At 51.1% G+C, this 56,834-nt stretch carries 56 protein-coding genes and 1 riboswitch (2 of these 57 only partly in view); of the genes, 45 read left to right on the top strand and 11 right to left on the bottom strand.

Features of this window, described 5'->3' with window-relative positions:
• Both ACFQZE_RS07905 and ACFQZE_RS07900 read left to right on the top strand, forming a co-directional pair.
• Positions 1-363, top strand: the end of a protein-coding gene (locus ACFQZE_RS07905) for a selenium metabolism-associated LysR family transcriptional regulator (RefSeq protein ID WP_379355381.1). The gene continues 549 nt to the left of window position 1, outside the view; the window shows 363 of its 912 coding nt (coding positions 550-912); its start codon lies beyond the left edge, outside the window; it ends in the stop codon at positions 361-363.
• On the top strand, positions 354-1,229 hold the full coding sequence (locus ACFQZE_RS07900) for a PHP domain-containing protein (RefSeq protein ID WP_379355379.1): 876 nt from the start codon (positions 354-356) through the stop codon (positions 1,227-1,229). The genes ACFQZE_RS07905 and ACFQZE_RS07900 overlap by 10 nt, the downstream gene beginning before the upstream one ends.
• An 830-nt stretch (positions 1,230-2,059) precedes the next feature.
• Here the strand turns inward: ACFQZE_RS07900 and ACFQZE_RS07895 are convergent.
• The gene (locus ACFQZE_RS07895) at positions 2,060-3,862 is read right to left on the bottom strand and encodes an Rqc2 family fibronectin-binding protein (protein ID WP_379355377.1); all 1,803 of its coding nucleotides are present in this window, start codon (positions 3,860-3,862) and stop codon (positions 2,060-2,062) included.
• A 155-nt stretch (positions 3,863-4,017) separates the two neighbouring features.
• Here ACFQZE_RS07895 and ACFQZE_RS07890 point away from each other — a divergent pair, with 155 nt between their 5' ends.
• The 21 genes from ACFQZE_RS07890 to spoVM all read left to right on the top strand — a co-directional run bounded on the left by ACFQZE_RS07890 (position 4,018) and on the right by spoVM (position 25,410).
• The gene (locus tag ACFQZE_RS07890; protein ID WP_379355375.1) at positions 4,018-6,801 is read left to right on the top strand and encodes a calcium-translocating P-type ATPase, SERCA-type; all 2,784 of its coding nucleotides are present in this window, start codon (positions 4,018-4,020) and stop codon (positions 6,799-6,801) included.
• Positions 6,802-6,918: 117 nt separating this feature from the next.
• Positions 6,919-7,749: a diaminopimelate epimerase gene (dapF, locus tag ACFQZE_RS07885; RefSeq protein ID WP_379355373.1), complete on the top strand. Its 831-nt coding sequence runs from the start codon at positions 6,919-6,921 to the stop codon at positions 7,747-7,749.
• Between the two features lie 8 nt (positions 7,750-7,757).
• Complete coding sequence (locus ACFQZE_RS07880; RefSeq protein ID WP_379355371.1) at positions 7,758-9,668, top strand: bifunctional homocysteine S-methyltransferase/methylenetetrahydrofolate reductase; 1,911 nt, start codon at positions 7,758-7,760, stop codon at positions 9,666-9,668.
• 175 nt (positions 9,669-9,843) lie between these two features.
• Positions 9,844-10,104: an extracellular matrix/biofilm regulator RemA gene (gene remA, locus ACFQZE_RS07875; protein WP_005548256.1), complete on the top strand. Its 261-nt coding sequence runs from the start codon at positions 9,844-9,846 to the stop codon at positions 10,102-10,104.
• A gap of 19 nt (positions 10,105-10,123) precedes the next feature.
• Positions 10,124-10,735, top strand: a complete 612-nt coding sequence (gmk, locus tag ACFQZE_RS07870; RefSeq protein ID WP_379355369.1) for a guanylate kinase — start codon at positions 10,124-10,126, stop codon at positions 10,733-10,735.
• Positions 10,736-10,751: 16 nt separating this feature from the next.
• Positions 10,752-10,961: a DNA-directed RNA polymerase subunit omega gene (gene rpoZ, locus ACFQZE_RS07865; protein WP_379355367.1), complete on the top strand. Its 210-nt coding sequence runs from the start codon at positions 10,752-10,754 to the stop codon at positions 10,959-10,961.
• Positions 10,962-11,186: 225 nt separating this feature from the next.
• Positions 11,187-11,618 (top strand): DUF6157 family protein, encoded by a 432-nt coding sequence (locus ACFQZE_RS07860; protein WP_379355365.1) that lies wholly within the window; start codon positions 11,187-11,189, stop codon positions 11,616-11,618.
• Between the two features lie 12 nt (positions 11,619-11,630).
• Positions 11,631-11,819 carry a hypothetical protein gene (locus ACFQZE_RS07855; RefSeq protein WP_379355363.1) on the top strand — a complete coding sequence of 63 codons (189 nt, stop codon included), beginning with the start codon at positions 11,631-11,633 and terminating at the stop codon, positions 11,817-11,819.
• A gap of 199 nt (positions 11,820-12,018) precedes the next feature.
• Entirely contained in the window at positions 12,019-12,543 is a 525-nt protein-coding gene (locus ACFQZE_RS07850) for a YfiT family bacillithiol transferase (protein WP_379355361.1), read from the top strand.
• Positions 12,544-12,589: 46 nt separating this feature from the next.
• Positions 12,590-13,804 (top strand): bifunctional phosphopantothenoylcysteine decarboxylase/phosphopantothenate--cysteine ligase CoaBC, encoded by a 1,215-nt coding sequence (gene coaBC / locus ACFQZE_RS07845; RefSeq protein ID WP_379355359.1) that lies wholly within the window; start codon positions 12,590-12,592, stop codon positions 13,802-13,804.
• The gene (gene priA, locus ACFQZE_RS07840) at positions 13,801-16,284 is read left to right on the top strand and encodes a primosomal protein N' (RefSeq protein WP_379355357.1); all 2,484 of its coding nucleotides are present in this window, start codon (positions 13,801-13,803) and stop codon (positions 16,282-16,284) included. The genes coaBC and priA overlap by 4 nt, the downstream gene beginning before the upstream one ends.
• Positions 16,285-16,327: 43 nt before the next feature.
• Positions 16,328-16,822, top strand: coding sequence for a peptide deformylase (gene def, locus ACFQZE_RS07835; RefSeq protein WP_379355355.1), 495 nt, complete (start codon positions 16,328-16,330; stop codon positions 16,820-16,822).
• Between the two features lie 4 nt (positions 16,823-16,826).
• Positions 16,827-17,777, top strand: a complete 951-nt coding sequence (fmt, locus tag ACFQZE_RS07830) for a methionyl-tRNA formyltransferase (RefSeq protein WP_379355353.1) — start codon at positions 16,827-16,829, stop codon at positions 17,775-17,777.
• Complete coding sequence (rsmB, locus tag ACFQZE_RS07825) at positions 17,774-19,297, top strand: 16S rRNA (cytosine(967)-C(5))-methyltransferase RsmB (protein ID WP_379355351.1); 1,524 nt, start codon at positions 17,774-17,776, stop codon at positions 19,295-19,297. Before fmt ends, rsmB begins: the two co-directional genes overlap by 4 nt.
• Positions 19,298-19,406: 109 nt before the next feature.
• On the top strand, positions 19,407-20,456 hold the full coding sequence (rlmN, locus tag ACFQZE_RS07820; protein ID WP_379355557.1) for a dual-specificity RNA methyltransferase RlmN: 1,050 nt from the start codon (positions 19,407-19,409) through the stop codon (positions 20,454-20,456).
• A complete protein-coding gene (locus ACFQZE_RS07815) occupies positions 20,453-21,232 on the top strand; it encodes a Stp1/IreP family PP2C-type Ser/Thr phosphatase (protein WP_379355349.1) in 780 nt (259 codons plus the stop codon). The genes rlmN and ACFQZE_RS07815 overlap by 4 nt, the downstream gene beginning before the upstream one ends.
• Positions 21,229-23,358 (top strand): Stk1 family PASTA domain-containing Ser/Thr kinase, encoded by a 2,130-nt coding sequence (gene pknB, locus ACFQZE_RS07810; RefSeq protein WP_379355347.1) that lies wholly within the window; start codon positions 21,229-21,231, stop codon positions 23,356-23,358. The genes ACFQZE_RS07815 and pknB overlap by 4 nt, the downstream gene beginning before the upstream one ends.
• A complete protein-coding gene (rsgA, locus tag ACFQZE_RS07805) occupies positions 23,315-24,277 on the top strand; it encodes a ribosome small subunit-dependent GTPase A (protein WP_379355344.1) in 963 nt (320 codons plus the stop codon). The genes pknB and rsgA overlap by 44 nt, the downstream gene beginning before the upstream one ends.
• A 5-nt stretch (positions 24,278-24,282) precedes the next feature.
• Positions 24,283-24,939 (top strand): ribulose-phosphate 3-epimerase, encoded by a 657-nt coding sequence (rpe, locus tag ACFQZE_RS07800; protein WP_379355342.1) that lies wholly within the window; start codon positions 24,283-24,285, stop codon positions 24,937-24,939.
• Complete coding sequence (locus tag ACFQZE_RS07795) at positions 24,936-25,211, top strand: hypothetical protein (protein ID WP_379355340.1); 276 nt, start codon at positions 24,936-24,938, stop codon at positions 25,209-25,211. Before rpe ends, ACFQZE_RS07795 begins: the two co-directional genes overlap by 4 nt.
• Positions 25,212-25,329: 118 nt before the next feature.
• Positions 25,330-25,410: a stage V sporulation protein SpoVM gene (spoVM, locus tag ACFQZE_RS07790; RefSeq protein WP_010345573.1), complete on the top strand. Its 81-nt coding sequence runs from the start codon at positions 25,330-25,332 to the stop codon at positions 25,408-25,410.
• A gap of 98 nt (positions 25,411-25,508) precedes the next feature.
• On the opposite strand, the gene rpmB is transcribed toward spoVM, so the two are convergent.
• Positions 25,509-25,697 carry a 50S ribosomal protein L28 gene (gene rpmB / locus ACFQZE_RS07785; RefSeq protein WP_068683988.1) on the bottom strand — a complete coding sequence of 63 codons (189 nt, stop codon included), beginning with the start codon at positions 25,695-25,697 and terminating at the stop codon, positions 25,509-25,511.
• 375 nt (positions 25,698-26,072) lie between these two features.
• On the opposite strand from rpmB, the gene ACFQZE_RS07780 reads away from it, so the two are divergent.
• The 5 genes from ACFQZE_RS07780 to ACFQZE_RS07760 all read left to right on the top strand — a co-directional run bounded on the left by ACFQZE_RS07780 (position 26,073) and on the right by ACFQZE_RS07760 (position 31,514).
• Positions 26,073-26,432 (top strand): Asp23/Gls24 family envelope stress response protein, encoded by a 360-nt coding sequence (locus ACFQZE_RS07780; RefSeq protein ID WP_379355338.1) that lies wholly within the window; start codon positions 26,073-26,075, stop codon positions 26,430-26,432.
• Positions 26,433-26,489: 57 nt separating this feature from the next.
• Positions 26,490-28,211, top strand: a complete 1,722-nt coding sequence (locus ACFQZE_RS07775; RefSeq protein WP_379355555.1) for a DAK2 domain-containing protein — start codon at positions 26,490-26,492, stop codon at positions 28,209-28,211.
• Between the two features lie 28 nt (positions 28,212-28,239).
• Positions 28,240-29,094, top strand: coding sequence for a DegV family protein (locus ACFQZE_RS07770; protein WP_379355336.1), 855 nt, complete (start codon positions 28,240-28,242; stop codon positions 29,092-29,094).
• 7 nt (positions 29,095-29,101) lie between these two features.
• Positions 29,102-31,156 carry an ATP-dependent DNA helicase RecG gene (gene recG, locus ACFQZE_RS07765; protein WP_379355334.1) on the top strand — a complete coding sequence of 685 codons (2,055 nt, stop codon included), beginning with the start codon at positions 29,102-29,104 and terminating at the stop codon, positions 31,154-31,156.
• A gap of 70 nt (positions 31,157-31,226) precedes the next feature.
• Positions 31,227-31,514, top strand: a complete 288-nt coding sequence (locus ACFQZE_RS07760) for a stage VI sporulation protein F (RefSeq protein ID WP_379355332.1) — start codon at positions 31,227-31,229, stop codon at positions 31,512-31,514.
• Between the two features lie 89 nt (positions 31,515-31,603).
• Here ACFQZE_RS07760 and ACFQZE_RS07755 read toward each other — a convergent pair whose 3' ends face one another.
• Positions 31,604-32,302 carry an SOS response-associated peptidase gene (locus ACFQZE_RS07755; protein WP_379355330.1) on the bottom strand — a complete coding sequence of 233 codons (699 nt, stop codon included), beginning with the start codon at positions 32,300-32,302 and terminating at the stop codon, positions 31,604-31,606.
• A gap of 170 nt (positions 32,303-32,472) precedes the next feature.
• Here ACFQZE_RS07755 and ACFQZE_RS07750 point away from each other — a divergent pair, with 170 nt between their 5' ends.
• On the top strand, positions 32,473-33,780 hold the full coding sequence (locus ACFQZE_RS07750) for a DUF2515 domain-containing protein (RefSeq protein WP_379355328.1): 1,308 nt from the start codon (positions 32,473-32,475) through the stop codon (positions 33,778-33,780).
• Between the two features lie 173 nt (positions 33,781-33,953).
• Here ACFQZE_RS07750 and ACFQZE_RS07745 read toward each other — a convergent pair whose 3' ends face one another.
• On the bottom strand, positions 33,954-34,535 hold the full coding sequence (locus ACFQZE_RS07745; protein WP_379355552.1) for a pyridoxine/pyridoxamine 5'-phosphate oxidase: 582 nt from the start codon (positions 34,533-34,535) through the stop codon (positions 33,954-33,956).
• Positions 34,536-34,783: 248 nt separating this feature from the next.
• Here ACFQZE_RS07745 and ACFQZE_RS07740 point away from each other — a divergent pair, with 248 nt between their 5' ends.
• Together ACFQZE_RS07740 and ACFQZE_RS07735 are read left to right on the top strand one after the other, a co-directional pair.
• Positions 34,784-35,866 (top strand): hypothetical protein, encoded by a 1,083-nt coding sequence (locus ACFQZE_RS07740; protein ID WP_379355326.1) that lies wholly within the window; start codon positions 34,784-34,786, stop codon positions 35,864-35,866.
• Positions 35,867-36,142: 276 nt separating this feature from the next.
• Positions 36,143-36,997, top strand: a complete 855-nt coding sequence (locus tag ACFQZE_RS07735) for a chemotaxis protein (RefSeq protein ID WP_379355324.1) — start codon at positions 36,143-36,145, stop codon at positions 36,995-36,997.
• A gap of 76 nt (positions 36,998-37,073) precedes the next feature.
• Here ACFQZE_RS07735 and ACFQZE_RS07730 read toward each other — a convergent pair whose 3' ends face one another.
• A complete protein-coding gene (locus ACFQZE_RS07730; RefSeq protein WP_379355322.1) occupies positions 37,074-38,141 on the bottom strand; it encodes a tetratricopeptide repeat-containing glycosyltransferase family 2 protein in 1,068 nt (355 codons plus the stop codon).
• A gap of 129 nt (positions 38,142-38,270) precedes the next feature.
• Between ACFQZE_RS07730 and ACFQZE_RS07725 the strand changes: the two genes are divergently transcribed.
• The 10 genes from ACFQZE_RS07725 to ACFQZE_RS07680 all read left to right on the top strand — a co-directional run bounded on the left by ACFQZE_RS07725 (position 38,271) and on the right by ACFQZE_RS07680 (position 48,121).
• Positions 38,271-39,815, top strand: a complete 1,545-nt coding sequence (locus ACFQZE_RS07725; RefSeq protein ID WP_379355320.1) for a spore germination protein — start codon at positions 38,271-38,273, stop codon at positions 39,813-39,815.
• Between the two features lie 18 nt (positions 39,816-39,833).
• Entirely contained in the window at positions 39,834-41,054 is a 1,221-nt protein-coding gene (locus tag ACFQZE_RS07720) for a Ger(x)C family spore germination protein (RefSeq protein WP_379355318.1), read from the top strand.
• A 35-nt stretch (positions 41,055-41,089) separates the two neighbouring features.
• A complete protein-coding gene (locus ACFQZE_RS07715) occupies positions 41,090-42,193 on the top strand; it encodes a GerAB/ArcD/ProY family transporter (protein WP_379355316.1) in 1,104 nt (367 codons plus the stop codon).
• Between the two features lie 93 nt (positions 42,194-42,286).
• Positions 42,287-42,397: riboswitch (TPP riboswitch) on the top strand.
• A 189-nt stretch (positions 42,398-42,586) separates the two neighbouring features.
• Entirely contained in the window at positions 42,587-43,651 is a 1,065-nt protein-coding gene (locus tag ACFQZE_RS07710; RefSeq protein WP_379355314.1) for an ABC transporter substrate-binding protein, read from the top strand.
• Between the two features lie 104 nt (positions 43,652-43,755).
• Positions 43,756-44,058, top strand: a complete 303-nt coding sequence (locus tag ACFQZE_RS07705; protein ID WP_379355312.1) for a thiamine-binding protein — start codon at positions 43,756-43,758, stop codon at positions 44,056-44,058.
• Positions 44,048-44,842, top strand: coding sequence for an ABC transporter permease (locus tag ACFQZE_RS07700; RefSeq protein ID WP_379355310.1), 795 nt, complete (start codon positions 44,048-44,050; stop codon positions 44,840-44,842). Before ACFQZE_RS07705 ends, ACFQZE_RS07700 begins: the two co-directional genes overlap by 11 nt.
• Positions 44,829-45,602: an ABC transporter ATP-binding protein gene (locus ACFQZE_RS07695; RefSeq protein ID WP_379355308.1), complete on the top strand. Its 774-nt coding sequence runs from the start codon at positions 44,829-44,831 to the stop codon at positions 45,600-45,602. The genes ACFQZE_RS07700 and ACFQZE_RS07695 overlap by 14 nt, the downstream gene beginning before the upstream one ends.
• Positions 45,592-46,437 carry a TatD family hydrolase gene (locus ACFQZE_RS07690; RefSeq protein WP_379355306.1) on the top strand — a complete coding sequence of 282 codons (846 nt, stop codon included), beginning with the start codon at positions 45,592-45,594 and terminating at the stop codon, positions 46,435-46,437. The genes ACFQZE_RS07695 and ACFQZE_RS07690 overlap by 11 nt, the downstream gene beginning before the upstream one ends.
• 124 nt (positions 46,438-46,561) lie before the next feature.
• Positions 46,562-47,332: a glycoside hydrolase family 73 protein gene (locus ACFQZE_RS07685; protein ID WP_379355304.1), complete on the top strand. Its 771-nt coding sequence runs from the start codon at positions 46,562-46,564 to the stop codon at positions 47,330-47,332.
• A gap of 120 nt (positions 47,333-47,452) precedes the next feature.
• Complete coding sequence (locus ACFQZE_RS07680) at positions 47,453-48,121, top strand: peptidoglycan recognition protein family protein (protein WP_379355302.1); 669 nt, start codon at positions 47,453-47,455, stop codon at positions 48,119-48,121.
• A gap of 165 nt (positions 48,122-48,286) precedes the next feature.
• Here ACFQZE_RS07680 and ACFQZE_RS07675 read toward each other — a convergent pair whose 3' ends face one another.
• Together ACFQZE_RS07675 and ACFQZE_RS07670 are read right to left on the bottom strand one after the other, a co-directional pair.
• Complete coding sequence (locus tag ACFQZE_RS07675; RefSeq protein ID WP_379355300.1) at positions 48,287-48,859, bottom strand: TetR/AcrR family transcriptional regulator; 573 nt, start codon at positions 48,857-48,859, stop codon at positions 48,287-48,289.
• Positions 48,856-49,317 (bottom strand): nuclear transport factor 2 family protein, encoded by a 462-nt coding sequence (locus tag ACFQZE_RS07670; protein ID WP_379355298.1) that lies wholly within the window; start codon positions 49,315-49,317, stop codon positions 48,856-48,858. Before ACFQZE_RS07670 ends, ACFQZE_RS07675 begins: the two co-directional genes overlap by 4 nt.
• A 538-nt stretch (positions 49,318-49,855) precedes the next feature.
• Between ACFQZE_RS07670 and ACFQZE_RS07665 the strand changes: the two genes are divergently transcribed.
• The gene (locus ACFQZE_RS07665; RefSeq protein ID WP_379355296.1) at positions 49,856-50,062 is read left to right on the top strand and encodes a hypothetical protein; all 207 of its coding nucleotides are present in this window, start codon (positions 49,856-49,858) and stop codon (positions 50,060-50,062) included.
• A gap of 387 nt (positions 50,063-50,449) precedes the next feature.
• A complete protein-coding gene (locus ACFQZE_RS07660) occupies positions 50,450-52,294 on the top strand; it encodes an ABC transporter ATP-binding protein (RefSeq protein WP_379355294.1) in 1,845 nt (614 codons plus the stop codon).
• Positions 52,295-52,498: 204 nt separating this feature from the next.
• Here ACFQZE_RS07660 and ku read toward each other — a convergent pair whose 3' ends face one another.
• The 4 genes from ku to ACFQZE_RS07640 form a co-directional block, all read right to left on the bottom strand.
• Positions 52,499-53,362: a non-homologous end joining protein Ku gene (gene ku, locus ACFQZE_RS07655; RefSeq protein WP_379355292.1), complete on the bottom strand. Its 864-nt coding sequence runs from the start codon at positions 53,360-53,362 to the stop codon at positions 52,499-52,501.
• A 112-nt stretch (positions 53,363-53,474) separates the two neighbouring features.
• A complete protein-coding gene (locus ACFQZE_RS07650) occupies positions 53,475-53,609 on the bottom strand; it encodes a hypothetical protein (protein ID WP_379355290.1) in 135 nt (44 codons plus the stop codon).
• Positions 53,610-53,926: 317 nt separating this feature from the next.
• Positions 53,927-55,078, bottom strand: coding sequence for a hypothetical protein (locus ACFQZE_RS07645; protein WP_379355288.1), 1,152 nt, complete (start codon positions 55,076-55,078; stop codon positions 53,927-53,929).
• 451 nt (positions 55,079-55,529) lie between these two features.
• A complete protein-coding gene (locus ACFQZE_RS07640; RefSeq protein ID WP_379355286.1) occupies positions 55,530-55,757 on the bottom strand; it encodes a DUF3951 domain-containing protein in 228 nt (75 codons plus the stop codon).
• A 219-nt stretch (positions 55,758-55,976) separates the two neighbouring features.
• Between ACFQZE_RS07640 and rsmD the strand changes: the two genes are divergently transcribed.
• The gene (gene rsmD, locus ACFQZE_RS07635; RefSeq protein WP_379355284.1) at positions 55,977-56,588 is read left to right on the top strand and encodes a 16S rRNA (guanine(966)-N(2))-methyltransferase RsmD; all 612 of its coding nucleotides are present in this window, start codon (positions 55,977-55,979) and stop codon (positions 56,586-56,588) included.
• Positions 56,569-56,834, top strand: partial view of a pantetheine-phosphate adenylyltransferase gene (gene coaD / locus ACFQZE_RS07630; RefSeq protein ID WP_379355282.1) — the beginning only. The gene runs 274 nt beyond the window's last position; the window shows 266 of its 540 coding nt (coding positions 1-266); it begins with the start codon at positions 56,569-56,571; its stop codon lies beyond the right edge, outside the window. Before rsmD ends, coaD begins: the two co-directional genes overlap by 20 nt.

The following is a 56,834-nucleotide window of genomic DNA, read 5'->3' as shown; positions in this document are numbered from 1 at the left end:
ACGCTGGAAGAAGCGCTGCAATATTCGTTTGTGCTCAGAGAACAAGGATCGGGAACCCGGCTTGTCATGGAGGAGCAGCTCAAAAAGAAAAAAATCGACCCTTCCACCATGAAAATCGTAATGGAGCTGGGCAGTACAGGTGCTGTAAAGTCTGCTGTGGAAGCGGGGCTCGGCATTTCGTTTCTTTCTTCTTCGTCCGTCAAGCACGAGGTTGCGCTTGGTTTGATCAAAATGGTGAAAGTATCGGATACCAAGTTTCAACGGCAGTTTTATTCCATTTATTTAAAGTCGGCCCTGTTGCCGATATCGGCCGTTACGTTTTTATCCTTTTTGAGAGAGAGGGATTTGCAGCAATGGCTTTAACAGCAATTGGCAAGGCCGACCTTCATACTCATACAACGGCTTCTGACGGAAACCACTCTCCTGCCGAAGTGGTCCAGATGGCGAAAAAGGCCGGTCTCGCCGCAATTGCGATTACGGACCACGATACGACAGCGGGTCTCAGCGAAGCGCTTCAGGAAGGCCGGCAAATCGGCATTTCCGTTGTTCCTGGCGTAGAGCTCAGTACTGTAGCGGATAGGCTGGATATTCATATACTGGCCTATTTTGCCGATCATGACAATGTTCGTTGGCTGGAGAGGCTTCAGAGCCTCGGGCGTGCGCGTGAGGGGCGCAATGAAATGATAGTTTCGAAATTGCAGGAGCTTGGGGTTGCCATTACGATGGATCATGTTTTGCAGGCGGCTTCCGTAAGCGGGGATACGGACAAGCGGAATAAAAGCGTCGGCAGACCTCATATTGCAGCCGCACTGGTTTCGCTTGGCGCGGCGGAGAATATTAACGAAGCTTTCAGCCGTTATTTGGGTTCGGGAGCCGCTGCTCATGTCCAGGTGCCAAGAATTCATCCTTTGGAGGCAATCGAGTGGATTCGCGAGGCTGGGGGGATGAGTGTTATCGCGCATCCCGGTTTGTACGGCAACGACACGCTGGTGGAGCAATTAATTAGGGGCGGGGCAAATGGCATTGAAATTTACCATTCTGATCACGGTCCAGAAGAGGCAAGACGTTACGGTAAATTAGCTGAGCGGTACTCTGTCATTGGGACGGGAGGATCGGATTTTCATGGAGAGCGTCAAGGCGGGAGCTACCATGGGGACGTCGGCAGCGTGACGGTCGACATTTCCGTCGTCAGGAGGCTTCAAGCAGGAGCGGTGCGGCAATATTTATAAACAGCTGTTGAAAAAAATTGCAAGTAGCTGATTGGAAAATGAACAGCTGACTGGAAAACTAAAGGATATTTAAGAGGAAAGAGAAAGCCAGTGGTTGGTTTCTCATGTGCAACTTTGTAGTTAGGCGCGCCTTCGAGTGTGGTAGTGGCGTGAGAAACAACTAAATGCTCGGAATTGAGCCTTCGTGGCGGTCTAGTGGTGTGAGAAACAACTAAATGCGCGGAATTGAGCATTTGTCGTGGTCTAGTGTTGTGAAAAACAACTAAATGCACGGAATTGAGCATTTGTCGTGGTCTAGTGGTGTGAAAAACAACTAAATGCTCGGGATTTAGCATTTGTCGTGGTCTAGTGGTGTGAAAAACAACTAAATGCTCGGAATTGAGCCTTCATGGCGGTCTAGTGGTGTGAGAAACAACTAAATGCGCGGAATTGAGCATTTGTGGTGGTCTGGTGTTGTGAGAAACAACTAAATGCGTGGAATTGAGCATTTGTGGTGGTCTAGTGGTGTGAGAAAACACTAACCACTAAATGCGAAACCAGCCCAAGTTACATGACTTTGAAAGGGGCAGGTTACTGGCGGATAAAGCCATTATCCATATTGTCTCGCCAAAAAAGAGCCTTTCTCAGGTCATATTGCGACCTTTGAGTGAGGCTCTTTTTCGAAGCGAGATTTTAGTACATCTACATTTTTTGAAACCAAATTGAATTTCGCTTTTCACTAGATATCAAAATAAAACGTAAGCCCTCACAAGTTTTAATAGTCATTCATACAAAAAATCATTACATACAAGTCATTACAAAAACTTATGACATAACTCATTAACATGATGTCACTTCACAACCGATGGGAGGGACTTCAACCGATCCCTGTCCGGGGTAATGAACAACGTTTTTTGATGATCGTAAATGACAAAACCGGGTTTCGCGCCGCTTGGTTTGCGGACATGGCGGATGGACGTATAGTCTACGGGCACCATGCTGGAATCGCGGGCTTGGCTGAAATGGGCGGCCAACATGGCCGCTTCTTCGAGCGTCGCGTCGCCAAAATCTCCGCCTCGAATGACCACATGAGAACCAGGAATGTCCTTAGTATGGAACCAAGTATCGGAAGGCGAAGCAAGCCGGTTAGTCAAATATTCGTTTTGCGTATTGTTTTTGCCCACGTAAATAGGTATGTTTTCGGAAGATGTGTAGCAGAGCAAAGCGGGACGAGCCGCTTTTTTTCGTTTGGGACCGCGCTTGTGGCGCTCCTTCATATAGCCTTGCTGCACAAGCTCATCCCTAATTTCCTCAATGTCGGACAGAGCAGCCCCTCCGAGCTGCTGGAGCAGCGACTCGAAATAGGCGATTTCCGCGGAAGCCAGCTCCATCTGTTCTGCTACGATGGCCAGACTGTTGCGGTGTTTCGTATATTTTTTGAAATAACGCTGGGCATTTTCCGAAGGAGTAAGCTGCGGGTCCAGCGCGATGGTCACCAACGATTGTTCCTCGTCATAAAAATTAACTAGCTCGATCGAGGAATCGCCCCGATTCAATTGATGCATATAGGCGGTCAGCAACTCGCCCAATATACGATATTTTTCGGCGTCTTTGGCTTCGACGAGCGTTTCTTCAAGCTTGCCGATTTTGGAGACGTTTTTTGCTTTTTCGTTTTGAACAAACCGGATGAGGTCAGCCGATCGCTGCTTGACAGTATCTCGTTCCGCTTTGTCGCCAAAAAAAGCTTCCAAGCACTCGCTGATCGATTCGTAAAAAACGGATGCGCTATCGCCACCCAAATGAGACAGCTCCGTGATGGAAAAGCTGGCTTTACCGGTCTCAACATCCGTAACGATGACAGGACGGTAACGATTCTCGGCCATGTCTTTGATGAATGCAGAGAAGCTTTCCCATAAACGGGTGAGAAACGGAGTATCCGTCAAGGATAACGAATTCGTTGCTCCTTCCGAATCTGCGTGCCATCCGTTCTCAGTCGCTCTGTAGACGATTTCTTTGGCAAGCAGCGGGCTAAGTCCGCTAAATGCGCCCACTAGCCCCTTGTAGTGCTGGGCTGTGTCCGCTTCTTCCGTTGCGTTCAGCAGCAGTGCCCGGAATTGTTCTTCGTTTTGAACGGCGAGCGGGTCGCTCTTGCCCTGATCCGGCGGCGATGCATAAGCGCTTCCCGGCATAACGATCCGGAAGCTGCTGATCGCAGGCGTGACATGATGAATGCCGTCGTGAATATTACCGGTGGCGGGGTCCATCAGGATGATATTGCTGTGCCGCCCCATAATTTCGATTACGATTCTTTTAAAAGAAAGATCCCCGAGTTCGTCCCGCTGCCTGATGTCCATATGAATAATGCGTTCCCGGTCAATTTGCCGCACGGCCTCGATGACGCCGCCTTCGCAATATTTGCGAAGCAGCATGCAGAACATCGGCGCTTCCAAAGGATTGATATAAGTTGCGTTCGTCCAATGAACCCGCGGATAGGTGGGATTGGCGGAAAGCAGCAGCTTGCCCGACATGCCGGCTCCGCGTATAGCGAGCACCAGCTCGTGTTCGGTCGGCTGATGAATTTTATGAATGCGTGCGCCGATGCATCGTTGAAGCTCTGCGACGATCGATCGAACGACTAGTCCGTCTAATGCCATGATGGTGGTACCTCTCTTCCAGCAGTATGACTCTATCATGCCATATTTGAGGCAAAAACTTAAGTGGCTAGTGATATTTTATAGGCTGTCCGAATACATTTTAGCGTAGAAGGGCTGTCCGCTGGAACGGCAACAAACGGGAGGGAGTTCATGGCATGGAACAAATGAAATGGCATCAGTTGGGAGCAAGCGAACTGTTGAAAACGCTGGAAAGCTCATACGAAAGCGGGCTAAAGTCTTCCGCCGCTGCGGAACGGCTGGAAAAGCACGGCTTCAATGAGTTGTCAGAAGGGAAAAAAATATCGCCGATTGTACTTTTTTTAAATCAGTTTAAAGATTTTATGGTCCTCATTTTAATGGGGGCGACGTTAATTTCAGGTTTGCTTGGCGAATATTTGGACGCGATTACCATTATTGCGATTATAGCTTTAAACGCCGTGCTTGGCTTTTTGCAGGAATTTCGGGCGGAACGCTCGCTTCGTGCGCTTAAGGAGCTTTCTGCACCGTCGGCCAAAGTGCTGCGCGGAGGCGAGCTCGTTACTTTGGCGGCCAAGGAACTGGTAGCCGGAGATATCGTCTATTTGGAAAGCGGCGACCGAATACCGGCGGACGTTAGGCTATTAGAAGCCAACAGCTGTTATGTGGAGGAATCGGCGCTGACGGGAGAGTCCGTTCCAGTTGGCAAACATGCCGATGTGATTGGCGATGCCGAAATTCCGCTGGGCGACCAGCGCAATATCGGTTTTATGGGAACGATGCTGACGCGCGGCACGGCAAAAGCGGTTGTCGTTCGCACCGGCATGGCGACAGAGATGGGGAAAATTGCGGGACTCATCCAAGAGACCGAAGCGATGGAGACGCCGCTTCAGCATCGTTTGGAGCAACTCGGGAAGCTGCTCATTATAGTAGCGGTCGGTTTGACCGTTATGGTCGTTATAGCGGGAATTTTGCATGGACAACCGGCATATGGCATGTTTTTGGCAGGTGTCAGTCTTGCCGTTGCAGCCATTCCGGAAGGTCTTCCGGCCATTGTAACAGTAGCGCTGGCGCTTGGCGTTCAGCGTATGATCAAACGAAAAGCGATCGTTCGCAAGCTGCCTTCTGTTGAGACGTTAGGCTGCGCTTCCATCATTTGCTCCGACAAAACAGGTACGCTTACCCAGAACAAAATGACCGTCACCCATGTGTGGATCAGCGGTCGGCAGCTTGAAGTAAGCGGGGAAGGCTACGAGCCGACGGGAGCGATTTACGAAAACGGGAAAGCGCTGGATTTGAGGCATGATCAGCCGATGAAGAGGCTGTTGCAAATAAGCGCTCTATGCAATAATGCCCAGCTTGTACGGGTAGAAGCGGAGGAAGACTCCAAGCGGCGTAAAAGCAAAGAGGCGGGAGCCGAATGGCAGCTGAAAGGCGACCCGACAGAAGGTGCGCTTGCGGTGCTCGCCGCCAAACTGGGCTCATCGGCCAAATCGCTGGAGGCGCTATATACGAGAGTGAAAGAGTTTCCGTTTGATTCCGAGCGGAAAAGAATGTCGGTCATCGTAGGACATCAAGGGGGACGGCTGCTCTGCACAAAAGGCGCTCCCGATATGCTGATGGAGCAATGCGCTTACGTGCTTTGGGACGGGAAGGTGGTTCCATTCACTTCCACTCTTAAGCGCAAATGCGCGGAAGCGGGAGAGCTGATGGCGGGATCCGCCCTGCGCGTTCTAGGTCTAGCCTATAAAGATTTGCGTGCTGCCGACGTTGCCGTGACAGAGGCAGAAGCGGAAAACGGTCTTGTGTTTGTAGGTTTGGCGGGCATGATCGATCCGCCTCGGCGTGAAGTGAAAGAGGCGATTGCCACATGCCGCAGAGCGGGAATTAAAACCGTCATGATTACGGGCGATCATCAGCTTACGGCGGAAGCGATAGCCGGACAGCTCGGCATTATGCAGCGCGGAGGCCATTCGATGAGCGGCAAGCAACTTGAGGCGATGAGCGACGAGGAGCTGGAACGTACGGTCGACAATACTTATGTATATGCCCGTGTATCTCCCGAGCATAAGCTTCGGATTGTCAAAGCGCTTCAAAGAAGAGGGCATGTGGTCGCGATGACCGGAGACGGAGTAAACGACGCTCCGGCAATCAAAGCTTCCGATATTGGCATCGCAATGGGGGTAACGGGCACTGACGTGACAAAGGAAGCGTCGGCGCTGGTGCTCAGCGATGACAACTTTTCGACAATTGTGTCTGCAATAGAAGAAGGCAGGGGCATCTACGAAAATATCCGAAAATTTATCCGCTATTTGCTTGCCTCGAATGTCGGCGAAATTATGGTCATGTTTTTGGCGATGATGGCGGGCTTGCCGCTTCCGCTTGTACCTATCCAAATTTTATGGGTCAATCTCGTTACGGACGGTTTGCCTGCCATGGCGCTTGGCGTAGACCAGGCCGAAAAAGATTTGATGCAGCAAAAGCCGCGTTCCGCTAAGGAGAACATTTTCGCCAGAAGACTGGGATGGAAAATTGTTAGCCGCGGCATTCTGATCGGCATTTGTACGCTGGGTGCGTTTTGGATCACTCTGCTTGAAGGGGCAGGCGACGCGGACGGCCTTGTTAAAGCACAAACGGTGGCGTTCGCCACGCTCGTTATGGCTCAGCTCATTCATGTGTTCGACTGCCGCAGTTCGCGTTCTATTTTCCACCGCAATCCGTTTCAAAACAAATATTTGGTGCTGGCTGTCCTATCGTCCTTGCTGCTTATGCTGGGGGTTCTCTACATCGAGGCGTTGCAGCCTATTTTCAAAACGGTGCCGATCGGCATTCGCGAATGGTGTCTTGTGTTAGTGGCGGCAGGCATTCCTACCTTCGTTATGGGGATCGGAAGCGTGCTCGGCAAGTCCGGTAAAAAGACGAATTCCAAGTGGCCGCTAGGTTCGCAAACGGTAGCCCGCTAAGGAAAAAGTGCAAATGATGATCCAATTTATGAATAGCGTTTCTCCTAGCTTTACGGTATGCTAAGTAGGAATGAATGATAGATTGCATACCAAGGCGAATTAAGGAGAGATCGATAGATGAACTTTACGAAAATGCATGGACTTGGCAATGACTTTATCGTAGTGGCGGGCGAATCTCAGTTGCCGGATAACGCGGCAGAGCTGGCTCTTGGGCTGTGCAACCGGTTTTTCGGCATCGGGGCTGACGGTCTTGTCTATATTCTTCCATCCGAAAAGGCCGATTTCCGCATGCGCATTATCAATTCCGACGGCTCTGAAGCGGAGCAATGCGGCAACGCAATCCGCTGCGTGGCTAAGTATGTATACGACAACGGCCTTACCGGGGACGAAGAAATTACGATTGAAACATTGGGCGCGGGCGTGCAAAAAGTGCAGCTGACCGTAAACGGCGGCAAAGTGCAAACCGTTCGCGTCGATATGGGCGAGCCTATCCTGCAAGGACTGCAAGTTCCAACAACTGTCGATGCGGAGCGCGTAATCGAGCATCCAATCGAAGTGGACGGCAAAGAGTTTAAGTTTACCGCCGTATCGATGGGCAACCCGCATTGCGTCATTTACGTCGACGACGCGGTGGGCTTCGATCTCGAAACTTGGGGGCCGAAGCTGGAGAAACATCCGATGTTCCCGCGCAAAATCAACGTTGAGTTTGTGACGGTCAACTCCCGGAATCAAGCGGATATGAGAGTGTGGGAGCGCGGTGCGGGACCTACTCTGGCTTGCGGAACAGGCGCTTGCGCCACGCTTGTCGCTTCTGTATTGACGGGGGCGACCGACCGGGCGGCAACGGTGTCGCTTAAGGGCGGCGATCTGTTTATCGAATGGAACGAGAACGACAATCACGTCTATATGAGCGGGCCTGCTGCGGAAGTATTCCGCGGCACGTTGTAGGTGCGGCTATGGGCGGAAATGATCTGAACAATAGACCAACTTTGAGGGATGCGCTTGCAGAGCGCATCCTTATCGGCGATGGAGCAATGGGAACCTACCTGTACGGGATGGGGTTCCCTGTCGGCGTTTCTTATGAAGAATTTAATGTGCTTAGACCGGATGTTATTGAGAGTGTACACCGTAAATATTACGAAGCGGGTGCGCGGCTCATTGAAACGAACACGTTTTCTGCGAATGCGGAGAAGCTGTCCAAATACGGGCTCGAACATGAAATGGAGGCCATTAACCGGGCGGGCGTAAAAATTGCGCGCGCAGCGATAGGGCCGGATGCATATGTGGTCGGAGCCATCGGCTCCATTCGCGACGGAAAGCTTAAAAATTTGCGAACCTCAAAAGTAATCGACGCCTATGAGCGTCAAATGCAAGCTCTTATTTCCGAAGGGGCGGACGGGCTTCTGCTGGAAACCTTTTACGACTTGGAAGAGATGAAGCTGGCTTTGCGCATTGCGCGCGAGCTGACGGACATTCCGGTCATTTGCCAATTTGCGGTGGAGGACGTTGGCCGCACGCAGGACGGCGTCGCTTTGGCGGATGCGTTCGCTCAACTGCAAGCGCTTGGCGCCGACGTGGTCGGCTTCAATTGCCGCAGCGGCCCGAACGGCATTATGCGGGCGATAGATTCCGTGACAGGCCCAGTGGCGCTGCCTTATTCCGTTTATCCGAATGCCGGCATTCCTGATTATGTGGATGGTAAATATACGTATTCTGCTGAACCGGATTATTTTGCGGAATGCGCACGCAAGTTTGCGGACCGCGGAGCGCGCATTGTCGGCGGATGCTGCGGTACGACACCTGAGCACGTAGCGGCGATGTCCGCTGCCCTTGCCGATTATGTTCCGCAACCGGGAACGGTTGCCTCAGTTGTGCCGAAAGCGGCGGTTGTCCGGGAACATGTTCCGGCGTCTGAATCCGATTCTTTTGCAAAACGGCATCAGCAAAACTTGGTTGAGCTTGTCAACAAGCGTCATACGGTTATTGTCGAGCTGGACCCGCCGCGCGATCTTGACATTCGCAAATTTATGGAAGGCGCAGCCGCGCTGAAGGAAGCCAAGGCGGATGCCATTACGATGGCGGACAACTCGCTCGCGGTCACGCGTATGAGCAATTTGGCGCTTGCCGCGCTGCTTCAAGAGAAGGTCGATATTCGGCCGCTCGTTCATATCGCCTGCCGGGACCGCAATCTAATTGGAACGCAGTCCCATATGATGGGACTCGATGCGCTTGGAATCGACCATGTGCTTGCCGTTACGGGCGACCCCGCCCGCTTTGGCGATTTGCCGGACTCAAGTTCCGTATATGATCTTACGTCGTTTGAGATGATTCGCATGATCAAGCAACTGAACGAAGGAACCGCTTTTTCTGGGAAGCCGCTTAAGCAGAAGGCGAAATTTGTTGTCGGCGCAGCGTTTAACCCGAACGTCAAACATTTGGACAAGGCCGTTCAGCGGCTGGAGAGAAAAATTGCCTCCGGTGCGGATTATATTATGACTCAGCCGGTCTATGACCCTGAGCTGATCGTCCGCATTGCAGAAGCAACCAAACATTTGAGCGTTCCGGTGTTTATTGGCATCATGCCGCTGGCGAACGGACGCAACGCCGAATATTTGCATAACGAAGTGCCAGGCATACAATTGTCTGACGAGGTTCGCTCCCGCATGGCCGGGCTAGAAGGAGAAGCGGGCCGCGCCGAGGGCGTCCGCATTGCAAAAGAGCTGCTGGATTGCGCCCTTCCGCACTTCAACGGCATCTATCTCATTACGCCGTTTATGTTCTACGATATGGCCGTCCAACTCACTAATTACGTATGGGAAAAGACGAATTTGCTGGGGATTGGCGCGTCAAAACGGAACGAAATCTAACTTTTGCTTGTTCCAAAGGAAGAAATCAATTAAAATAATGCATAAGTTGGAGCAATGTGCTTACGCGTATGCATGCTCATATTTTCGTCAACACTAGTGCAATGGTCTGTCGTTTTTTGGTAAACGGGCAATCTGATTGCGCGTCTTAAGGATTGTAGGCGGAGGAGGACCTGGCTTGGCTATTAAGCTTATTAATATCGGATTCGGGAACATTGTGTCTGCGAATCGCATTATTTCGATCGTCAGTCCGGAATCGGCTCCGATCAAACGTATCATTCAGGAAGCGCGAGACCGCCATATGCTGATTGACGCGACTTACGGAAGACGGACGCGCGCCGTTATTATTACGGATAGCGATCACGTTATTTTATCTGCGGTTCAACCGGAGACGGTTGCCCATCGTTTGTCCACCAAGGATGACGATAACGACGAATAGTACGGGGAGTTTGGAACAAATGGGATTGTTAATAGTTTTGTCCGGTCCTGCCGGAGTAGGAAAAGGGACGGTATGTTCCGCGCTACGCGGACGGATGCCGGAAATCGTCTATTCCGTGTCGGCGACGACCAGGCTACCGAGACAGGGCGAAGTAGAAGGCGTTAATTATTTTTTTAAAACGAGAGAACAGTTTGAGGACATGATCGCACACGACGCTCTGCTGGAGCATGCGGAATATGTGGGCAACTATTACGGCACGCCGCGTGACTTTGTGGATCAGACGCTTGCGGGCGGCAAAGATGTCATTCTTGAGATTGAAGTGCAGGGCGCTTTGAAGGTGAAGGAGAAGTTTCCTGAAGCGATTTTCGTCTTTTTGCTGCCTCCGTCTCTTGATGAATTGAAGCAGCGCATTACGGGACGCGGTACCGAAACGCAGGATATTATTAATACCCGCATGAATGTAGCCGTTGAAGAAATGAGCTTGCTCCGCCATTATGATTATGCGGTTATGAATGATGAGATAGATGCGGCTTGCGATCGCATTCGCAGCATTATTATCGCCGAGCATTGTCGCAGGGAACGTTTTATGCACTATGTAACTGATATGAAAACCGCAATTGAGAAAGCCTGAGTGAGGAGAATGTTCAATGTTATACCCATCCATTGACGAAATGGTAAAAAAGGTTGACAGCAAATATACGCTGGTCGTAGCGGCTTCTAGAAGAGCGCGCATGCTGCGTAACGGGGAAAAGTCCGAATTGGTAAACCCGCGTTCGCATAAGTACGTAGGCGTTGCTTTGGAAGAAATCTATGGCGATGTGCTCCAAGTGGAATCGCTGGGCTCCAAAGAAGACTAGAACGGTAAGCGGAAATACTTGAGGGGTGTGGGCTGGCAACAGTGCAACCCCTCTTTTTTTGTATTTAATGATAAAGTAAAAAGATGGAAGTAAAAGAAAACAATTGGAATTGTATAATCTTATCTTTTCAGTTACCGTACACAGCATTAGGAAGGTTTTCCGTATCGTGGCATATGTTTGATAATGAAAGCTGCTTAGGAAAGCAGTTGGGACAGGAGTTGCTTTATGAAAAGGCATTGGACGAACATGTTTGTTGCGGTCGCGGCGGACTGCCCGGTGTACGAGGGAGTTGTCCCCATGTCCAAAAGAGACGCAAAACCCGCTCACATGATCCAATACGAATTACTTTCGGAAAATCCTTACCGGTTTACGTTTGAAGAGCAGCTGTTTGAGGTTTATTTTAAGCATAAGGGCTTTAGCGTTGAGCTTGACGAAGAAGAACGAGAGACGCTGCGCAACGAGCTGCTGGAAAAAAACCATCCCTGCATGAGGGCATCGCAGCTTGGCAAAAAGTTCGGCTGGGGCGTCCATTACAACGAAGAAGGAAAAATAGCGATATATGGGATGGAAACGGAGGAGTATCAATTACTTCTCGAGAGAGCCAAAACCGGGAGCGGCATGGAGCTTCAATATGCAGTCAGAAGCAAAAGGAGATAAGGAGCTGAGCGGATGAACGAGCATGATAAGGAACTACAGCAATTAAAAGAGCGGCTAGAGAAGCTGGAGTACAAAGTAGAGCGGATGCAGAGCGGCAATCGCCCCTCGCATTCTATATGGAGTACTGCGATTCGGACTTTTCTTATTGTGTTTATCATTATGCTAATAGCAAACGGCCTTTTTAGTTTTTTTCGCAATTGACGAACAGCTTTCGGATTTCATGGCCGATTTGATGACGTTTTTGGAACGAGGGCTTGTCTAGTTTTTAACGGTTGATGTGATATGATAGGGGTACGAATGGGACTCATTCAGCTTTTCTCCGCAACTTTTAGTCTGATGCTTTGGGTGCAAAATTTGCGTGACCAGCATTGCTTGACAAAACTTTGGAGGAGGTTTTAGGATGGAGCATTTGCGTTATCCGATTGGAAGGTATTCTTTTGAAGGCATGAATTCGGAGCAGCAGGAGAAATGGATTGCCGAAATTGAACGGCTGCCTGCTGCGTTAAGAGAAGCCGTAGCAGGGCTAAATGATGAGCAGCTCGATACGCCCTACCGGCTTGGAGGGTGGACGGTGAGGCAGGTCGTCCATCATATTGCCGATGCGGGCCTGAATTGCTTCTCCCGGTTCAAGCTGGCTTTGACCGAATCCAACCCCACCATTAAGCCATTTGACGAAGAGGGCTGGGCGGACACGTCCGACAGCTTGAAAGCTTCGCCGGAGCTGAGCTTGATCATTGTGGAAGGCTTGTATGCGCGCTGGTCCTTGCTGCTGCGTTCCATGGACCGCACGCAATTTGAAAAGCAGTTCTATCATCCCGAGCGCGGCAGTCAGTTGAAATTATCGTATTTTTTAGGTTTTGTCGCATGGCACGGCAAACATCATGTAGCTCATATAACAAGCTTAAGAGAGCGGATGCATTGGTAAACGCTCGCCGCTTTGGCTGAAAGCGCAACGAATAGGAGTTGGCAACATGTTGGCAGGCAAAAAAATTGTACTTGGCATTACAGGAGGCATTGCCGCTTACAAAGGAGCTGCGCTTTGCAGCAAACTGGTTCAAGCCGGAGCGGATGTTCATGTGTTAATGACGGCATCCGCTGCTAAATTTATTACTCCGCTGACGCTGCAAACGTTGTCTCGCAACCCTGTACATATCGATACGTTTGACGAGCGTGACGCTGCAGTCGTAACCCATATTTATTTGGCGGATCATGCCGATTTAATCGTCATTGCGCCGGCAACGGCCAATATAATGGCTAAGCTTGCGAATGGGCATGCCAACGACATGCTCAGCACGACGCTTCTTGCGGCGACCTCACCGATTTTGATCGCTCCGGCGATGAATGTACATATGTATGAGCATCCGGCCGTTGTCCGCAACATGGAGCTTCTCGCAGAGAGGGGAGCGATGTTTGTTGAGCCGGGTACGGGCCAGCTAGCATGCGGTTATGTGGCGAAAGGAAGATTGGCGGAGCCCGAGCATATTTTGGCTGCGGTAGAGGAATGGTTTTCCCGGGGCGGCAAGCTGAAGGGCAAGCGCGTTCTTGTGACGGCCGGCGGGACGATGGAGCGGCTTGATCCCGTTCGATTTTTAACGAATGATTCCTCTGGTAAAATGGGCTTTGCCGTAGCGGAGGCCGCGCTGCTTATGGGAGCGGAAGTGACGCTTGTGGCAGGCCGGACGACCGAGCGGCCGCCTGCGGGCGTGGAGCTCATTCGGGTGCAATCCGCTGAAGAAATGCTGGAGGCGGTGACCAGCCGGTTCGAGAGCAGCGATATTGTCATTAAAGCGGCTGCCGTAGCGGATTATCGGCCAGTTGTCGCCCATGGGCAAAAGCTGAAAAAGACAGGCGAACGCCTAGTGCTGGAGCTGGAGCGCACGACCGATATTTTGGCTACGCTGGGAGAGCGGAAAACGCATCAATTTTTGGTTGGATTCGCAGCGGAGACGGAACATTTGGAGCAATATGCGATGGATAAGCTAAGGAGAAAAAATTGCGACCTCGTGTTTGCCAATAACGTCAGCCAAGAAGGTGCAGGATTCAACGGGGATACAAATGCGGCTGAAGTATTCGGTCCCGAGGGCCATCTCTTGTCTTTGCCGCTTATGTCCAAGAGGGCGGCGGCCAGCCGTTTGATCGAATTGATTTCTGACAGGCTGAAGCTAGGCGGAGGGAACGTTTTATGATCGCACAAGTTATTGTCGACGTGCCGAGCCGCCAGACGGATCGGCCGTTTGATTATAAAGTGCCCGATGAAATGGAAGATTGGCTGGAAGTCGGAAGCCGGGTAGGCGTTCCTTTTGGCGGAAGGGTGTTGCAAGGATTTGTCATTGGCCTCGCAGACTCGGCGTCGGTAGACCATAACCGGCTTAAACCGATTTCCGAGTTGCTTGACCCGCTTCCTCCCCTTCTTCCCGATATGATCGAGCTGTCCAAATGGATGAGCGATAAATATTGCTGCTCTTGGACGCAAGCGTTGCAGGTGATGATCCCCGCCGCTTTGAAAGGCAAGGAAGAGCGCCTGATCGGTCTCGGAGAAGAAGCAGAGGAAGAGCTGCCTCACGAGCTTAAGGATTGGATAGAACAAAGCGGAGGTTTCGTGAAGCTGGATGCGCTGCTTGCTCGATACCCGGATCGGCTGCGTTTTGTGAAGGCGCTATTGAAAAGCGGGGCGTTGACGCAGCATGCCTCCATCCGTAACCGGGTGTCGATTCGCAAAGTGCTTACCGTCTTTTTGCCCCAGGACAGAGCGGCCGCAGCTGAAGCTTTGCGGGAAATGTCCCCGAGGGCGGCAAAACAGCGTGATGCGCTTGCCTTTATGCTTCAGCATGGCGAGCCGCTTCCGCTACAGGCGCTTGTGCAACAGACGGGCGCCTCTCCGGCAAGCGTTCGCGCGCTTGCGGACAAGGGGCTCGTCCTTCTCCATGAAGTGGAGACGGAGCGTGATCCGTACGGCAACCGCAGCTTCGATAAGACGCAGCCGCTTGCTTTGATGGACGGGCAGAAGGCGGTTTATGACCGTATATTGGACGCGTTGAACGGAGAGCAAGCGAAGACGATGCTGCTCCACGGCGTGACGGGCAGCGGGAAAACGGAAGTTTATTTGCAAACGATTCAGGCCTGTTTGGAGCAGGGCAAACAGGCGATTGTGCTCGTTCCGGAAATTTCGCTCACCCCGCAAATGGTAGAGAGATTTAAAGGCCGGTTCGGCGACGAGGTTGCCGTGCTTCACAGCAGGTTGTCCAGCGGAGAGAGATTCGACGAATGGCGCAAAATTAGAAGCCGCCGGGCCCGGGTCGCCATCGGCGCACGATCGGCGATATTTGCCCCGTTCGAGCGGATCGGACTTATTATTATTGATGAGGAGCATGAGTCGTCCTACAAACAGGAAGAGAGTCCGAAATATCATGCGAGAGAAGTAGCTGTCCGTCGTGCGAAGCAGCATGGGGCGACGGTTGTACTAGGTTCGGCAACTCCATCGCTTGAATCGTATGCGGCGGCCAGTCGTTCGACAGGGACTGGAAGATCATCCGGCTCCGCGCTGCTGCCGATGCCGGATCGAGTGGGCGGACGTCCGATGCCGGATGTGGAAATTGTCGATATGCGGGAGGAACTGCGCGGCGGCAATAGATCCATGTTCAGCCGCAAGCTTCATGTCGCGCTTGAGCAAAGGCTGGAACGCGGCGAGCAGTCGGTACTGCTGTTGAACCGCCGCGGCTACTCCACTTTTGTTATGTGCCGCTCCTGCGGTCATACCGCAACTTGCCCCCACTGCGATATTTCGTTAACCTACCATCAGAAAACGCGGATGCTTCGCTGCCATTATTGCGGCCACGCCGAAGGGGCTCCGGCGAAATGTCCTTCGTGCGAAAGCGAGCATATCCGGTATTTCGGCACCGGAACCCAGCGCGTTGAGGAAGAGCTGGCCAAGCTGTTTCCCGGCATTCGCGTCATTCGGATGGACGTGGATACAACGTCGGAGAAACATTCGCATGAGAAGCTGCTGAAGCAGTTCGGCGAGAGGAAGGCGGATGTGCTTCTGGGAACTCAAATGGTGGCGAAAGGGTTAGACTTCCCTTACGTGACGCTAGTCGGCGTTATTGCGGCAGACACTTCCCTTCATTTGCCCGACTTCCGTGCGGCGGAAAAAACGTTCCAGCTGCTGACCCAAGTAGCGGGCAGAGCAGGCCGTCATCAGCTTCAGGGCGAGGTAGTCGTGCAAACGTACAACCCTGAGCACTACGCCATTACGACAGCTAGCGGGCATGATTACGCCGCCTTTATGTCCGAGGAGCTTCGGCATCGGGCTCATATGGGCTATCCGCCGTATTGCAGGCTAGTGCTGGTGACGATTTCGCATGAGCAGCTCCCGCTGCTGGCTTCCGTCTCCGAGCGCTTTGCCGGCGAACTGCGCGAGCTTGCCCGTCACGAAGGCGTTTTGGCCCCGCTTGGAAGCGGGTTTGCAAGAGCGCTGGAAGTGCTTGGTCCCGTTGCGTCTCCAATCTCCAGAATGAAAGATCGCTACCGCTTTCAATGTGTGATAAAATATCGGGGTAGCATTGACGCGTCCGCCCTTGTCCGCCGCGCTCTTGAACCGTTTGTAGACGGTGCCGGGGGAAAGGGAGTCCAATTCAGCGTCGACGTTGATCCGCAAGTTATCCTATAATTTGCATCTTAAATTTATATATTGAGTAAAGGAAGGGAAAGACATGAGTATTCGATTAATCGTAAAAGAGCCGGATCCGGTTCTCAGAGAGGTTGCCAAAGAGGTAACGAAGTTTAACGCCAACTTGCAAAAGCTTCTGAAAGATATGGCGGAGACGATGTACGATGCGGAGGGTGTTGGTCTTGCGGCACCTCAGATCGGCATTTCCAAACGAGTCATCGTCGTGGACGTAGGCGACGAAAACGGGCTTGTCGAAATGGTGAATCCCGTTATTGTGGAGCAGAACGGAGAACAGCTTGGCCCCGAAGGCTGCCTCAGCATTCCGAACTTGAACGGCGATGTCCTGCGCGCGGAGAGTATTGTCGTCGAAGGGCAGAACAGCGAGGGCGAACGCTTCACGGTTAAGGCCAGCGGTTATTTCGCGCGGGCTTTCCAGCATGAAATCGATCATTTGAACGGCATCCTGTTTACGGATTTGGCGGAGAACGTATACGACATTACAGAAATTGCGGAAAGAACAAGAAAAGGCGGCGAATAGATTTATGCGCATTGTATTTATGGGGACGCCGGAATTCGCCGTCCCTTCCTTGCATTTGTTAGTGGAAAGCGGTCATGAAATCGCGGCCGTTGTCACGCAGCCGGACCGGCCGAAGGGCCGCAAAAAAACGTTGACGCCGCCGCCTGTAAAGGAAGCGGCGTTGTCGCTTGGGCTGAAGGTGCTCCAACCGGAGCGGATGAGGAGCGAGGAGGCGGTAGCCGCGATTGCGGAGCTTGCGCCTGAATTAATTGTCACGGCCGCATACGGTCAAATCCTTCCGAAATCTGTACTTGAGCTGCCCTCGCTTGGGTGTATTAACGTTCATGGCTCTTTGCTTCCGAAATATCGGGGAGGAGCTCCGATTCAGCGCTCAATTATAAACGGGGAGTCGAAAACTGGCGTTACGATTATGTACATGGCGGAAGGACTCGATACGGGCGATATGATCAGTACGGTCGAACTGCCGATTGAGGACGATGACACTTCAGGCACCGTATTCCAAAAGCTCAGCCTTGCCGGGGCGAAGCTGCTTGGAGAAACGTTGCCCCTACTTGCGGATGGTTCGGTCAAAGCGGTGCCGCAAAACAACGAAGAGGCGACTTACGCTCCGAACTTGACCCGAGAGGACGAGCGGATCGATTGGACTAAGTCTGCCCGGGAGCTGTTCAACCAAGTGAGAGGACTATCTCCAATGGCGGGCGCTTTTACATATTGGGGTGGCGAAACCTTTAAAGTATGGTCATGCGCTGAGGTAAAAGTAAGCGGGAGTGCTGCGCCGGGCGTTATTTTGCGAGCCGATGCGGATGGCGTCGTCGTGGGGACCGGGGAAGGCCAGCTGCTTTTGAAGGATGTTCAGCCGGCCGGGAAGCGGGTAATGGCCGTTTCCGAATGGATGAAGGGCGCGCGGATTGAGCCGGGAGCAAGCTTTGGCCAAGAGCCAGGAGCCCTGCAATGAGCGGCGGTATGAATGGTGGCGGTTCGGTTGGCGGTAGCCGCGGTGGAAATGCGAGACCGTCTTCCAAAACGGCTCGCCGCCCAGGTCAGCAAGGCGGCGCCGGAGGCCGTGCGGCAACGAATCGCGGCGCTAACGCCGAAGCGCCAAAAAAGGCGAGGTCTCCCCGGGAAATTGCGCTTCATATTCTTGTGAAAGTAGCAGAGAGCGGAGCTTACAGCAATATTCAACTGAACCGCTCGCTGCAAGACGCCGGGCTGCAAAGAGCGGATGCGGCGCTTGCGACAGAGCTGGTTTATGGCACGATCAGCAGAGGAGCGACACTCGATTATTGGCTTTCCCAATTCGTTGCAAAAGGATTGAACAAGCTGGACGTTTGGGTGCATCAGTTGCTCCGCATGAGCGCGTATCAGTTGCTGTTTCTGGATCGAATACCTGCACACGCAGCGGTCAACGAGGCGGTGACAATTGCGAAGAAGAGGGGACATTCCGGTATTTCCGGTATGGTGAACGGCGTGCTCCGCAGCATCGACCGCCGCCGGGAGGAATTGACTCCCGAGAACATTCGTCTGGATGATCCGATCGAGACGATTGCTCTGCGGCATTCTTACCCGGTGTGGCTTGTCCGCCGTTGGGCGGATCAGTTTGGGCTGGAAGTAACCAGTGGAATATGCGCAGCTGGCAACGAGCAGCCTCATGCGAGCATCCGGGTCAATGCTTTAAGCTCGGATCGCGAGTCGCTCATGGTGCAATTGCGCGAAGAGGGCATGAGCGCAGAGCCGTCGGCCATTGCATCCGCGGGCATCGTCGTTTCAGGTGGCGGCAATTTGGCGGATACGGCCGGATTCCGCACTGGACTTTATTCGTTGCAAGATGAAAGCTCGATGCTGGTAGCTGAGGTGGCGTCTCCAAAAGCGGGGATGAAGGTGTTGGACTGCTGTGCAGCGCCGGGCGGCAAAAGCGCCCACATGGCTGAACTTATGGAAGGCAAGGGAAAGCTGTGGGCCAACGAGCTTCATGCCCATAAGCGTGAGCTGATTACGGCTCTGACAGAGAGGCTGAAGCTGCGCAACGTCGAGGCGGTTACCGGTGATGCGTTGACCCTGCCGGCACGGTTCGCTCCGGAATCGATGGATGTCGTTCTTCTTGACGCCCCGTGTACAGGATTCGGCGTTATCCGCCGCAAGCCGGAAATCAAATGGACAAAAACCGAAGGGGACATTTCGGAAATTGCTGCGCTCCAGCGCGAGCTGCTGAATGCCGTCTGCACCCTTGTAAAGCCTGGCGGCACTTTTGTCTACAGCACATGCACGATGGAGAAAGCGGAGAATGAAGAGCAGATTGCGGCTTTTCTTAAGCAGCATCCCGATTTCGAGCTGGATGCCGATTGGCCGGCCGATTTGCTCTCCAAATTGGCTAATGCGGGTCTTCTTGACGATGCTTTCGAAGGTCAACTGCAAATATTGCCTCAACACTTTGGAAGCGATGGATTTTTTATTGCCCGCATGATCAGAAAGCGCTAAAAGGGCGCTTATGGCTGTGGATGGGCGTTTGTGGTAAAATAAGCGACAGCGGCAGAGATGATTCAATCATAGATAAGGCTGTCCTATAATAAAATACAGGTGTGATATGATGAAACCGATAATTTACGACTATACGTTGGAAGGCTTGCAAAGCTGGATGAAGGAAAACGGCGAACCAGCCTTTCGCGGCGATCAGTTGTTTGACTGGCTTTATGTAAAGCGAGTCAAAAGTTTTGAAGAGATGTCCAATTTGCCAATGGCATTGCGGACGAAATTGGACGAGCATTTCCAATTTGTCACGTTGACCGAAATTACAAAGTTCGAATCTAGAGACGGCACAGTCAAGTTTCTGTTTGGCTTGCACGACAATCACGCGATTGAGACGGTTATTATGCGCCATAGTTATGGCAATAGTATCTGCGTAACAACGCAGGTCGGCTGCCGGATCGGCTGCACCTTCTGCGCGTCCACGCTTGGCGGGCTGAAGAGGAATCTGACTGCCGGTGAGATTGTAGCGCAAGTCGTTACGGCTCAGCAAATGCTGGATGCAACGGAAGAGCGCATATCCAGCATTGTTATAATGGGATCGGGAGAGCCTTTTGAAAATTACGATGCCACTATGACATTCCTTCGTCTCATGATTCACGAGAAGGGACTGCATATCGGCCAACGGCATATTACCGTTTCGACGAGTGGAATTGTGCCGAGCATGTACAAGTTTGCTGACGAAAATACGCAAATTAATTTGGCTCTGTCCATTCACGCGCCGAACGACAAGCTAAGATCGAAGCTGATGCCGGTCAATCGCCGCTTCCCGTTTGAAGATGTGATGGAGGCTTGCCGTTATTACATCGCGAAGACCGGTAGACGGATCACATTTGAATACGCGCTGATCGGCGGAGTGAACGACCAGGCCGAACATGCGCAGGAGCTGGCGGACGTGCTGAAGGATCTGCTTTGCCATGTCAACCTGATTCCGGTCAACCATGTACCGGAACGCAATTATGTGCGTACGCCGCGCGAGGATATTTTTGAATTCCAGCGGGTGCTGGAGCGGAATAAAGTCAACGTGACCATACGTAGGGAACAAGGCCACGACATTGCCGCGGCTTGCGGTCAATTACGTGCGAAACATATGGAGTCCACGACGAGGGGATGACGCTTTTGTTTTCGGCAAACCGCAGTAATATCGGACGAGTCCGGCATTTAAACGAGGATCAGTCTTGGGTGGGAAGGCTTGCCAGCGGTGTAACGCTAGCGATTGTGGCGGACGGCATGGGCGGACATCAAGCGGGAGACGTAGCCAGTGAGATGGCTGTGAACGCTTTTAGAAACGCGTTGGAGCGGCATGCCGATAAGACGGAACTATCGGAGGACGAAGGCAAAATGCTTATTCGCCAAGCGATCGGCGAAGCGAATGAAGCCATTTATGCGACGGCCTCCAGCAATGAGCGGTATCACAACATGGGCACGACCATTGTGGCTGCGCTGCTGAGAGACAGCCAGGCCGTTATCGGCCATGTCGGCGATAGCCGGGCATATCGGATTACGAAAGAGGCCATCGAGCTTTTGACGATGGATCATTCACTTGTAAGCGAACTGATGAGATCGGGCCAGCTGACGGAAGAGGAGGCTGCCCGCCATCCCCGGCGCAACGTGCTGACAAGAGCAGTCGGTACCGATGCCCATGTCGAGATTGACGTACAGGCGCTTTCGCTTGCCCCTGGAGACGTGCTCCTTCTATGCAGCGACGGCTTGACGAATATGGTAAGCGAGCGCCAAATGCACGATACCGTTTCAAGTGAAGAGATGGCAATTGAAGCCAAGGCGGATCATCTCATTGAACTTGCGCTCGAAGCGGGCGGAGACGACAATGTTACGGTCGTGCTTCTGCAAGCGGACGCAGGCGCAGAGCGAGAGGAGGGGTCGCAATGATAGGGCATGACCTTGCAGGACGATACGAAATTTTGTCCAGAGTGGGCGGGGGCGGAATGGCGCTGGTGTACAAGGCGCATGACGTGCTTTTGAACCGGAAAGTGGCAGTTAAGGTGCTTCGCCAGCAGTTTGTGAATGATGAAGAGTTTATTCGCAGATTCCGCAGAGAAGCGCAATCGGCCGCTGCCTTGTCCCACCCTAATGTCGTCAGCATCTACGACGTCGGTCAAGAGGATGAGACGCATTACATTGTCATGGAGTATGTGGAAGGCAACAATTTAAACGAAACGATTCAAGAACGTGCGCCGCTGCAAGCCGACGAGGCGGTACGAATCGCTGTGCAAATTTGCGACGCGCTGGATCATGCGCATCACAATCATATTATCCATCGCGATATTAAACCTCATAATATTCTTATCGGCAACAATGGAAGAGTGAAAGTAACCGATTTCGGCATCGCTAGAGCGGTCACGTCATCCACCATTACACAAACGGGCTCGGTTATGGGCTCGGTTCACTATTTTTCCCCGGAGCATGCCAAAGGCATCAATACGGGAGAGAAATCGGACCTTTATTCGCTTGGCATCGTCCTTTACCAGATGCTTACCGGCAAGCTTCCGTTTTTGGGAGAAAGCCCGATCAGCGTTGCGCTGAAGCATTTGCAGGAAACGTTCGAGGATCCCAGATCGGTTAATTCTCATATTCCGCAAAGCGTAGAAAATGTCATTTTAAAGGCTATGCGCAAAAATCCAAGCGAGCGTTATCAATCCGCTCATGAGATGCTTTTGGATTTGGACACTTGTCTCAGACCGGATAGGCTTAATGAAGCGAAGATTACATTCGAGGCAAATCATGATCTGGAAGAGACGCGGGTGATGCCGGCTATTCGTAGTGAGGCCGGGACATTTACCTCGACTATGGATAGGGACCGCTTCGACACAAAAGCGGTTGTGGCGGCTGATACGGCTGTCAGAAAGCCAGAGGACAATGGCGGCGGCAAGCCGAAAAATTGGAAAAGGCCAGCCACCATCGTCGGTGTAACGCTTTTGCTTCTGACTTTGCTCATTTTAGGTTTTGTTTGGCTGCTCGATAAGCTGGATACGGAAGAGGTCGAGGTTCCGTACGTCGTCGGGAAAACGCTGGAGGAAGCCCGTAAGGAGCTGACGGATGTCGGACTTCGGATCGAGGAGCCGATTACTCGCGAGTTCAGCAAAGAGATACCAAAGGATAATGTCATCGACCAGAACAAAAGAAATATGAAGGTTAAAGCGGGATCGAATATTAAGCTGACGGTTAGCGACGGCCCCGAAATGGAGACGCTCAAAAACTATGTCGGACAGTCCATCAAAACGGTGAAGGAAGAGCTGCTTGCTCTTGGCGTAACCGAGGATCGGATCAAAATAACGGAACAGTTCAGCGAAGAAGAGCCGGATACGATTTTGGAGCAAACGCCGCTGACGGGAGAATTGTTTGATCCTATTACCGCTGAAGTTTCTTTTGTCGTCAGCAAAGGCCGCGAGACGGTCGAAATGCAGGATTTGGTCGGCATGAAGCTGTCTGTTGCCCGCAACGTTTTGAAATCGATGGGTCTTGTGCTGGAGGAAGCGGATATTTTGTTTGAAGCGAGCTATCTGCATGCGAAAGACCATGTCATCAGCGTAGACAATTTTAAACCGCATGACATGGTGCCTAAAGGGTCAAAAGTTATTTTGCGAGTAAGCTCAGGCATACCAGCGGATGCGAAGACGTATCAGTTTACAGTCAAAATTTCGCCTGCGACAGCCGGCAAGTCGAGCGAAGTTAGAATCGACTACTCCGACGCGCGGGGAGAAAACGTAAAAGGCGAAACGCGCACGATTAACGGAACGGTAGATATTCCGGTTACTATTGTCCTTGCTCCCGATACGGTAGCGACGGTAACGGTATACCGCGACGGTGCGTTTATGGATACAAGAACCATCAGATATGAAGAGCTGGATGGAGGCAATACGCCGGGCCTTACGATACCGGGAGCAGAAAGCCCACCACCGTCTAGCAGCAGCGAACCAGTAGAACCGGTACAATCGGAGGTAGACGAAAGCAATGGCCAAAACGGGTCCGAAGGAGAAAACGCAGAAAGCGGCTAAAGGCGGAGACTATGTCGAAGGCATGATTGTCAAAGCGCTTAGCGGCTACTATTACGTCAAGGCCGATGGGAGCGGGCATGAGGAAACCGTGCAATGCCGCGCGCGCGGCATTTTCAAAAAGCGTGGTGAATCTCCGCTTGTAGGTGACCGGGTGCAATTTAGCCTTACGGAAAACGGAGAGGGAGCGGTGGAAGCCCTGTTTCCTCGTTCCTCCGAGCTGATCCGACCTCCGGTCGCGAACGTCGATGTCGCTATTTTGGTTTTTTCGGTTACGGAACCGACCTTGAATTTGCAGCTTCTTGATAAATTTTTGGTCCATATTGAGCATGCCGGAATACCTGCGGTCCTGTGCCTGAGCAAACAGGATTTGGAGAACGAAGGCGGATTTACGGAGGAGGCTGCTGAGGCGGTCTCCTCCGTAAACCGTATCTACCGGAGACTCGGCTACGAGGTATTTGGGACAAGCTCGCGGCAAAATTCGGGCATCGGGGAAATCAAGGAGCGGCTGCAAGGCCATTTGGCGGTGTTTGCGGGACAATCGGGCGTTGGGAAGTCTTCTTTGCTCAACGCGATTGTACCGGGGTTAACGCTGGAGACAAACGAAATCAGTAACCGCCTTGGCCGGGGCAAACATACGACGCGCCATGTAGAGCTGATTGAGATTGGCGGCGGATACGTGGCGGATACGCCGGGCTTTAGCCAGCTGGATTTTGGCGAGCTTGGCATCGATGACCTTAGTTATTGTTTTGTCGAGATGAGGGAGCGTTCTCCCGATTGCAAATTTAGAGGCTGCACTCATGTGCATGAGCCGGGCTGCGCCGTTAAGGCTGCCGTGGAAAGCGGCGAGATCGAGCGGAGCCGTTATGACCATTATTTGATTTTCCTGACGGAAATGAAAGAGATTAAACGGAGGTACTGACTTCTATGACTATTATTGCTCCTTCTATTTTATCTGCGGACTTTGCCAGACTCGGTGAAGAAATTAAAGCGGCGGAGCTTGCGGGCGCGGATTGGATTCATGTTGACGTGATGGACGGGCATTTCGTTCCTAACTTGACGTTTGGTCCTCCCGTTATTTCCGCTGTCCGCTCTGCAACTTCCCTTCCGTTCGACGTGCATCTGATGATCGAGCGGCCGGAGTTGTCGCTTTCGGATTATATGGCTGCCGGAGCAGACCGGATTACGGTTCACGCCGAAGCTTGCACCCACTTGCATCGGACAGTTCATGCGATCAAAGAAAAGGGGCTGCCTGCGGGAGTCGCCATTAACCCGGCAACTCCAGTGTCGGTTCTTGAGCCGATCATTCACGATTTGGACCTTGTTCTGATTATGACGGTTAACCCGGGCTTCGGGGGTCAATCGTTTATTCCGTATTCGCTTGTCAAACTGCGTCAAGTGAGGGCGATGCTGGATGAGCGCGCACTGGACATTAGAGTTCAAGTGGACGGAGGAGTGAACAGGGCGACCGCGCCTGCCATCATCGAAGCGGGAGCGGATGTTTTGGTTGCGGGCAATGCGGTCTTTGGAGAGAAAGACCGAGCAGCCGCTATTGCAGCTCTTCGCCAAGGGGGATCGGCATGAAGGAGACGGTAAAAACGAGCCTCATCGTCATGCTATTTTCGCTAGCAGCCGGCTCGAGCCTTGCTCTATTTTTAGTGATTGAGGATTTTTTCAGATATGTGTTTTCATTGCTGACCCTCTACATGGGCATCCGTTTTTTTCGCCGTTATGAAACGGTAGGCAAACGAATTTTATTTATTGTGCTTACCGTCTTTTTCTGTGCTCTGACTACTTTTTGGGCTACCGTTTTCCGGTTTATGGAAAATCCCGAGCTTATGACCAGCATGCTGTAAACCTTGCTTTGGAGCGCTTGCAATGGAATAGGACAAAGCCCCTGCGCATAGGATGGTTACATGAGCGCAGGATGTGTGACGGAACTATTTCATGAGCGTGTCTGGGGAGGGATGAGGCATGAAATTTTATACGATTAAACTGCCGAAATTTTTGGGCGGTTTTGTAAAGGCAATCTTGAATACGTTCCAAAAAAATTAATGCTCAGGCTGCTCATGTCCGCAAGCCTGCAATATGAAAAGGCAAAAAAATAAAAGCACCTGAGTTTCAGGTGCTTTTGTCTATGGCGTTAGCCATCTTTATACGCGAGTAACTTTACCGGATTTCAGTGCGCGCGCGCTTACGTATACGCGTTTCGGTTTGCCGTCAACTAGGATGCGAACCTTTTGCACGTTAACGCCCCAAGAACGACGAGTTTTGTTGTTGGCGTGGGATACGTTGTTGCCTTGACGCGGCGATTTGCCAGTTAGATAACATTTGCGGGACATGACTACACCTCCTATAAAGATTTGCGAAGCCGAATTTGCTATGAAAGCAAAGCCTACTTCATAGAACATACGCTCCGTGTGTGGCGCCGAGTGAACGGCTACGGCAGCGCAGGCTTGACGTTTTGCAAGCGCAAAGCCGATTTCAGGCGCTCATGCGGCCCGTCAGGCCAGAGGCCGTGAGCGAATCTCATGATTACGTTAGCGATTAGTCAAGCTTCATTAAACACACTCGAATATCGTATCACAAACTCTTCGTCTGTTCAACCTAATTATGTTCGGCGAGGGGCAATTTTCGCTTACGGACTTCAATAACTGGACCATTTATAGTACAATGGTACATAGTCCATAATAGATAATGTAAAGGAGTGTACTGCCATGTCACTGCAGCTGAATACCGAACTTGGCTCCATTCATGTTACCGATCATTGCATCGCCGTCCTAGCTGGATCGGCTGCGATGGATTGTTATGGACTGGTGGGCATGGCTTCGCGCAAAGGTTTGAAAGACGGGATCGCGGAGCTGCTAGGAAGAGAAAACATGTCCAGGGGCGTTGAAGTGCGGCGCGAGAACGACAAGCTGCATATCGACCTCCATATCATCGTAAGTTACGGGACGAAGATTTCCGAGGTGGCGCATAACATTCAGTCCAAAGTGACGTATGTGCTCAATAACGTGATCGGCTTACAAGTGGATGAAGTCCATATATTTGTGCAAGACGTAAGGGTATCTAGGTAGCAGGAAGGGGAATTTTCATTGGGTAAGCGCTCAATTAACGGATCGGATTTTGCCGCAATGGCGTTTCTGGGAGCGGACTATTTGCAGCGTAACGCTGAACGCGTTAATTCACTTAACGTGTTTCCGGTGCCGGACGGCGATACAGGCACCAACATGAATTTAACGATGAGTTCAGGAGTTAGAGAGCTTCGGAGCAAGCCATCGGATCATATCGGCAAATCGGCCGAAGCATTGTCCAAAGGGCTGCTAATGGGCGCTAGGGGCAATTCAGGCGTTATTTTGTCGCAGTTGTTCCGCGGGTTTTCAAAATCTCTTTCCACGCTTCAAGAGGCTACGGCCGTCGATGTGGCGGCAGCGCTTCAGAACGGGGTGGACATGGCGTACAAGGCCGTGGTGAAACCGGTTGAAGGCACCATCTTGACCGTTGCGAAAGAAGCGGCTAAACATGCGGTTCAATACGCGCGGCGCGCGAAGGACGTTACCGATCTCATGTTGGAAGTTCATACTAAAGCGTATGAAGCATTGCAGCGTACGCCGGATCAACTGCCGGTGCTAAAGCAGGTTGGGGTTGTCGATTCGGGCGGACAAGGTCTCGTGTATATTTACGAAGGATTTTTGATGAGCCTATCGCGTGAGGATTCCGGCGATTTGTTCCAAATGCCTTCGGAAGCGGCATCGCCAGAAGAGGTAGCCGTACCGACCGCGCTTAAAGTGGAGCGGAGAAGCGAGCCTTCCTCGGCACAAGCTCATTTGTCCACGGAAGATATTGAGTTCTTATATGACATGGAATTTTTTATAAATCGTACCCGTTCCGGCAAAACTCCAGTGTTTTTTGATGAATCCGCTTACAAAAAGATTTTGGAAAGAGACGGGGATTCCATTCTCGTCATTACGGATGACGACATTATTAAAGTTCATGTCCACTCCCGCAAGCCGGGCGACGTGCTGAACGCTTCGCTACCTTACGGTGAATTGACCGATATTCATATTTTGAATATGCGGGAGCAGCACAGAGACTTATTGGAACACGATAATTCGGCGATTGTCAGTGCAGCGGATTTATCGGCGGCAGAACTGCTGGCGGGACAGGCGGTCAGCGGGATAGCTCCCGTTTATGAACGCGCTCCATACGGAATCATTGCGGTAGCTATGGGCGAAGGCGTTAAGGAAATGTTTTTGTCCAGCGACGTGGACACCGTTCTATCCGGCGGTCAGACGATGAACCCAAGTACGGAAGACTTTTTGAAGGCGATCGATGCGCTTTCTGCTGATCATATTTATTTGCTGCCGAATAACGGCAACATTATTTTGGCTGCCGAACAGGCGGCGGAGCTTAGCGACCGCAATATTACGGTCATTCCAACCCGCACGATCCCGCAAGGTCTGGCGGCTGTACTGGCCTTTAAGGAAGACGAGTCTCCTGAGCGCAACCGTGACTGGATGAAGAGCGCTGCGGACAATGTGGTATCGGGCCAAGTGACGAATGCGGTAAGAGATACGTCGATTGACGGCGTTGACATTCGCGAGGGCGACTTTATCGGCATTAAGGAAAAGGCGATTGTCGTTTCCCATGCCAAGCTGGAAACCGCTTGCCAGACTCTGCTTTCGAGCATGCTGGAAAACGGTGGAGACTTGCTCACTGTGTTGACGGGCGACGGTGCGGAATCTGAGCTTACGGCTGCTCTATGCGAGTGGGCGGAGGAGCAGTATCCGGATCTTGAAATCGAGGTTCAGCAAGGCGGTCAACCGCTGTACCCGTATTTGTTTGCAGTAGAATAGGTTGTAGATTTGATGTGGAGGGGTTTAAATGGGGAAAGTTCGCATAGTCGCGGACAGTACGTCGGATATACCGGCAGAGGTTCGCGAAACGCTCGGCATTTCCATGGTGCCGCTCAAAGTGTTGTTTGGGGAAGAAACTTATCTGGATTCTATTACAATCAGCGCGGGACAATTTTATGAAAAATTGAAGGCTTCCCCAGTGTTGCCAACCACATCCCAGCCGTCTCCGCTGGAGTTTTCCGAGTTGTACGAGCGGCTGCTGGACGAAGATCCAGAGGGGCCAATTATCTCGATCCATCTGGCGTCTATTCTTAGCGGAACCCACCAATCGGCGGTCATTGCAGAATCGATGCTGGAGCGGGATGCGGACATTACGATTGTGGATTCCAGATCGGCTTCTTACGGCATTGGCTTGCAAGTAGTAAGGGCTGCGGAAATGGCGCAGGCAGGCGAGTCCAAGGAACGGATTTTGGAGGAAATTGAAAAGCTTCGCAGCGACCTCGGGCTTTATTTCCTCGTAGACAGTTTGGAGTTTCTGCAAAAAGGCGGGAGAATCGGCCGAGCTGCGGCGCTGATCGGCTCCATCCTAAACATTAAGCCGATCCTTTCTCTGGATGATAACGGCGGTGTTTTTTCCGTAGACAAAGTTCGGGGCAGCAAAAAGGCGATGGGCCGCATTGCCGACATGTTGAAGGAAACGTTCGGCAGCGATCCTGTTCATTTAGTGATCGCTTCAACGGATGATTTAGGTCAGGCGAATGAACTGGGAGACCGGGTCAAAAGCGAGCTTAACGTACAAGGTGTCAGCTACACGACGGTGGGATCGGTTATCGGCGTACATACGGGACCAGGAACGTCCGCTGTATTTGTATACAGGGTGTGAGTGAAACATGATTAAGTTAGATGAAATTCCAGTTAAACAAATCAAAGGCGTGAGCGCTCTGAAAGAAGGAGAGCTTCACGCCTTTGGCGTCCATACTGTAGCCGATTTGCTTGCTTATTTTCCATTCCGTTACGAGGATTACCGCGTTCGCGAATTGACGGAAGTCAAAAGCGGTGAGAAGGCGACTGTGATGGGCATCGTGCGCGGAGCTCCCCTTCTTCAGCGCTATGGAAGAAGCAAGTCGCGTTTGACTTGCAAGGTGGAAATCGGCGGGTTTTTGGTGACGGCGGTGTGGTTTAACCGCCACTTTTTGCAGGAGCAGCTGCGGCTTGGCCGCGAGGTTATGCTGACCGGCAAGTGGGAGCAGCAACGCTTGCAGCTCACCGTGTCGGAATCGGAGTTTCCGGACAGTGCCAAAGCGACCAAATCCGGCTCGCTCCAGCCTGTTTACTCCATAGGAGGAAACATTACGCAAGCCTGGATTCGCAAAGCGATTGCGACAGCGCTTGATTTGTACGCCCCGATGTTGGAAGAGATTCTTCCTTACGAGCTGGTACAGGAGCATGGACTCATGTCCCGGCCGGAAGCGTTCCGGCTGCTGCATATGCCCGGCGATGTCAAAAAGGGGCAGGAAGCCCGCCGAAGAATGGTTTACGAGGAGCTGTTTCTATTTCAGCTAAAGCTTCAGGCTTACCGCTCGTTGAACCGGAGCCGCGGCGACGGCATTGCGCATCCGATCGAAAGCGAAACGATTCGCAGCTTTGCCGCCACTTTGCCGTTCGAGCTGACGGACGCGCAGAAGAAGGTCGTCAACGAAATGCTTACGGACATGCGGCGTCCTTATGGTATGAACAGACTTCTTCAAGGCGATGTCGGCTCCGGCAAAACGGTAGTTGCGGCAATTGGACTCTATGGGGTAGTGAAGGCCGGCCATCAGGGAGCGTTAATGGTTCCGACGGAAATATTGGCGGAGCAGCATGCGAAGTCTCTTCAGCGATTATATGAGGGGACGGGTATTCAAGTAGGCTTGCTTACGGGCAGCTTAACGGAAAAAAAGAGACGAGACGTGTTGGCCGGGCTCCAAATGGGACTGATCGATGTTGTCGTCGGCACACATGCTCTTATTCAGGAGGGTGTTTTTTTCCGAAGCCTGGGGCTTGTCGTAACGGATGAGCAGCATCGGTTCGGCGTCAATCAGCGAAGTGTGCTTAGGCGCAAGGGGTACGCTCCAGATGTGCTGACGATGACTGCGACGCCGATCCCGAGGACGCTTGCCATTACCGCGTTTGGCGACATGGATGTATCGACGCTTAAGGAAATGCCGCGCGGACGCAAGTCGATCAAAACGTATTGGGTGAAGCATGATGCGATGGATCGGGTGCTTGGTTTTATCCGAAAGGAAGTGGCGATGGGCCGGCAGGCGTATGTCATTTGCCCTTTGATTGAAGAATCGGACAAGCTGGACGTGCAAAATGCCATTGATCAGTATGTCCAGTTGCAGCAGGCATTCCCGGACCTTGAGGTGGGGCTTCTTCATGGCAGGCTGTCCGCGGCTGAAAAGGAAGCGGTGATGTCCCGTTTCAGCGGGAATGAATCCCATGTGCTCGTTGCCACAACGGTCGTCGAGGTTGGCGTGGACGTGCCGAACGCCACACTTATCATCATTATGGATGCGGAACGATTCGGCTTATCGCAGCTCCACCAGTTGCGGGGACGGGTCGGCCGCGGAGAGCATCAATCGTATTGTATTTTGATGGCCGATCCAAAGTCCGAAACGGGCCGGGAGAGAATGAAGGTCATGACGGAGACGAACGACGGCTTTGAGGTTGCGCGGCGCGATCTGGAGCTGCGGGGGCCTGGCGACTTTTTTGGAACGAAGCAGAGCGGCTTGCCGGAGTTCCGGATTGCCGATATGGTCGCCGATTACGAGATGCTGGAGCTCGCCCGCGAAGATGCGGCCAGGTTGACGGAACGCGAAGATTTTTGGACCAATGAATCGTTTGCGAGACTTTGGAACCATCTTCGAAAGGATCAATTATTTCAAGGAGAGCAGCTAGATTAAGCAATTATTCCCCCCAATCGGCATATAGTTAATTCAGTTAGAAGGATTGCCGAACGGGGGTGCAGGGAAGATGAGCTACCAAAATTACGGCATTAAGCCGCAACTGGTCGAACGGGTCAAGCTGAAGATGAAAAATCCTGTAGTAAAGGACCGGATCAGGCAATTGCTTGGCAATGTGACCAAATACGATTTGCAGGATCGCGTCAAAGTGCGGAAAATGATCAAATCGGCTACGGTTATTTTGCAAGAAAAGCTGACGGAAACACAAGAGGATCAAATTGTAGCGTTTGTGCTGGCGCAAAAAATCGATCCCAACAATACATTCCATTTGCTTAAGCTGTGGGGCATGTTTCGCTGACCGGGTATCCGGTCGGCTATTTTTTTGTGCTCAATGCCGCATTCCCGGTTAGTGTAGGGGGCGAGGTGCCCTGTTCAGAATTGCGGCAACTACCAAAGCTCCAACTGCTGCGAATCCTCCTCTTTCCTAACGATAAGCGAAGGATCGTCATGACGGACGTTGCCTACGGCCCCGCTAACGGGGTACGCTTCCATGGCGTCGGAGGGGTACGGCTTCAGCAGCGGCATAAGACGGTCGATGTTTTGCTCTTGGCGATCCAGCCAAAGAGTCTCCTCCTCCGGCCTCAATATGACCGGCATCCGATCGTGAATCGGAGCGACAAGGGAGTTCGGCTCAGTAGTCAAAATGGTACAAGTGCTTAGCTTGCTGCCGTCCGGACTGATCCATGTTTCATAAAGCCCGGCCAAGCTAAAAACAGGAGCTCCTTTGAGGATGATGCGCATCGGCCGTTTGCCCTTCGGGGTGGCTTGCCATTCGTAGAAGCCATCCGCCGGCAAAAGGCATCTTTTGCGCAAAAAAGCGTCCTTGTACGCCGGCTTGGAGGCGGCGGTTTCCGAACGGGCGTTGATCATGGAAAACCCGGTTTTGGCATCGCTGGCCCAGGGCGGTACAAGTCCCCACTTCAGTTCGCCCAACCGGTTTTTTCCCCCACCCTGAATAACGGCAAGCACTTGCTGACCGGGCGCGACATTATATTTGGGGCGATGAAAGGGAACGCCCGTTTCTTCAATCAAGTATCTGGTCATCAATTCCTCTAGCGTAATGGTTATCGTATAACGTCCGCACATCGATTTTTCCTCCGCAGGCTGTTTTTTTCATTATACCCCTCACGTTTCTCGTAAGCGAGAAGCAAGCTGGATGTGCCTTGCATAAGGTACGATATAAGCTTTGTCAGTATGGCAAGCCGCTTAATCGCGGATAATGGTTATTAAGAACAATTGTGGAAGGGGGTCCGGCGATGAGTCATCGGGAACAAAAAGAAGATGACGATCGCGGCGCTCCGGGAGGATGGATCAGCCATTTGCTCTCCCTCCCCGGCGAAGCGCTGTCTTATGCCGCAGGGAAGTGGAAAGCGATGAATGCTTCGCACGAAATGTTGGAATCCGCACAACCGCTATCGTTTGCGTCCGCTTCCGTGTCTCGTTTGAAAGAAGCTTGGTCTAAGCTTGAACAGGAGACGGGAAGCGCAAAAGCTGCTGCCGGAACAGGAGAGGCAGAATGGACGCCGGATGAAAAAATGCTGATCGAACGCATTCGAACCGAGACGGCGGAAGCGAATCGAAACAATGTTACGCGGACGGAAGCTTACCGCAATCTTTATTTTCGAAGCCCGGAGCTGCATTGGGCTCTTCTGGCGCATTTGGTTTCCCGCAACGGCGGATGGAACATGACGGACCTTCAAGGGGAGTGGCTGCCCCGGCTGCTGTCTGAGGATCAACGGCGGGACGTGTTTTTATTTTTAGAACGGGCGAATGCGCTTATTTTTCAGGATGCGTATCCGCAGCTTCTGCTTTATCAATGGAGCCGAACTTTTGGGCGCAGCTTGTTTCATCTGCTTCCGGCTTTTGGAGTGTCGGCTTTTATGAAGCCGGTTTGGAAGCACTTTTGGCGGGATGGGGATTCTGCGCTGCTTACCGCTGCGTTGATCGTAAATGAGCAGCATTATATTGAAGCGAGAGTGATCCAAAATGAATATTTTGACAAGCGCGTTTTGCACACTTTGTTTTTTGGGTTGCAGTCGCTGTTGCAATTAAACGGTGTCTTCTTTCCATATGGAAGCGGGAAGGAGGGCTGTGGTTCCGAGCTTCAACTGGCCGGTCTTGTGATGGAAAATTTTCGCGACGTCGGTGAGCGGATTGAATTTGGCAAGCGGTTGTACGCGATGCTGTTCGGCGTTCCGCGCGTGTTCGATGGCGCACGATGCTTTGCGGCGGCTGTGAAGCATACGGGCTCGCGCAGCGACTATGCTTCGCTTTTGTTTGAGGAGGTGCGCCACGGTGCTCCTAAACGCATTTACGAGGAGAAGCTGCTCGGCGGCAGACTGAAGCCGGGGGCATCGCGCATTTATAGTCCCCCGCTGCAGACGGCATGGAAGGATCGTTCTGTGGAGCCTGCCGAGCCGGGCGATTGGTTTGGAAGCGTTGAAGAGATTATTGGATATTTTCGTGAGCTGCCGTTGCCCCGTCATTTTGAAATTACGAATGAATATGGGTTGATGTTAAGCAAGCTGGAGCTTGCCGTACTCGCTTCTCAGCGCGGGGATTAGGCTGCCGCTTCCAAAAGCAGACGGTAGTGTTGATAAAGGGTATTGCCATCCCATCCCATCCGCTTTGTTTATTTCTTAGCCTAAATCGACTTGTTCTATGGATGCAATGTGTGAAAACGTAACGGCAGCCGATCTTGGCTTAGGCTGCTGTTACGTTTTTTTGTTATTTTACTTTAGGGCCACAGCCGGCGGTTTTTCCATTGCTCTCCGCTCCGGTAATATTGAATCCAGGTATGCTTCCTGCCAGGATCGCCTTGCCAAAACTCCGCTTCTTTGACATCCATCGCATACAGTCTCCAATTACGGGTGGCGATATCCGGATCGCGGTTGATCCGCTCTCTTTGCTCTGCAAGCGATTGTTCCAGTTCCTCCTCCGACGCAAGCTCTCTGCTCTGGTTTCCCGTCAACGCAATGGCGCGAGCTTCGGCCGACCGATGCCGGAAGTCGGCGGCTCCTGCTTCGTCTCCCATATCCCGAACGGTACCCTGCAAACGAATTTGCCTGCCTAGTGTAGGCCAGTAGAAGGTGAGCGCCGCTTTTGGGTTCTTTACACGCGCATCCGGAAACCCGTCGGCATCCACCGTAGAAAGCGTCATGGCATGAGGTTCTTTTACCTCATTATCAATAGCGTGACTTAGCCATTGCATAAACAAATTCCCTGGGTTTTCCGGCAACGTATTTATATCAAAGGAAGGAAAAGGGCCGGATAATGTTTTCAAATTTCTTAATAGCTGTTGCGGATTTTCCACCAGCATCATCCTTTCATTTGTTCTCTTAACCATTATATCAAAAATGATCTATTATCCATGAAATGGAATGTTTTTTGTACATGTGATGGACATAAAGAGAGAATTTGCTTTTTACGGTTTAAAAAGACGATTTTTTTCACATAAACACAACTTTTTATACTTAATCATGGTTCTGAGTGGTCACCCGCAACTTTTTTAATCTTTGGAAAGTCTGTATAGGGTAGATTTTATAAAATGAGAGGGAGTGACATCTTATGAAAAAGTTTGCACTCGGATTAGTTTGCGGAATAGCGATTATCCTGATAACGGCTGCGGCCGTACCTGGGGAGATAAAAGCGAAACTGACGCCGGTTTTTGTGAAGTTTCATTTGGGAGGCAAGGAGAGCAGCATTAGCTCTGACGGGACATCTATTCTGAATTATAAAGGCCAGCTGTATGTGCCGCTTCGTTCTTTTGCCAGCGAGATGGGCGCCTCGGTTCACTATACCGCTCCGTCAAACGGCGACAAAGCGCAGGTGGATGTCTATTATGCGGATGATCGGGATTTCACGGTAAAAGATGAACAAGGCAATGTTCGAGTCGGCCATCTGGACGTAAAATTTGCTTATACTCAGGATGTCCCGACTATTCGCGGTATGTTGAAAGTAGATAAAGCCATCCCTAAAGACAAGGATGTCGTCATTTCGATACTGGACGGGGACGGCAATGTGCTGGGTACAAGCAGTTCACTGAAGCCAGTGAATTCGAGCCACGGCTCTCTTGCCCAACTTAAGCCGGGCAGCATAATCCGCTTCTATACCTTTTTCCCTGCGATGGAAACTCCGGAAAAGTATTCGCTAAAGGTTGAGGTTGTCAAAAGAGCGGATTGGACTTACGATCAAGGGTCAATCGATTCGGTGAACACTGGTGCCGGGGGATTTAACGGCTTTCCGCTTGCGCCTCATGTAGACCTTCCTTATCATTTGGGTTCGGAATTCAAGCTTGGAAGCTCAACGCCGATTTCCGCTTCTATTATAAACCTTGGCCCAAAGGATACCGTCGTCATAACCAAACCGTTTAGTCTCAAAGTGGAAATTAGCAACAGCGCCCGTAAAGTGATACGCACTCTTGCAACGAAGCCGTTTACGGGAGAAGTTTTATGGAAGCAGGGAAGGGTCACTACGACTGTCCCTTGGGATCATAAAGATAGCGCCGGCAAATTGGTGAAAAAAGGTGAATACTGGGCAACTGTTTTGGGGGGAGAAGCCGAGGGGTACTATAAAAGCAAGCCAAATGAAATCGTCAAATTCAAACTGGAGCAATCCATGCAAGGTACGTTTCCTTTTGTTCTAGAATAAAATTAAAAGCTTCCCGCGCCGATTTTGGCGTGAGGAAGCTTTTTTTATGTATGTGTTCAATATTCGGACTAGAGACACAAGCGAGCTTGTTAAATTGAAGTTTACCGGATGTGCCGCTCGCTGGGACAACTTTATTAGGAGCCGCGTTGCAAGTAAGCCTGCTGCTTACTTGAGACGCGGCTCCTTATTTATTTTAATCATGGCAAGTAGAAGAGTTCGCCATCTCCTGGCATATGCTGTAGGGTAACCAAATCTTTGTTGTCGAGGGGGAGAACAATGAAGATCGCGGTCGGAATTATTCACGGTATCGGCAAACAGGAGTCGGATTTTGACGAGGAGCTTGCTGCGGCGTTGACCAGACGATTGTCCTTCATATGTCCCGAGATAGAGCTGGTCATTGAGGGAATCTATTGGGGCGATATAACCGAGCGGATCGAGGAGAAGCTGCTGTGCAAGCTCGCACCCTATAAGCTCCGTTGGGACCATTTGTTCGACGCACGCGGATTCATGATTAGCTTCGCTGGAGACGCAATCGCCTACCAGCCGATTCCCCAGGCGGATAACCCTCATCCACACGAATTCATTTATACGGATATTCACGAGCGCGTTGCACGCAAGCTCCAATGTCTGGCAAAAAGTGCCGGTGCGACCGCTCCGCTATGTCTAATCGGACATAGTTTAGGAACGGTCGTCATTAGCAACTATATTTACGATTTGCAGAACGATAAGCTCCCGCCTCTTATCCAGTCCATCATCGCGCACGGCAATTCTCCGCTTGAGAAAGGGGAGACGCTCACCCATTTGTTTACGATGGGCAGTCCCATTGCGTTATGGACGCTCCGGTATCACGATTTCGGCAAACCGATAGCCGTACCCGCTCCGAAATTCCGGCATAAGCGCGTTGGTGAATGGGTCAACTTCTACGACAAAGACGATGTTATCGCTTATCCGCTCAAGCCGTTAAGCGAGTCTTATAACAAGGCCGTCACCGAAGATGTCGAAGTGAGAACCCCCGGCCTATTTTCCTGGATGCCTCTCGGCTCGCATGGAGGATACTTCCGGTCGGTGGCGATACAGAAGCGAATCTGCCATTCGCTTGCCCGGATGTACCGTATCCTGAATCCGTTGTGATATATGGACAAATAAAGAGGAAGAGGCGATTCCCCCGTGCTGGGAGAATCGCCTCTTTGCCGTCAAAGGGGCTGGTTCAGCCTTTGGCGCTGCTGAAAAACTTTTCGTTGTAGACGACGCTAGGATGGGTCGGGTTGTAGCCTTTGGCGATGTTGTGATGCTCAATCGCTTTGGAGCGGTCGCCCAGCCTGTCATAGCAAACGGTCAGCTGCAAATGAGGCAGCCACGTCCAAGTGGCGTTGTCCGTTGCGCCCATAGAATCTTTTGGCCTCTCCAGCAAAGTGGCTTGCCTAAACCAATAAATCGCTTGATTATACCGTTTCTGCTCAATGAAGACAGAGCCAAGCTGGCAGCAAAATTCTGCGCGGGGAAGGTCGTAGCTGAGCGTGCGGAGCAGGGAGGCGATTTGCTTCTCCGGCTGAATTGTTCTCCCATAACAGTCTGCTTGCTTCGTACACGCTCCGATGTTGTCTTCGATCCATCCCTGTCCGCCGCTCAGAAACTTTTCGTACCATTCCGCTGCTTCATGCAGGCGGGCATGATCGCGCAGCTCGTTGGCAAAATAATATTGGTCGCGCGGGGAAAACACTTCTCCTCCATCCAGCCGCTTCAAATAAATGCGCAGGTTGCGGTCGGTGTGAACCCGCTCCTTGCGATGGGTGACGGCGACGTCGCTATGATAGATGCGGCCTGCAACGGCCAAATATTCATGAACGGGTCCGATCCAGCGGAAGCCCATGCTCCGGCGGACAAGCCGGTTTCGGCGCAAGCTGTATAGAGGTTTGCCCGCTTGATCGAAGGTCAAATGATAATTCATCGAGATGCTGTCGTAGGGCAAGTTTTCCTCTTTAAGCGCTTTGAGCCGGATTAAATCCTCTTCTTCGATCACATCGTCGGCGTCCAGCCAAAGAATGAATGTTTGCGTCGCCTGCTGGAAAGCGAAATTGCGGGCGGCGGCGAAGTCGTCAATCCATTCAAAATCGTAAATGACGGCTCCGAAGGACGCTGCAATTTCTTTGGTCCGGTCTGTAGAGCCGGTGTCCACAATGATGATCTCATCCACTGCCTCCTGCACCGAAGAGAGACAGCGTCCGAGGCTGTCTTCCTCGTTTTTGACAATCAAGCATAAGCTGATGCTGTTCAAACGGCCACTTCCTTTCGATTCTGTGCGTCTGTACCATTCTATTAGCTCGAAACCGGGAATGTGCTATACATATTTCCAGCCAATAAGCGCCAAAATAGAGGCAACATGGAAAACAGTAGAGGGTGCGCTATGAGCCAAACTAAAGAAACGGCATTAACGCCGCTCAGTCCGTCGCTACAGGCGAATGTGCATGCCATATTTACCCGATTTGGCGGGAGCAGCGATCTGGTCGTTCGATTGTTCCGCAGCGACGCCGCTCCGCATCGGGAGCTGGCGCTGCTGTATATAAACGGCCTCGTCGACGCCGATGCCATTAATGAAAGCGTGCTTGCGCCAATGATGTCGCTTAGCCTTCCGCCGTATATGGACGATAAGGGCGATGGGCTGCTGGAGTCGTTCCGCGCATGCGTGGTGTCGATAGGCGCAGTAAAAGAGATCGTAACGCTTGAAGCAGCATTGCAAAATATGGCAGACGGGCTATGCCTTATTTTGGCGGATGGAAGCGCAATGGGCTTGATGGCTTGTGTCGGAGGCGGGAACCAAAGGCCGGTTGGCATTGCGCAAACGCAAACGGTAATCCGGGGTCCGCAAAACAGCTTTGTGGAAGACATCGAAACGAATATGAGCCTTATCCGGCGGATTATCCGCTCCTCGGACTTGCATGTGCAAAAGCATAAAATCGGCAGGCAGACGCAAACGAACGTGGCGGTGCTGCATATAGACGGGATTGCGGATGAGGAAATCGTCAAAGAAGTTTACCGCAGACTGGCGGTCATCGATATCGACGGCATTTTGGAGAGCGGATATATTGAGGAGTTTATTCAAGACGAAACGTTTACGATGTTTCCTACGCTGCTGAATACGGAGAGGCCGGATACGGTAGCCGCTTCTTTGCTGGAGGGAAGGGTAGCGGTTCTAGTGGACGGCACGCCCATTGCGCTTATTGCGCCGACCACTTTTTTCAGCTTTTTCCATTCACCCGAGGATTATTATCAAAGATTTGATATCGCTTCGTTTGTGCGGACGATCCGGTATGTCGCTTATGTCGTCTCGATGCTTTTTCCTGCGCTTTATATAGCTGTAACGACGTTCCATCAGGAAATGCTGCCGACAACGCTGCTGATCAGCCTTGCGGCACAGCGCGAAGGGGTTCCGTTCCCGGGACTGGTGGAGGCGCTTTTGATGGAGATGACGTTTGAGGTGCTCCGGGAGGCAGGCCTGAGAATGCCTCGTGCGATCGGCCCCGCCATTTCGATTGTCGGCGCCCTCGTACTTGGCCAGTCGGCCGTTCAGGCCGGCATCGTGTCGGCGGGGATGGTTATCGTCGTTTCGTTTACGGCGATTTCCAACTTCGTTATGCCGGAGTTCAATATGGCGGCGACCTCTCGCATCATCCGTTTCGGCATTATGATAATGGCGGGAATACTGGGCTTTTTCGGAATCTTTATATCGGTGCTGTTTGTGCTGATCCATCTCGTATCGCTGCGCTCCTTCGGAGTTCCGTATATGTCCCCGTTCGCCCCCGGCTCCAAAGGAAGCGGAATGCTGAGGGATGTATTTATCCGGATTCCGTGGTGGGCCGCCGTACTTAGGCCGCTGGATATGAAGCTGCGCAATCCAAAGCGGCAGAAAAACGCCAAACGTCCCGTCTTCCAGCGGCATTCCGATAAATGAGAACAGGAGGCGAACCGGATGAGCAAAAGACGATGGCCGTTATGCGCGCTGCTGTGCTTGCTGCTGCTTCAGACCGGCTGCTGGAACCGGGTCGAGCTGAACGATATTGCGATCATTTCGGCAACGGGGGTTGATTGGCGAGATGGAAAGTGGGTATTGTCCTACCAAATCGTTATTCCAAGGGCAATCTCCAGCCAAACGGTGGGCAACGGGGCGGCGGCGGTCAACGTCTTTTCCACGGAGGGGGACAATTTCCGCAGCGCGATCAACAAAGCGAGCGAAGAGACGAGCCGCCGCCTTTATTTTTCACACAACCAAATCGTCATTATCGGACAGGACGCTGCCCGGAAAGGGATGTCCTCTTTGCTCGAAGCTTATTTGCGCAATCACGATTCCCGGGAGACGGTGGGCGTCTTCCTATCGAGAGACGATGCCAGAACGATGCTGGAGCAGCTCATTCCGCTGGAGCAAATTCCTGGGGCTGCCATTCAGCGGATGGTGGCTAATGAAGACCAAGGCAGCTCCTCCTTTCGGCAGATGACGATTCATAGCGTACTGACGGATCTGCTTGGCAGTACGAAAGCGACGAGCATTCCGGGGCTGATCATTTCGGGATCGGGAGAGAGTACGGACAGCGTCAAAATGATCGGCAAAACGTCGACCCCCTCCAAAGTGAGGCTGCATCAGCTGGGGTTGGTGCGGGGGGACAAGCTGGTCGGCTGGCTGAGCGACGAACAAAGCCTTGGCGTGATGTGGCTGACCGATCATGTCGGCAAAACAACGGTTTCCTTCGATTGCACCGATGGCGGAAAAGGGAAAAAAAGCTCCGCCGCACGCATTATGCAGTCGAATACAAAAGTTCGTCCTGTTTTGCAAGACGGTCACTGGGTGATGGAAGTGAAGGTGGATGCGGAGGGGACGCTTGTAGAATACAGCTGCGACAGCGATTTGACCAAGCCGAAAGTGGTAAGCGCGGCTGAGAAGCGGATTGCAAGCGCAATCCGAACCGACATTATGAACGGTTGGAATGCCGTTCGCAAGCATAATGCGGATATGCTTGGCTTCGGCACGCTGATCCACGAGCATTACCCGAAAAGGTGGAAGCAAGATAAAGAAAATTGGGATGTGTTGTTCCCGCAAACAGAGGTTCGGCTTACTGTTCATATGAAATTGAGCTCAACGGGAATGAGCGGCAAAAACTTTAAAGGCTCGCAGAAAAAAAGCGGCTCTTCACCGTAAGCGGGCCGTAAGCAAGGCGGAAAGGAGCGAACCCTATGCAGCAATTCGGAAAAAGTCAATTGGCGATCTTGATCATCGTTTTTTTAATCGGCAGCACGCCGCTGTTTGAGCTCGGCATTACGGCGAAGCAGGACGCATGGATTGCGATGACTGTTGCGGCAATAGCGGGATTGTGTTTGACGATGATTTATGTCGTTTTGCAAAAGAGGGCGCCGAGCGCAGGGATAGCGGATTTGTACAAATTCCACTTTGGGCGTTACATCGGCGGAGCTTTCGCCGTCATTCACGCCTGCTGGTTCGCTTACGAGGCGATGAGAAATGTGCGGGACGTCGGCGAGCTAACGTCGATGGCCCTCCTAAATATGACGCCGCAATGGGTCACCATGCTGTTCATTATGGCTATTGCCGTCTATACCGTGAACAAAGGGGTCGAGGTGCTTGTCCGCATCGTACAATTGCTGTTCCCGGTTGTGCTGCTTAGTTATTTCTCCATTATATTGCTGCTGTTTTTCACCGGACTGGTCAACGTGCATCATTTGCTCCCCGTTCTTGAGAATGGGCCAATGCCGGTGCTTAAAGCTGTTTTTCCCGATTTGCTGTCCTTTCCGTTTGGGCAGATGGTGGTGCTGCTCGTCTTTTGGAGCATGGTCAAAGAAAAGGAAGCGATCGGCCGCATTACTTTTTGGTCGCAGGTTTGCGTTTCCATTTTTCTCGTTTTTATGAATGCCCTTATTTTATGCGTACTGGGACCAGAGCTTGCGAGCATTACAGCTCTGCCGCTTCTTCATGTCGTGCAGCTGATCAGACTGGCTAATTTTTTGGAGAGGCTCGATATTATCGTCACGCTGCTGCTGTTCATCGGCTTGTATGTGAAAATATCGACGCTTTATTTTGCCTCGTTATATACGGCCAGCACCGTAACCGGTATTTCGCAGCGTTATTTGATCATGCCGATTGGAATAATTATTTACGGCGCTTCATTCCTGGAGCCCAACAATACGTATCATATTTGGATTGGTCTGGACATTACTTTAAAGATCGTGCCCCTTTTCCAAATCGTGCTGCCGCTATTAATGCTGACGGTCGGAATAAGAAAGCGGTACAAGGCGGAGGCTGGCGGCGGAGTTCAAGGGGCGTAATGCGGCGGCAAAAAGAAAAACGCTACTTTACGGTAAAATAAGTCTGGCGTTCTGTGCCGAGTTTGCTATAATGGATACGTAATTGACGTAACCGAATATGCTCTGGGGAGCTGGACCTAGCCGGCTGAGAGGGAATGACTTGCATTCCGACCCGTTTAACCTGATCCGGATAATGCCGGCGTAGGAATAGAAGCTAAGCTTCTTCTTTTTTGAACGGCTTGCCAAGATTTGTGTCTTGGAGGTAATGTTTGAAAAGGGAGAGAAACACAGCCGACAACACGACGTCTTCCGAATGGGGAGGCGTCTTTTTTATATGCCTCAGCGCGGATGGAAGGGACGCATAGGGAGCGTTCAATTATAAAATAGGGAGTTAGTTGGAGAGGGGAAGACAGCATGAGAAGGAAAAAGGAAATGGGCTGGAGAAAAGGGCTCGCGCTTACCATTCTTGCGCTAACAGTAGCGCTGGCCGGATGCGGCGGGAGCGGGAAAGAGGCGGCGAGTGGAAATGCGGGCAACCAGGCAGCCAATAACAACAAGGCCGAGGGCGGAGCGGACAAGCCGCTGCAAAAGGTGCAAGTCGTGCTTGACTGGTCGCCGAACACGAATCATACGGGGCTTTATGTCGCAAGGGACAATGGCTTCTTTAAAGAGCAAGGTTTAGATGTAGAAATTATACAGCCCGGACAAGATGGAGCGGACAAAATGGTGGCGTCCGGCAACGCGCAATTTGGCGTGAGCTACCAGGAGTCGGTAACGATGGCGCGTATTGCTGGCGCTCCTCTTGTCTCGATAGCGGCTGTTATTCAGCATAATACGTCGGGCTTCGCTTCACCGAAGGAAAAGGGGATCGACTCCCCTAAGAAGTTTGAAGGCAAGCGTTATGGCGGATGGGGCGCTCCTGTAGAAGAAGCGGTCATCGACTCCATTATGCGTGAGGAAGGCGCGGACGTTGGCAAGGTGGACATTATGAGCATCGGCGACAGTGATTTCTTTACGGCGGTGAAACGAGATATCGACTTTGCGTGGATTTATTACGGCTGGACAGGCGTAGAATCGGAACTGCGCGGGGAACAACTGAACATGGTTTATTTGACCGATTACAGCGAAAAACTGGATTATTATACGCCGGTGCTTGTGACAAGTGAAGAGACTATCGCAAAATCGCCGGAGCTCGTCAAAGCGTTTGCCGCTGGAGCGGCAGCGGGTTACCAGTATGCCATCGAGCATCCTGAAGATGCGGCGGAAGTGTTGATCAAAGCTGAACCGGATTTGAATGCAGAACTGGTAAGAGCGAGTCAAAAATGGCTGAGCCCGCGCTATCAGGACGATGCGCCGCGTTGGGGCGAGCAAAAGCTGACCGTATGGAAAAACTATGCGGACTGGATGTTTGAGCGTGGACTGCTAGAGGCTGAGCTGGAAGCGGAAAAGGCGTTTACGAATGAATTTTTGCCGAAGTAAAGCTGGAAAAGCCGGGTTTGAAGATGCAAGCCTCAAAGAAATTAATACTTAAGAAATAAGGCAGGAAAGCGCGGAAAGACATCAAAGAGAGGGGATAAATGGTTATGGCGAACGCACTTGTCAGCATTCAAATTTTGCCGAGCACGCCGGGAGGAGAAAGCGTCATCCCGTACGTGGATCGGGCGATTGAAATCATTAAAGAGTCAGGGGTCCCTTACCGTGTTGCGCCTCTGGAAACCACGATGGAGGGTGAGCTCGGCGAGCTGCTGGCTGTCGTGCAGCGCATGAACGAAGCAATGACGGCAATGGGCTGCGCATCCGTTATTTCGCAAATCAAAATTTATTACAACCCGGAAAATGGAGCTTCGATGGGGCGCCTGCTGGAGAAATATCCGGATGGGCAATAAAAAGGGCTTATGGTCGCGCCTCTGGCCGCCTGCCTCGGCGCTGGGAGTGCTGCTGGTTTTGTGGCAATCGGCCGTCACTTTCGGCATTGTGAAGGAATGGATGATTCCATCGCCGCTGGGTGTCGTGAAAGAAGCATTTTCTCCAAAGGTGTGGCCAAGGCTGCTGGAGCATACGGGAGCTACTGTAGAGCTGGCTGTCATTGGACTGGCGGGAGGAGCGGCGGCGGGCTTTGCCCTCGCCGCTTTGCTGCATTTGCTGCCGGGTGTGCGCAGAGGGTTATATCCGCTGCTCATTTTATCGCAAAACGTCCCGATTGTTATTTTGGGTCCGATTATGACGATGCTGTTTGGCTATGGGCTATTGCCGAAAGCGCTGCTGGTCATTATGGTTTGCTTTTTCCCGGTGTGCATTGCCATGCTGGGCGGGCTGTCGAATACGGATGAAGGCTTACGCAACTATATGCGTATGATCGGAAGCGGAAAGTGGACGCTGTTTTGGCGGCTGGAGCTGCCCCATGCGATTCAAGGGCTGTTCTCCGGGCTCAAAATTGCCGCCTCTTACAGTGTACTTAGCGCAACGTTTGCGGAAATGCTGTCTCCAAAAGTAGGACTTGGCGGATATATGGTCGTCTCGTCCAGAGGGTACATGCCGGAGCGTGCTTTTGCCGCCGCCTTGCTTATCATTATCGTTAGTTTGTCTTTGTTTGGATTAATCGCATGGGCGGAGCGGCTTATTGTTCGTTGGCGGCCAAAGAAGGAGGCGGAGCGGCATGCTGGAAGTTAACGGGCTTTGCAAAAGCTTCGGCGATGCGCGCCGCCGCAAGGAAGTGCTGCGCGATCTTTCTTTCCAAGTGGGCGACGGCGAATTTGTTTCCATTATCGGCCCTTCCGGCAGCGGCAAAACGACGCTGTTCGGCGCCATTGGCGGATTAGAGCCCCCATCGGCGGGAGAAGTGAAGATTGGCGGAGCGGTTACAACGGGCCAAACCGGCCATGTAGCCTACATGCCTCAGCAAGCTTCACTGCTGCCGTGGCGTACGGTCGCAGGCAACATTGAGCTGTCGCTTGCGATTGCGGGCGTGGACAAAAGAAAAGCAAAAGAGGATGCGGCAATGTGGCTGGAGCGCGTCGGGCTGGGCGAATACGCTGGGGCTTATCCCCATGTATTGTCCGGTGGGATGCAGCAGAGAGTTTCTTTTTTGCGCGCGTTGCTGTCGCCGCAGCGGCTTATGCTGCTTGACGAGCCGTTCGGAGCGCTCGACGCGCTGACAAGAGGGCAAATGCAGAAGTGGCTATTGTCTATTTGGGAGCAAAACCGAAGAGCCGTTCTTTTAGTCACGCACAGCATAGAAGAAGCGCTATATTTGTCCGACCGTATATTGGTGCTGTCTTCCGCCCCTGCGGAGTTGGTGGATGAAATTACGGTTCCTTTCGAACGTCCGCGCAGGGAAGAGCTTTGGAGAGATGCCCGGTTTATGGAACTGAAAGAGAGGGTATACCGCCATCTCGGAGAAGCGAGGGGAGCTGACGGCCATGGGGGTTAATAACGAAGGGGCAGAAAATAGGCGCGATCCTGTAGCGCGTCGTTACATAGACGCTCATATTCATATAGACCTATACGCGGAAGCGGAGCAAACTGTACTGTTGGAGGAAGCGTTTCGAAACGGTGTGGAAGCGGTTGTCGCTGTGTCGATGCAGTTGGAGTCGTGCAAACGAAATGCCGTTCTTGCCGGACTGTATCCCGGGCGAGTCCATCCTGCATACGGTTTTCATCCGGAGCAGACGCTGCCTGAGGAACGCGAAGTGGAACGACTGCTGTCGTGGATTCGGCAGCGCCACGCGGCGGGGGATGCTTTTGCCATCGGTGAGGTCGGCCTGCCCTATTACATGAGAACGGACAAGGAAGCGGCGGGGCACTATTTTGACGAAGCTCCCTATTTATGTCTGCTGGATCGTTTTGCTCAGCTTGCCGCAGAGCTTGACCGCCCTATTGTTCTCCATGCCGTTTACGAGGATGGGGATAAAGCGTGCGACTTGCTAGAGCGCCACGGCGTTCGCAAAGCGCATTTTCACTGGTTTAAAGGAGCGGAGGCGACGGTAGAGCGGATGATGAAGGCGGGGTACCGGATTTCGGTGACGCCGGATGTCGCATACGAGCCTGAAATTGCGGCTCTGGTGCAAAAGTATCCGATCGAGCTGCTGATGGCGGAAACCGATGGACCATGGCCGTTTGAAGGACCTTTTGCTGGCATGGCTACAAAACCTCTAATGGTGCGGGAAGTAGCCAAATCCATCTCCCGAATAAAAGGTTTGCCGCTTAAAGAAACGGAAGCGATGCTGCTTCAAAATACAAAAAGCTTCTATGGAATAGGAAAATAAATGCTGTCGGAACGGCCCTTGTCTTTGTGGACAAGGGCCGTTTCGTTATGCCAAACCGCTGCATATTACGTAGTAACAAGGCATCGTACGCTGTAGAGCGGCGAAAGCGAAGGGAGCAAGCGGGATGGCGAAGCTGACGAGAGAGCAATTTTTTCAGGCTATTGTGCCAGCGGTTATTTTGGTAAGAGGCGAAGGTTCTCCGATGTTCCCGTCCGTGAGGCTTGCGCAGAGCTTGCTGGAATCCGGGGGAGAAATTCCTGCATGGAACAACTTGGGGGGAGTTAAAGTAGGAGCAGGCAAGGAAAATGCTTATTGGCAAGGAGAGGCCGTAGTTAAGGGGACATGGGAATACGTAGACGGGAGGGCGGTTGCGGCAAAGGCGGCGTTCCGGGCATATAAAAGCATCTACCATTTCTACAAAGACCTCGATCTACTGCTCAACACTCCCCGTTATGCGCGAGTGCGGCAAGCGGATACGCCGGAGAGGCAGGCGCAAATGCTGCAAGCTTGCGGGTATGCGACGGACCCGGCGTATCCTTCTAAGCTGACCTCCCTCATTAGGCAATATGGGTTAAAGAAATATGACGAAATGGGAAAACCTCAGCCGGCGCCAAAAGGATTTGAAAAAGCTTCGGTCGTGCCGATCGTTTACCACGGAGGAGTAATTAGCAAAGGTTATTTGTTGCAAGGAGTGACTTGGATTCAGGCCAAAGCGACGGGTGAAGCGCTTGGGGCGACAATCGGCTGGAAGGGCAGCCGAACAACCGTAAACGGAGTCGATGTGGATACGGTATTATCGTCATCGGCCGGATTTATTAAAATAAGAGATTTTGCGGACGTGTTGTCTCTTAAGGCGGGTTGGGACGGCTTGGCGAGAGTAGTCATGCTGGAGTAGCGCAGTCGGCAGGAGGTTTTGCCGGAATTGCTCTGGGGGATGAGCTCGGGCTTATAGCCCTGCCTTTTTTGGACGGAGGGGAATAGGATATACGAAAGCTTAGTAGAAGGGGGAAGCGGCATGTATGACTATGTTGTGGACCATATCCCGAAGTCGACGCCTGACAACAGGCGGCCGGGCATCTCGCTAAAAGCGACGACCATTACCATTCACAATACCGCCAATCCAACCAGTACAGCGCGGAACGAGCGAAATTGGCTGACGAATCCGTCCAATACAGTGACGGCTTCCTTTCACATTGTCATTGATGAGCATGAAGCGATTGAATGTATTCCGCTGAACGAAGTGGCTTGGCATGCGGGCGACGGAAGCGGGAAGGACAGCGGCAATCGCACCTCGATCGGCATTGAAATTACGGAAAGCGGAAACTATGATCAAACGCTTGAGAACGCGGCAAGTCTAGTGGCCGCGATGCTTGTGGAAAGAGACTGGGGGACGGACCGGCTAAGGCGGCATTACGACTGGAGCGGCAAAAACTGCCCTCGCCTTATGAACGAAGACGGAAAGTGGGGCGGCTGGACAGCGTTTGTCAACAGAGTGGAGGAGCTCATAAACGATGATGATGGCGAGGAGGAAGAGCCGATGCTGGATGCTAAGGACGCCAATGCGATCATTTTGTTCCTAAGTGCCGCTTATATGTCAACGAATGTGCCGGATGCACGGAAAGAATTTAACCGCCTTGCCAACGAGCTGCGCAAAGCGAGCGGACAAGAGCCTCAGCCGGGCTAATCAAAAGGAAGAAGCAGACGCTATGGAGTTATGCAAATGACATATAAGTAGGATCCGCCGACCGGATGGTTGGCGGATTTTTTTGGTAGAAGGATAGGGTATACCGATAAACTAGTAAGGGCAAGTTTCGGGCAGGGGCCAGTCAAACGACATGACTGATATCCGTTATCCGTCGCACCCAAGGAGTTTCATCAATCGCTCAGAGAGAACGGATAGAGTGCGTTCGAAAAGGGTCTCGTCATTAAGCGCTCGACTGAGAATCAATCCCCCCTGAATTCCGCCAACCGTCTCCTCTGAAATTGCAGCAGCGGTATCGAGGGAGACTCCTGCTCGAACAATTGCGGCGCTCAAAGCATCAATCCACCTTTTAAAATATTGTCGAATGATCAAAGCGAACCGATCCCGCGTCTCGTCAAGTGCAAAAGCGCCGACAAGACATATCCGTTGGCCTGATCGAAAATACGCATCGACCTCGCGCCACATCGTTTGAATGGCCGCAAGCGGTTCGTCCCGTTCGAGGGGCTCAAATACGTTGGTTATGAACCATTTATCGATATGTGCGAGAATCTCGGCGGCCATTTCCTCTTTTCCGCCAGGGAAGAAATAGTAAAGGCTTCCTTTGGAAAGTCGTGTGCGGGCCGTGATTTTGCTCAAGGATGCACCTTCGTAACCGAGTTCACGGAAAACCTCAGCAACCATCGGTATGACATCGGCTTTTTCGAATACGATTCGGGTCATAAGCCTAGATCGGTTAGGCCGGGATGGTCATCGGGGCGCCGACCGAGCGGCCAATGAAATTTTCGTTCGGATGGACTAATCGGCATATCATTGATCGATGCAAACCTGAACTTCATTAAGCCATCAGCTGCAAATTCCCAATTTTCGTTCCCGTAAGATCGGAACCAATTCCCGCTATCGTCATGCCATTCGTAGGCAAAGCGCACTGCGATTCGGTGATCGGTAAATGACCAAAGCTCCTTTATGAGTCGGTAGTCCAGCTCCTTAGCCCATTTTCTTTCAAGCAGCGAGACAATTTCCGTTCGGCCGACTGGAAAGTCGGTGCGATTCCGCCATCGGCTGTCCTCCGTATAGACAAGCGATACCCGGTATGGGTCACGACTGTTCCAGCTGTCTTCGGCCATCCGGACTTTTTGAATGGCGGATTCGCGTGTGAACGGGGGGATGAGTGCACTCATTAAAATCTCCACCCTTTCTTTTCCATTTGTTACAGTATAGACCGATCGGTTTATAAATGCAAGTTTAGGGCATAGGCCAAGCAGCAGGTAGCGAATGGGAGAATGGCTAAAAAGCGAGTTTTCAAAACATACAACCACAATGCGACTCCCCCTCGCGTTGTGGTTTTTTACTCATTCGATAGGTTCGGGGCATATAAATGTTTAAGCGGATAAAATAATCGTTTGAAATTATGTAGTACAACGTTTAAATAGAAAAAAATTAAAATATAACACATGTTTTATTTTAATAATTGAAAAATAACGTCGAAAAAATAGTCCTTACCTACTGGTATAAAAACAGGATTTCATTGTCCATCTGCGCAGTTTGCTATTTGCATACGCCTAATTTCGAGGAAGAGGGATAAAACAACTCAAAAAAAGACCTGTTTTTTCGTTTTTTGACAGTTTCCAGAATTAGAAATAGTAGTTCATCGGTTTCATTTACGGGGTTCATTTTTTGCAGATATAATCTGGTTAGTTTTGGGAGGGAGGTGAATAAATGACAGGGTGTATTGAAGAGCATGTTCCGAAGTCGTATTACATGACGGCCTGCTGCTCTACGAACCTATGCGGTACAAAAGTGTTGCCAGATGGCAGTGTACAAAATCTATATACTCTTTTTGGTGATATTTGGTATTACGTGGGCAATACGGGTGGGGGACAAAACCACGGGACGTTTGCGGAATGTGTGTGTACAGGCGCATAAGCAATAAAATTTAATGGTTCTCAAAAAAGGGAAATTGGAGAGGCAATATCCATATTCAAAACAAGGGGGGAATTATATATGTATGTAGGCTGTATCCACAATAGTTATTGGGGCATAAATGCTTGCTGTACGTATACTCCATGCGATTCTTATGTTGACGCTAACGGTACGGTCCATCCGAGATACGTATTAGAAGGAACCTACTATAGCCGTTCCGACCAAAGTTACGTTAATTTTAGCAGCTGCAGCTGTTCGGCACCTGGACCTGGTCCGTCCGTTCCAATTCCGAACTAATTCACATGCGTTCAGGCTGGCATCGACCTTGAGTCGGTGTCGGCTTTTATGCGAAATAGTTCGATACCTGATAAGGAAAGGGCAGATCATAAGATGATGTCCAACAATCAAATACCGAACCTTGAAACTACTGCAATCCCTTTCAAACAAAAAATAAGAGCGATTGCGCTGCTGTTTGGCAAGTTTTTTCCTATCGTGATCCGCGTTATTCCGGGTTATTTAGCCATAATCGGAACGCTTAAAGTCGTGACGGCATTTGTGCCGATTATTCAAATCTATCTAGTAAAAGAAACGATTGATTCAATTACCGCTTTGTTTCTAGACAAGTCGGTCGAGCTTTTTTATTGCTTCCAATTGCTTGGATTGCAGGCCCTTCTGTATTTGTCGGACAAGCTGCTTCAATACGCGGATCAAATGCTGACCATGCGGGCACAGCAGCAATTGCGATACTATTTTCAACTGATTTTGCTGGAAAAGACCTCGAAACTTCCATTGTATCACTTCGACAATTATGAATACTTCAATAAGATCGAACGGACGACGTTCGGGATGGATACGAGAGGTTTTAATATATTTAGCGCAGTTATGACAATTGTTCGAAGCAGTATTTCGATTACGGGTATTTTGTATATTTTATTCAGCTTTCACTGGGTGCTCGCTGTGGCGATGATGAGCATGCTAATCCCCAACCTTTGGCTCAATTCGAAAGCGGGAGGGTTAAGATTTTCACAAATGGTCATGCAGACGCACGAGCAGCGGCAGCTTTCTTATCTTCAACAGCTTTTGCAAGGCCGGGATACGGCAAAAGAAGTTCGGATGTTCGAGAGCGCGCCTTATTTAATTCAAAAGTGGAAGGGTATATTTCAAAAGGTGACGAAGGAGAAGTTGACGCTCGAAGGTCAGAACTTGCGACGCAGCATGTGGCTTGACCTTTCGCATACGATGCTGAATATCGGAGTTTATGCGGTGCTCGTATGGTTTGGATACAGAGGCAGCTTAACGATTGGCCACTATGTATCGCTATCGCAGGCACTTACTCAGATACAAGCGCTTGTGGCGGGAATCGGCCGCAGTATGGCCGCCATTTATGAGGATTCGCTATACGTGACGGACACGCTGGGCTTTTTGGAGATGAAGCTGGAGACGAATGAGGAGCATACCGAATCGTTCCCAGAGGTTTTGAAGGAAGGCATTTGTATCAAGCAGTTATCCTTTAAGTACCACGGTGGAGCGAAGCCGACGCTAAAGGGAATCGATCTGGTCATCAAGCCTGGGGAAAAAGTGTCTATCGTAGGAGATAACGGGGCAGGCAAAAGCACACTGGTCAAATGTATCTTAGGCTTGTATATGCCGACGAGCGGGACGATACAATTTGACGGGATTGACATTCAGACTATTTCTCCAAGCTCGATGCGCCGCAATATGGCGGTTGTGTTTCAGGATTTTGTAGGGTACAACTTGTCTGCACGCGAAAACATTGCTTTAGGCGGGCTGGAGCATTTACAGGATGACGCGCGAATTCAGGTCGCGGCCTCGCAAGCCGGAGCGGACGAAATACTGACGCATCTTCCGCAAGGGTTAGATACGGAGTTGGGCGTTATTTTCAATCGGGGGGTTGAGCTGTCCGGAGGGCAATGGCAAAAAATTGCGATAAGCCGGGCTTATATGCGTGACGCTCAATTGGTCATATTGGACGAGCCGACGGCTGCCCTCGACCCGATTGCCGAGGCTGAAATTTACGACAACTTCGCGAAGCTATGCGAAGGTAAAACAACGATTATGATTTCTCATCGGCTCAGCAGCTGCCGCCATTCGGACCGAATTTTTGTGATGAAGGACGGGGAGGTCATTGAACAAGGCAACCACGAGCAATTGATGAGGATTGGCGGACGGTACAAGGAAATGTTTGAGCTTCAGGCCAAACGATATATAGCATAATTTACTATTTGGTATAACATGCGAGATGGAATCGGCGGAACTGATTTCACAGTCGAGCGGCAAAAAAGCGTTTATCACAATGGATGTATTCATTCTCCAAAGGATAAGCGCTTATTGTACTCATCTCGGGTGCTACCAAACACCGACAGCTCTAATCGGTTAAGTAGAATTCGCTCATAAACGGCAAGAGCCGTTAGGCGGCTTTTATGAAGCCGTTTCCTTCGTCTTTTTCGATTTTTTCTCTTTGGGAGCGGCTTTTCGTTTGGTGGCAGTTTTTCCAGAATCGGTCGGAATTTTAACCGCTTCGAGGCTGGCCTGAAGAGCGGCCATTAAATCGATTACTTTGCCGCCAGCAGGTTCTGCTGGAGAAGCGACAACATCGATTCCTTCGCCGCTGATTTTCCCCTCAATGGCTTGCAACAGCGCAATACGATAGTCGTCCGTATATTTTTCCGGTGAGAAAGTTTCCGTCAACTGATCAATGAGCAGCTTCGCGATCTCAAGCTCTTTGTCGCTTACAGCTACGTTTTCAGGGAGGTTCGGAACTTGCGAAATGGGACGAATCTCATCGGGAAAATGCATCGTTTCCAAACATAAGCAATTGTCTACAACCCGAATAGCGGCGAGGCGGCTTTTGCTGCGGATCGATATTTTGGCGATGCCGATTTTTCCGGTTTGTTTAATGGCTTCCATTAAAAGGCCATACGGGCTGGCTCCTGCCATGTCGGGTGCGAGATAATACGCTTTTTCAAAATAAAGAGGATCAATGTCGGTTAAATGAACAAAATCTAAAATTTGAATGACGCGTGCAGATTCCGGGCGAAGCGCATCCAGCTCGTCCTCGCTGAAAAGCACAAATTTGCCCCTGTCGTATTCAAATCCTTTGGCAATATCGCCTGGCTCAAGCTCTTTGTCGCAATGGGAGCAGACTCGTTTTTGTGAGATCGGCATCCCGCATTCCTTATGAATGCTGCGAAACCTTACATCTTTGTCTTCCGTTGCAGTAAACATTTTAATGGGAACATGAACAAGTCCGAAGCTGATAGCGCCTTTCCATACCGTATGCATAAATGAGGTTGCCTCCTTATGAAAATAATGACCATAAACCTAAAAACTTTGTTATGCGTAATCAATGTGCAAATTTGATCCTATAAACAGCATTCCCAAAGGGAACGTTATTTTATTTTCGCTCATCAGGTATATTCGCCCCGAATGCGGACAAAATAAAAACATCGGCGTCGGAAGATGCCGTAGACAACCGCGGAGAAGACTTACGTTTCCCCATAAGTTCTTCGTCCGGTTTCTCCTCTCCCATGAAAGAGGCTCCCGAAAGGGAGCCTCGATTTTTTGTTTGCTGAAAATCCTTAATAGTAAAGAAATAGGTTGACTAATAGTTGACCGATTTTGCCCCTTTAAAAATGAGACGTTAATCCTATATGTTCGTAAGCAATTATTAACAATAACTAGCAGCGATAACCGACGGAAAAGGACAGGAACAAGAAAGTTTTTATTATTTGTCATGATCGTAATTCTTCTTGCTTGTTTAATTATTTGGCTTTTATGAAAGAGAGCGGGAGAACAAAAAAAGAGCAGGAGGCGAAGACCTCTCTGCTCTTTTTTATTTCAACACTGTTACAGCCCAGTTCCAATCGTAAAATTTATAGTCGCGAAATATTGTCCGGAGCGTGTCCCTACAAAATCTCCAACAGCGAACTTGCTGCCGGTGCCGGTTTGGCTTGTAATTTCCAACGTTTTAGGTATGGTCAGCGTGTAGCTTAATGGAACGCTGTATGAACCGGAACCAAAGCCCGGGTTCGCACTAACAAAGGTTTGAGTGGCACTGCTAAGCGTAATAGCTCGTGCGATTGGCCCATGAGTAGCATGGATGGGTTGGCCAGCCGTGTGAGAAATGGTTCCGACATTCACGGAAACAAAAGAAGCAGGTATTTTTAAGACGAAAGTAGCCGCTCCTCCAGAAGACGGGTCCGCCAATGGCTGGCTGGTGAAATCAGTTGCCGACATTTTTACAGACCAGCCTCTAGCTCCACCCGTATTGTCCGTCACAACTGAAGTCGACGCCGCTGTTGTTTGCATGACGGCGTTATTGTCGAGGTCAACGCTCAAAAAAGAGCTAGGCGATACGGAAAATTCTAAGTTGCCACCAACAACTCCCACTTGAGTGGAATTTGAAACCGAGTTGTTGCTGCTCGTTACGATGACCGATACGTCATCAAGGTACAACTGATAATATCCGCCATTTAAAGAAATGACGCTATCAAACTTCACGCTAAATGTAGCGGCATTGGATGGGGGAGTAGCATCAAAGCTCTTCAAAACATAGCCATTTGTAGCAGCAGTCACGTTTGTACCGTCAGCTTCACTAATGATATTCCCAGAAGAATCATAAAATACGAGCGAATATTTTAAATAAGATTCCACCATGGAAGTGACATTGGTTTTGAAGGACAAAGCTAAATTTTGCGTAGCGGTAACGGAGTATTTGTCGCTAATAATACGAAGAGTATCTCCGGCTAGACTAACGCCATCCTCTCTCAGTCTCTGTGCGTTAACGCCTTCTGCCGCATCAGATGGGGTGACATCTGCATAAAAAGACTGTGGTGTATTGCCTATCGTTCCAAAGGACCAAAAATTTCCTGTCCCCCCTCCCGTGTAGCTTTCAAATCCCCCATTTTGAATTAAGTTGGTTGTAGCGCTTGCAACGGAGATGTTCATTGAAGACAAAAGGAAAACAATAACAACACCAAATTTAAATATCTTTCTCATTTACAACGGACTCCTTCCTAAATAATTAGATTCATTTCTACATTTTACCTCAATTTCCTTGATAATTCGACGTTTTTTACGTATATTTCTGGTTTATTCCAAAATTATGACAATCGGTTGCCTTATGAAGGCATTGTTTCGCGATTTTATCCATAGGGTAATGAAAAGTGAAGCCGGCAAAGGAGTCGGCAATCTTTAAACATAGAAAATGGGGCGTTATTCAATGAATCCGAAATTAAAATGTACATTTTGCAAAAATACAGGGGAGTTCCAAGGAGCGAACGGGATTAAGTATGATTGTTACTGCGATTTTGCAAAAAGCAAGGTTTATGACGGTGGAAGGCACGAGGCGAAATGACCGCATAGAGATTGGCATTTTTTTAAACTAGCCAGAAAGCAAAAAAGGCGCCCTCGTCGTGAGGGAGCCTAAATTGGTTACGCAGACGAGGCTTTATAGCCGCGCGCGGTTTTTGTTTTTGTCGTCGCCTTGATCGTCTTCCTGCTCCTTTTCCTGCTTCTCATCATGAAACTCGACTTGCGAATGGCCTGTAATATGATCGAAGGGGGTGTAGGCATTGGATGGAGCTTCTTTCGTGACGATCATTTTTCCGATGACAATAGCTAAAATCAAGAAAAGAGCGCTTGGTACGCCCAGCAGCAGAAGCAGGCTGGCATTCATAATGCGGCACATCCTTATCACGGCAAAATAGAGTAAATTAAGACTCATCATAACTCAATATACAAGTAGAAGTAAACGGGCTATATTGGCCTCAGAAAGATCGAAGCGCATCTTCTTAAAAAATCCGTTTTCCATGCGAACTTACGCAATCGTTTCTTTCTAATTGAAGGGAAACTATGGTACGATAGGCGGGAATGATTGCGAAAGGGGTAGTTGCAAGTGAGAGTCATCGCGGGCGAAGCTAGAGGGCGCGCGCTCAAGGCCGTACCTGGCGCTAATACGAGGCCGACGACGGACAAGGTGAAGGAAGCGATATTCAGCATGATAGGACCCTATTTTGACGGCGGCATTGCGCTTGACTTGTTCGCGGGCACAGGCGGACTTGGTCTTGAGGCGTGGAGCCGAGGCGTGGAAAGGGTTATTTTTGTCGATCGGGAAACGATAAGCATAGATGTGATCCGGCACAATGTAAAAGCTGTCGGCGCGGAGTCAGCGGCGGAAATTTACCGCAACGATGCCGGTCGTGCATTGAAAGCGTTGGCAAAACGAGGGCTTGCGTTTTCGCTTGTTTTTTTGGACCCGCCTTATCGAATGACAGATATGGATGCGGTGATGGAGGAACTTGCGGATAAAGGGATGTTGGAAAACGACGCCAAAATTGTGGTGGAGCATGACGCTGCCCACACTTATCCGGAACACCTCCCGCATTTTGATCAAATGAAACATGCCAAATACGGCGATATCGCCGTAACGATATACAGGTACGCCAAAGAAGACGCGAATTCGGACCTTATGAATAGGAGAGAATCGGATGACAACGAACAATCATGAGCATGAACGGAAAGAGGGTTTTTATGCCAAAAAGGAACGGATAGCCGTTTACCCGGGCAGCTTCGATCCTGTCACGTACGGTCATTTGGACATTATCCGCAGATCGGCTAAACAATTTGACCGGCTTGTTGTCGCTGTTCTGAACAATACAAGCAAAAACCCGCTTTTTACGGTGGAGGAGCGCAAGGAGCTGCTTCGCGAAGTGACAAAAGAAATTCCGAACGTCGAAATTGACAGTTTCCGGGA

It is taken from the genome of Paenibacillus sp. GCM10027627 (genome assembly GCF_042675505.1).
Lineage (GTDB): Bacteria > Bacillota > Bacilli > Paenibacillales > Paenibacillaceae > Pristimantibacillus.
The sequence above is the reverse complement of the archived record's forward strand: the minus strand, read 5'-3'. Positions and strand labels throughout refer to the sequence as shown.

Bases quoted from the DNA above. Each gene is read 5' to 3' on its own strand.
- ACFQZE_RS07755 (WP_379355330.1), bottom strand. From the start codon at position 32,302: ATGTGCGGACGTTATACGATAACCATTACGCTAGAGGAATTGATGACC.
- ACFQZE_RS07740 (WP_379355326.1), top strand. From the start codon at position 34,784: ATGAAAAAGTTTGCACTCGGATTAGTTTGCGGAATAGCGATTATCCTG.
- def (WP_379355355.1), top strand. From the start codon at position 16,328: ATGAGTATTCGATTAATCGTAAAAGAGCCGGATCCGGTTCTCAGAGAG.
- ACFQZE_RS07735 (WP_379355324.1), top strand. From the start codon at position 36,143: ATGAAGATCGCGGTCGGAATTATTCACGGTATCGGCAAACAGGAGTCG.
- ACFQZE_RS07795 (WP_379355340.1), top strand. From the start codon at position 24,936: ATGAAGGAGACGGTAAAAACGAGCCTCATCGTCATGCTATTTTCGCTA.
- ACFQZE_RS07685 (WP_379355304.1), top strand. From the start codon at position 46,562: ATGGCGAAGCTGACGAGAGAGCAATTTTTTCAGGCTATTGTGCCAGCG.
- ACFQZE_RS07700 (WP_379355310.1), top strand. From the start codon at position 44,048: ATGGGCAATAAAAAGGGCTTATGGTCGCGCCTCTGGCCGCCTGCCTCG.
- ACFQZE_RS07645 (WP_379355288.1), bottom strand. From the start codon at position 55,078: ATGAGAAAGATATTTAAATTTGGTGTTGTTATTGTTTTCCTTTTGTCT.
- ACFQZE_RS07850 (WP_379355361.1), top strand. From the start codon at position 12,019: ATGGAGCATTTGCGTTATCCGATTGGAAGGTATTCTTTTGAAGGCATG.
- ACFQZE_RS07720 (WP_379355318.1), top strand. From the start codon at position 39,834: ATGAGCAAAAGACGATGGCCGTTATGCGCGCTGCTGTGCTTGCTGCTG.
- ACFQZE_RS07815 (WP_379355349.1), top strand. From the start codon at position 20,453: ATGACGCTTTTGTTTTCGGCAAACCGCAGTAATATCGGACGAGTCCGG.
- ACFQZE_RS07890 (WP_379355375.1), top strand. From the start codon at position 4,018: ATGGAACAAATGAAATGGCATCAGTTGGGAGCAAGCGAACTGTTGAAA.
- dapF (WP_379355373.1), top strand. From the start codon at position 6,919: ATGAACTTTACGAAAATGCATGGACTTGGCAATGACTTTATCGTAGTG.
- fmt (WP_379355353.1), top strand. From the start codon at position 16,827: ATGCGCATTGTATTTATGGGGACGCCGGAATTCGCCGTCCCTTCCTTG.
- ACFQZE_RS07710 (WP_379355314.1), top strand. From the start codon at position 42,587: ATGAGAAGGAAAAAGGAAATGGGCTGGAGAAAAGGGCTCGCGCTTACC.
- rpmB (WP_068683988.1), bottom strand. From the start codon at position 25,697: ATGTCCCGCAAATGTTATCTAACTGGCAAATCGCCGCGTCAAGGCAAC.
- pknB (WP_379355347.1), top strand. From the start codon at position 21,229: ATGATAGGGCATGACCTTGCAGGACGATACGAAATTTTGTCCAGAGTG.
- spoVM (WP_010345573.1), top strand. From the start codon at position 25,330: ATGAAATTTTATACGATTAAACTGCCGAAATTTTTGGGCGGTTTTGTA.
- ACFQZE_RS07880 (WP_379355371.1), top strand. From the start codon at position 7,758: ATGGGCGGAAATGATCTGAACAATAGACCAACTTTGAGGGATGCGCTT.
- ACFQZE_RS07745 (WP_379355552.1), bottom strand. From the start codon at position 34,535: ATGCTGGTGGAAAATCCGCAACAGCTATTAAGAAATTTGAAAACATTA.
- ACFQZE_RS07680 (WP_379355302.1), top strand. From the start codon at position 47,453: ATGTATGACTATGTTGTGGACCATATCCCGAAGTCGACGCCTGACAAC.
- ACFQZE_RS07660 (WP_379355294.1), top strand. From the start codon at position 50,450: ATGATGTCCAACAATCAAATACCGAACCTTGAAACTACTGCAATCCCT.
- ACFQZE_RS07640 (WP_379355286.1), bottom strand. From the start codon at position 55,757: ATGAATGCCAGCCTGCTTCTGCTGCTGGGCGTACCAAGCGCTCTTTTC.
- ACFQZE_RS07860 (WP_379355365.1), top strand. From the start codon at position 11,187: ATGAAAAGGCATTGGACGAACATGTTTGTTGCGGTCGCGGCGGACTGC.
- ACFQZE_RS07900 (WP_379355379.1), top strand. From the start codon at position 354: ATGGCTTTAACAGCAATTGGCAAGGCCGACCTTCATACTCATACAACG.
- ACFQZE_RS07775 (WP_379355555.1), top strand. From the start codon at position 26,490: ATGGCGTTTCTGGGAGCGGACTATTTGCAGCGTAACGCTGAACGCGTT.
- ACFQZE_RS07690 (WP_379355306.1), top strand. From the start codon at position 45,592: ATGGGGGTTAATAACGAAGGGGCAGAAAATAGGCGCGATCCTGTAGCG.
- ACFQZE_RS07750 (WP_379355328.1), top strand. From the start codon at position 32,473: ATGAGTCATCGGGAACAAAAAGAAGATGACGATCGCGGCGCTCCGGGA.
- ku (WP_379355292.1), bottom strand. From the start codon at position 53,362: ATGCATACGGTATGGAAAGGCGCTATCAGCTTCGGACTTGTTCATGTT.
- gmk (WP_379355369.1), top strand. From the start codon at position 10,124: ATGGGATTGTTAATAGTTTTGTCCGGTCCTGCCGGAGTAGGAAAAGGG.
- ACFQZE_RS07665 (WP_379355296.1), top strand. From the start codon at position 49,856: ATGACAGGGTGTATTGAAGAGCATGTTCCGAAGTCGTATTACATGACG.
- ACFQZE_RS07705 (WP_379355312.1), top strand. From the start codon at position 43,756: ATGGCGAACGCACTTGTCAGCATTCAAATTTTGCCGAGCACGCCGGGA.
- ACFQZE_RS07725 (WP_379355320.1), top strand. From the start codon at position 38,271: ATGAGCCAAACTAAAGAAACGGCATTAACGCCGCTCAGTCCGTCGCTA.
- priA (WP_379355357.1), top strand. From the start codon at position 13,801: ATGATCGCACAAGTTATTGTCGACGTGCCGAGCCGCCAGACGGATCGG.
- rpe (WP_379355342.1), top strand. From the start codon at position 24,283: ATGACTATTATTGCTCCTTCTATTTTATCTGCGGACTTTGCCAGACTC.
- rsgA (WP_379355344.1), top strand. From the start codon at position 23,315: ATGGCCAAAACGGGTCCGAAGGAGAAAACGCAGAAAGCGGCTAAAGGC.
- ACFQZE_RS07715 (WP_379355316.1), top strand. From the start codon at position 41,090: ATGCAGCAATTCGGAAAAAGTCAATTGGCGATCTTGATCATCGTTTTT.
- rsmB (WP_379355351.1), top strand. From the start codon at position 17,774: ATGAGCGGCGGTATGAATGGTGGCGGTTCGGTTGGCGGTAGCCGCGGT.
- ACFQZE_RS07780 (WP_379355338.1), top strand. From the start codon at position 26,073: ATGTCACTGCAGCTGAATACCGAACTTGGCTCCATTCATGTTACCGAT.
- ACFQZE_RS07855 (WP_379355363.1), top strand. From the start codon at position 11,631: ATGAACGAGCATGATAAGGAACTACAGCAATTAAAAGAGCGGCTAGAG.
- ACFQZE_RS07675 (WP_379355300.1), bottom strand. From the start codon at position 48,859: ATGACCCGAATCGTATTCGAAAAAGCCGATGTCATACCGATGGTTGCT.
- ACFQZE_RS07650 (WP_379355290.1), bottom strand. From the start codon at position 53,609: ATGGGAGAGGAGAAACCGGACGAAGAACTTATGGGGAAACGTAAGTCT.
- rlmN (WP_379355557.1), top strand. From the start codon at position 19,407: ATGAAACCGATAATTTACGACTATACGTTGGAAGGCTTGCAAAGCTGG.
- ACFQZE_RS07695 (WP_379355308.1), top strand. From the start codon at position 44,829: ATGCTGGAAGTTAACGGGCTTTGCAAAAGCTTCGGCGATGCGCGCCGC.
- ACFQZE_RS07895 (WP_379355377.1), bottom strand. From the start codon at position 3,862: ATGGCATTAGACGGACTAGTCGTTCGATCGATCGTCGCAGAGCTTCAA.
- recG (WP_379355334.1), top strand. From the start codon at position 29,102: ATGATTAAGTTAGATGAAATTCCAGTTAAACAAATCAAAGGCGTGAGC.
- rpoZ (WP_379355367.1), top strand. From the start codon at position 10,752: ATGTTATACCCATCCATTGACGAAATGGTAAAAAAGGTTGACAGCAAA.
- ACFQZE_RS07760 (WP_379355332.1), top strand. From the start codon at position 31,227: ATGAGCTACCAAAATTACGGCATTAAGCCGCAACTGGTCGAACGGGTC.
- ACFQZE_RS07670 (WP_379355298.1), bottom strand. From the start codon at position 49,317: ATGAGTGCACTCATCCCCCCGTTCACACGCGAATCCGCCATTCAAAAA.
- ACFQZE_RS07770 (WP_379355336.1), top strand. From the start codon at position 28,240: ATGGGGAAAGTTCGCATAGTCGCGGACAGTACGTCGGATATACCGGCA.
- coaBC (WP_379355359.1), top strand. From the start codon at position 12,590: ATGTTGGCAGGCAAAAAAATTGTACTTGGCATTACAGGAGGCATTGCC.